Source organism: Phyllobacterium sp. 22229, from assembly GCF_052056495.1.
Lineage (GTDB): Bacteria > Pseudomonadota > Alphaproteobacteria > Rhizobiales > Rhizobiaceae > Phyllobacterium > Phyllobacterium myrsinacearum.
In genome coordinates this window covers 1-56,864 of sequence record NZ_JBQEPA010000017.1, presented here as the reverse complement: position 1 = coordinate 56,864, position 56,864 = coordinate 1, and the positions used below count along the sequence as shown (strand labels likewise).

General features: G+C 58.7%; 55 protein-coding genes and 1 pseudogene (1 of these 56 running past the window's edge). 30 read left to right on the top strand and 26 right to left on the bottom strand.

Features of this window, described 5'->3' with window-relative positions; translation table 11 throughout:
- Window positions 1–814, top strand: partial view of an exopolyphosphatase gene (gene ppx / locus ACTJJ7_RS19750; protein WP_440968561.1) — the 3' portion only. The gene continues 698 nt to the left of window position 1, outside the view; the window shows 814 of its 1,512 coding nt (coding positions 699–1,512); the start codon falls outside the window, past its left edge; the stop codon is at window positions 812–814.
- Window positions 815–824: 10 nt separating this feature from the next.
- On the opposite strand, the gene ACTJJ7_RS19745 is transcribed toward ppx, so the two are convergent.
- Entirely contained in the window at window positions 825–1,745 is a 921-nt protein-coding gene (locus ACTJJ7_RS19745) for a DMT family transporter (RefSeq protein ID WP_440968560.1), read from the bottom strand.
- Between the two features lie 78 nt (window positions 1,746–1,823).
- The gene (rnd, locus tag ACTJJ7_RS19740; protein WP_105735641.1) at window positions 1,824–2,981 is read right to left on the bottom strand and encodes a ribonuclease D; all 1,158 of its coding nucleotides are present in this window, start codon (window positions 2,979–2,981) and stop codon (window positions 1,824–1,826) included.
- A gap of 225 nt (window positions 2,982–3,206) precedes the next feature.
- Between rnd and aspS the strand changes: the two genes are divergently transcribed.
- Window positions 3,207–4,997 (top strand): aspartate--tRNA ligase, encoded by a 1,791-nt coding sequence (gene aspS, locus ACTJJ7_RS19735; RefSeq protein ID WP_105735639.1) that lies wholly within the window; start codon window positions 3,207–3,209, stop codon window positions 4,995–4,997.
- Between the two features lie 76 nt (window positions 4,998–5,073).
- Here the strand turns inward: aspS and ACTJJ7_RS19730 are convergent, their stop codons facing one another.
- Window positions 5,074–6,273: a hypothetical protein gene (locus tag ACTJJ7_RS19730; RefSeq protein ID WP_105735637.1), complete on the bottom strand. Its 1,200-nt coding sequence runs from the start codon at window positions 6,271–6,273 to the stop codon at window positions 5,074–5,076.
- 222 nt (window positions 6,274–6,495) lie between these two features.
- Between ACTJJ7_RS19730 and parC the strand changes: the two genes are divergently transcribed.
- From parC to ACTJJ7_RS19710, 4 genes are all read left to right on the top strand, one after another.
- Window positions 6,496–8,778, top strand: a complete 2,283-nt coding sequence (parC, locus tag ACTJJ7_RS19725) for a DNA topoisomerase IV subunit A (protein WP_440968559.1) — start codon at window positions 6,496–6,498, stop codon at window positions 8,776–8,778.
- A gap of 115 nt (window positions 8,779–8,893) precedes the next feature.
- On the top strand, window positions 8,894–9,592 hold the full coding sequence (locus ACTJJ7_RS19720) for a TetR/AcrR family transcriptional regulator (RefSeq protein WP_165401801.1): 699 nt from the start codon (window positions 8,894–8,896) through the stop codon (window positions 9,590–9,592).
- A gap of 63 nt (window positions 9,593–9,655) precedes the next feature.
- Entirely contained in the window at window positions 9,656–10,858 is a 1,203-nt protein-coding gene (locus tag ACTJJ7_RS19715) for an efflux RND transporter periplasmic adaptor subunit (protein ID WP_440968558.1), read from the top strand.
- The gene (locus tag ACTJJ7_RS19710) at window positions 10,855–14,004 is read left to right on the top strand and encodes an efflux RND transporter permease subunit (protein WP_440968557.1); all 3,150 of its coding nucleotides are present in this window, start codon (window positions 10,855–10,857) and stop codon (window positions 14,002–14,004) included. Before ACTJJ7_RS19715 ends, ACTJJ7_RS19710 begins: the two co-directional genes overlap by 4 nt.
- Window positions 14,005–14,007: 3 nt before the next feature.
- Here the strand turns inward: ACTJJ7_RS19710 and ACTJJ7_RS19705 are convergent, their stop codons facing one another.
- From ACTJJ7_RS19705 to hemB, 5 genes are all read right to left on the bottom strand, one after another.
- Window positions 14,008–14,907, bottom strand: a complete 900-nt coding sequence (locus ACTJJ7_RS19705) for a DMT family transporter (RefSeq protein WP_130269127.1) — start codon at window positions 14,905–14,907, stop codon at window positions 14,008–14,010.
- Window positions 14,908–15,137: 230 nt separating this feature from the next.
- Complete coding sequence (locus tag ACTJJ7_RS19700; protein ID WP_105735625.1) at window positions 15,138–15,884, bottom strand: arginyltransferase; 747 nt, start codon at window positions 15,882–15,884, stop codon at window positions 15,138–15,140.
- 142 nt (window positions 15,885–16,026) lie between these two features.
- On the bottom strand, window positions 16,027–16,455 hold the full coding sequence (locus ACTJJ7_RS19695) for a hypothetical protein (RefSeq protein WP_130269128.1): 429 nt from the start codon (window positions 16,453–16,455) through the stop codon (window positions 16,027–16,029).
- Window positions 16,456–16,501: 46 nt separating this feature from the next.
- Entirely contained in the window at window positions 16,502–16,915 is a 414-nt protein-coding gene (locus ACTJJ7_RS19690) for an RDD family protein (protein ID WP_425374698.1), read from the bottom strand.
- Window positions 16,916–17,054: 139 nt separating this feature from the next.
- Entirely contained in the window at window positions 17,055–18,092 is a 1,038-nt protein-coding gene (gene hemB, locus ACTJJ7_RS19685) for a porphobilinogen synthase (RefSeq protein ID WP_105735621.1), read from the bottom strand.
- A gap of 159 nt (window positions 18,093–18,251) precedes the next feature.
- On the opposite strand from hemB, the gene ACTJJ7_RS19680 reads away from it, so the two are divergent.
- From ACTJJ7_RS19680 to ACTJJ7_RS19630, 11 genes are all read left to right on the top strand, one after another.
- Window positions 18,252–19,307 carry an enoyl-CoA hydratase/isomerase family protein gene (locus tag ACTJJ7_RS19680; RefSeq protein ID WP_130269130.1) on the top strand — a complete coding sequence of 352 codons (1,056 nt, stop codon included), beginning with the start codon at window positions 18,252–18,254 and terminating at the stop codon, window positions 19,305–19,307.
- Window positions 19,304–19,732, top strand: coding sequence for a DUF6163 family protein (locus tag ACTJJ7_RS19675; protein ID WP_105735617.1), 429 nt, complete (start codon window positions 19,304–19,306; stop codon window positions 19,730–19,732). The genes ACTJJ7_RS19680 and ACTJJ7_RS19675 overlap by 4 nt, the downstream gene beginning before the upstream one ends.
- A gap of 138 nt (window positions 19,733–19,870) precedes the next feature.
- Window positions 19,871–20,386 carry a transcriptional regulator LdtR gene (gene ldtR / locus ACTJJ7_RS19670; RefSeq protein ID WP_105735615.1) on the top strand — a complete coding sequence of 172 codons (516 nt, stop codon included), beginning with the start codon at window positions 19,871–19,873 and terminating at the stop codon, window positions 20,384–20,386.
- Window positions 20,387–20,693: 307 nt separating this feature from the next.
- A complete protein-coding gene (locus ACTJJ7_RS19665) occupies window positions 20,694–21,983 on the top strand; it encodes a L,D-transpeptidase family protein (RefSeq protein ID WP_425374689.1) in 1,290 nt (429 codons plus the stop codon).
- Between the two features lie 186 nt (window positions 21,984–22,169).
- On the top strand, window positions 22,170–23,480 hold the full coding sequence (gene glyA, locus ACTJJ7_RS19660; RefSeq protein ID WP_440968556.1) for a serine hydroxymethyltransferase: 1,311 nt from the start codon (window positions 22,170–22,172) through the stop codon (window positions 23,478–23,480).
- A 357-nt stretch (window positions 23,481–23,837) separates the two neighbouring features.
- Window positions 23,838–24,320 (top strand): transcriptional regulator NrdR, encoded by a 483-nt coding sequence (gene nrdR, locus ACTJJ7_RS19655; protein ID WP_105735609.1) that lies wholly within the window; start codon window positions 23,838–23,840, stop codon window positions 24,318–24,320.
- A gap of 5 nt (window positions 24,321–24,325) precedes the next feature.
- Entirely contained in the window at window positions 24,326–25,435 is a 1,110-nt protein-coding gene (gene ribD / locus ACTJJ7_RS19650; RefSeq protein ID WP_105735607.1) for a bifunctional diaminohydroxyphosphoribosylaminopyrimidine deaminase/5-amino-6-(5-phosphoribosylamino)uracil reductase RibD, read from the top strand.
- Window positions 25,436–25,445: 10 nt separating this feature from the next.
- The gene (locus ACTJJ7_RS19645) at window positions 25,446–26,060 is read left to right on the top strand and encodes a riboflavin synthase (protein WP_105735605.1); all 615 of its coding nucleotides are present in this window, start codon (window positions 25,446–25,448) and stop codon (window positions 26,058–26,060) included.
- 56 nt (window positions 26,061–26,116) lie between these two features.
- Complete coding sequence (ribH, locus tag ACTJJ7_RS19640; protein WP_105735603.1) at window positions 26,117–26,578, top strand: 6,7-dimethyl-8-ribityllumazine synthase; 462 nt, start codon at window positions 26,117–26,119, stop codon at window positions 26,576–26,578.
- 4 nt (window positions 26,579–26,582) lie between these two features.
- Entirely contained in the window at window positions 26,583–27,101 is a 519-nt protein-coding gene (nusB, locus tag ACTJJ7_RS19635; RefSeq protein ID WP_440968555.1) for a transcription antitermination factor NusB, read from the top strand.
- Window positions 27,102–27,348: 247 nt separating this feature from the next.
- Entirely contained in the window at window positions 27,349–29,505 is a 2,157-nt protein-coding gene (locus tag ACTJJ7_RS19630; protein ID WP_440968554.1) for a sodium-translocating pyrophosphatase, read from the top strand.
- 68 nt (window positions 29,506–29,573) lie between these two features.
- Here ACTJJ7_RS19630 and ACTJJ7_RS19625 read toward each other — a convergent pair whose 3' ends face one another.
- Entirely contained in the window at window positions 29,574–30,080 is a 507-nt protein-coding gene (locus ACTJJ7_RS19625) for an outer membrane protein assembly factor BamE (protein WP_105736132.1), read from the bottom strand.
- 122 nt (window positions 30,081–30,202) lie between these two features.
- Here ACTJJ7_RS19625 and ACTJJ7_RS19620 point away from each other — a divergent pair, with 122 nt between their 5' ends.
- From ACTJJ7_RS19620 to ACTJJ7_RS19595, 6 genes are all read left to right on the top strand, one after another.
- Window positions 30,203–30,775, top strand: a complete 573-nt coding sequence (locus tag ACTJJ7_RS19620) for a ubiquinol-cytochrome C chaperone family protein (RefSeq protein WP_440968553.1) — start codon at window positions 30,203–30,205, stop codon at window positions 30,773–30,775.
- Window positions 30,772–31,335, top strand: coding sequence for a YceD family protein (locus tag ACTJJ7_RS19615; RefSeq protein ID WP_440968552.1), 564 nt, complete (start codon window positions 30,772–30,774; stop codon window positions 31,333–31,335). Before ACTJJ7_RS19620 ends, ACTJJ7_RS19615 begins: the two co-directional genes overlap by 4 nt.
- Before the next feature lie 221 nt (window positions 31,336–31,556).
- A complete protein-coding gene (plsX, locus tag ACTJJ7_RS19610; protein ID WP_105735593.1) occupies window positions 31,557–32,636 on the top strand; it encodes a phosphate acyltransferase PlsX in 1,080 nt (359 codons plus the stop codon).
- A gap of 9 nt (window positions 32,637–32,645) precedes the next feature.
- Complete coding sequence (locus ACTJJ7_RS19605; RefSeq protein WP_105735591.1) at window positions 32,646–33,617, top strand: beta-ketoacyl-ACP synthase III; 972 nt, start codon at window positions 32,646–32,648, stop codon at window positions 33,615–33,617.
- 123 nt (window positions 33,618–33,740) lie between these two features.
- A complete protein-coding gene (locus ACTJJ7_RS19600) occupies window positions 33,741–34,061 on the top strand; it encodes an integration host factor subunit alpha (RefSeq protein ID WP_091883889.1) in 321 nt (106 codons plus the stop codon).
- 130 nt (window positions 34,062–34,191) lie between these two features.
- Window positions 34,192–34,749, top strand: a complete 558-nt coding sequence (locus ACTJJ7_RS19595) for a MerR family transcriptional regulator (RefSeq protein WP_105735590.1) — start codon at window positions 34,192–34,194, stop codon at window positions 34,747–34,749.
- Window positions 34,750–34,922: 173 nt separating this feature from the next.
- Here the strand turns inward: ACTJJ7_RS19595 and ACTJJ7_RS19590 are convergent, their stop codons facing one another.
- Both ACTJJ7_RS19590 and ACTJJ7_RS19585 read right to left on the bottom strand, forming a co-directional pair.
- Window positions 34,923–35,234 (bottom strand): hypothetical protein, encoded by a 312-nt coding sequence (locus ACTJJ7_RS19590; RefSeq protein WP_165401803.1) that lies wholly within the window; start codon window positions 35,232–35,234, stop codon window positions 34,923–34,925.
- Between the two features lie 12 nt (window positions 35,235–35,246).
- Window positions 35,247–35,498: a DUF883 C-terminal domain-containing protein gene (locus tag ACTJJ7_RS19585; protein ID WP_105735586.1), complete on the bottom strand. Its 252-nt coding sequence runs from the start codon at window positions 35,496–35,498 to the stop codon at window positions 35,247–35,249.
- Between the two features lie 266 nt (window positions 35,499–35,764).
- On the opposite strand from ACTJJ7_RS19585, the gene ACTJJ7_RS19580 reads away from it, so the two are divergent.
- Window positions 35,765–36,238: a fasciclin domain-containing protein gene (locus tag ACTJJ7_RS19580; RefSeq protein WP_245421178.1), complete on the top strand. Its 474-nt coding sequence runs from the start codon at window positions 35,765–35,767 to the stop codon at window positions 36,236–36,238.
- An 85-nt stretch (window positions 36,239–36,323) separates the two neighbouring features.
- Here ACTJJ7_RS19580 and ACTJJ7_RS19575 read toward each other — a convergent pair whose 3' ends face one another.
- Complete coding sequence (locus ACTJJ7_RS19575) at window positions 36,324–36,500, bottom strand: hypothetical protein (protein WP_158531326.1); 177 nt, start codon at window positions 36,498–36,500, stop codon at window positions 36,324–36,326.
- 513 nt (window positions 36,501–37,013) lie between these two features.
- Complete coding sequence (locus tag ACTJJ7_RS19570) at window positions 37,014–38,132, bottom strand: porin (protein WP_105735582.1); 1,119 nt, start codon at window positions 38,130–38,132, stop codon at window positions 37,014–37,016.
- 1,209 nt (window positions 38,133–39,341) lie between these two features.
- On the opposite strand from ACTJJ7_RS19570, the gene ACTJJ7_RS19565 reads away from it, so the two are divergent.
- The gene (locus tag ACTJJ7_RS19565) at window positions 39,342–39,914 is read left to right on the top strand and encodes an isochorismatase family protein (RefSeq protein WP_440968551.1); all 573 of its coding nucleotides are present in this window, start codon (window positions 39,342–39,344) and stop codon (window positions 39,912–39,914) included.
- A gap of 65 nt (window positions 39,915–39,979) precedes the next feature.
- On the opposite strand, the gene ACTJJ7_RS19560 is transcribed toward ACTJJ7_RS19565, so the two are convergent.
- Window positions 39,980–40,309, bottom strand: a complete 330-nt coding sequence (locus ACTJJ7_RS19560) for a VanZ family protein (RefSeq protein WP_245457717.1) — start codon at window positions 40,307–40,309, stop codon at window positions 39,980–39,982.
- Between the two features lie 608 nt (window positions 40,310–40,917).
- On the opposite strand from ACTJJ7_RS19560, the gene ACTJJ7_RS19555 reads away from it, so the two are divergent.
- Together ACTJJ7_RS19555 and ACTJJ7_RS19550 are read left to right on the top strand one after the other, a co-directional pair.
- The gene (locus ACTJJ7_RS19555) at window positions 40,918–45,351 is read left to right on the top strand and encodes an autotransporter outer membrane beta-barrel domain-containing protein (RefSeq protein ID WP_440968550.1); all 4,434 of its coding nucleotides are present in this window, start codon (window positions 40,918–40,920) and stop codon (window positions 45,349–45,351) included.
- A 4-nt stretch (window positions 45,352–45,355) separates the two neighbouring features.
- Window positions 45,356–45,880: an invasion associated locus B family protein gene (locus tag ACTJJ7_RS19550; RefSeq protein ID WP_245421165.1), complete on the top strand. Its 525-nt coding sequence runs from the start codon at window positions 45,356–45,358 to the stop codon at window positions 45,878–45,880.
- A 204-nt stretch (window positions 45,881–46,084) separates the two neighbouring features.
- Here the strand turns inward: ACTJJ7_RS19550 and ACTJJ7_RS19545 are convergent, their stop codons facing one another.
- Window positions 46,085–46,357, bottom strand: coding sequence for a hypothetical protein (locus ACTJJ7_RS19545; RefSeq protein ID WP_440968549.1), 273 nt, complete (start codon window positions 46,355–46,357; stop codon window positions 46,085–46,087).
- Window positions 46,358–46,507: 150 nt separating this feature from the next.
- On the opposite strand from ACTJJ7_RS19545, the gene ACTJJ7_RS19540 reads away from it, so the two are divergent.
- The 3 genes from ACTJJ7_RS19540 to ACTJJ7_RS19530 all read left to right on the top strand — a co-directional run bounded on the left by ACTJJ7_RS19540 (window position 46,508) and on the right by ACTJJ7_RS19530 (window position 50,015).
- Window positions 46,508–47,410, top strand: a complete 903-nt coding sequence (locus ACTJJ7_RS19540; RefSeq protein WP_440968548.1) for a LysR substrate-binding domain-containing protein — start codon at window positions 46,508–46,510, stop codon at window positions 47,408–47,410.
- Window positions 47,411–47,569: 159 nt separating this feature from the next.
- Window positions 47,570–48,475 (top strand): heparin lyase I family protein, encoded by a 906-nt coding sequence (locus ACTJJ7_RS19535; protein ID WP_440968547.1) that lies wholly within the window; start codon window positions 47,570–47,572, stop codon window positions 48,473–48,475.
- Window positions 48,476–48,872: 397 nt separating this feature from the next.
- Window positions 48,873–50,015, top strand: a complete 1,143-nt coding sequence (locus ACTJJ7_RS19530) for a diguanylate cyclase (protein WP_440968546.1) — start codon at window positions 48,873–48,875, stop codon at window positions 50,013–50,015.
- 82 nt (window positions 50,016–50,097) lie between these two features.
- Here the strand turns inward: ACTJJ7_RS19530 and ACTJJ7_RS19525 are convergent, their stop codons facing one another.
- The 11 genes and pseudogenes from ACTJJ7_RS19525 to ACTJJ7_RS19475 form a co-directional block, all read right to left on the bottom strand.
- Window positions 50,098–50,475: a VOC family protein gene (locus tag ACTJJ7_RS19525; RefSeq protein ID WP_130269143.1), complete on the bottom strand. Its 378-nt coding sequence runs from the start codon at window positions 50,473–50,475 to the stop codon at window positions 50,098–50,100.
- Window positions 50,460–51,041, bottom strand: a complete 582-nt coding sequence (locus ACTJJ7_RS19520) for a cysteine hydrolase family protein (RefSeq protein WP_440968545.1) — start codon at window positions 51,039–51,041, stop codon at window positions 50,460–50,462. Before ACTJJ7_RS19520 ends, ACTJJ7_RS19525 begins: the two co-directional genes overlap by 16 nt.
- Before the next feature lie 258 nt (window positions 51,042–51,299).
- On the bottom strand, window positions 51,300–52,382 hold the full coding sequence (locus tag ACTJJ7_RS19515; protein WP_440968544.1) for a tyrosine-type recombinase/integrase: 1,083 nt from the start codon (window positions 52,380–52,382) through the stop codon (window positions 51,300–51,302).
- Window positions 52,383–52,453: 71 nt separating this feature from the next.
- A pseudogene (locus ACTJJ7_RS19510) lies at window positions 52,454–52,561 on the bottom strand (helix-turn-helix domain-containing protein); the annotation flags it as partial.
- Window positions 52,549–52,998 carry a hypothetical protein gene (locus tag ACTJJ7_RS19505; RefSeq protein ID WP_440968543.1) on the bottom strand — a complete coding sequence of 150 codons (450 nt, stop codon included), beginning with the start codon at window positions 52,996–52,998 and terminating at the stop codon, window positions 52,549–52,551. The pseudogene ACTJJ7_RS19510 and the gene ACTJJ7_RS19505, both read right to left, overlap by 13 nt.
- 189 nt (window positions 52,999–53,187) lie before the next feature.
- Window positions 53,188–53,772 carry a J domain-containing protein gene (locus ACTJJ7_RS19500; protein WP_440968542.1) on the bottom strand — a complete coding sequence of 195 codons (585 nt, stop codon included), beginning with the start codon at window positions 53,770–53,772 and terminating at the stop codon, window positions 53,188–53,190.
- A 234-nt stretch (window positions 53,773–54,006) separates the two neighbouring features.
- The gene (locus ACTJJ7_RS19495; protein WP_440968541.1) at window positions 54,007–54,306 is read right to left on the bottom strand and encodes a hypothetical protein; all 300 of its coding nucleotides are present in this window, start codon (window positions 54,304–54,306) and stop codon (window positions 54,007–54,009) included.
- Window positions 54,303–54,629: a hypothetical protein gene (locus tag ACTJJ7_RS19490; RefSeq protein WP_440968540.1), complete on the bottom strand. Its 327-nt coding sequence runs from the start codon at window positions 54,627–54,629 to the stop codon at window positions 54,303–54,305. The genes ACTJJ7_RS19495 and ACTJJ7_RS19490 overlap by 4 nt, the downstream gene beginning before the upstream one ends.
- Window positions 54,626–55,384: a hypothetical protein gene (locus ACTJJ7_RS19485; RefSeq protein ID WP_440968539.1), complete on the bottom strand. Its 759-nt coding sequence runs from the start codon at window positions 55,382–55,384 to the stop codon at window positions 54,626–54,628. The genes ACTJJ7_RS19490 and ACTJJ7_RS19485 overlap by 4 nt, the downstream gene beginning before the upstream one ends.
- A gap of 1 nt (window position 55,385) precedes the next feature.
- Complete coding sequence (locus tag ACTJJ7_RS19480) at window positions 55,386–55,916, bottom strand: hypothetical protein (protein WP_440968538.1); 531 nt, start codon at window positions 55,914–55,916, stop codon at window positions 55,386–55,388.
- On the bottom strand, window positions 55,909–56,864 hold a 956-nt coding region (locus ACTJJ7_RS19475), incomplete at its 5' end, for a hypothetical protein (protein WP_440968537.1). The genes ACTJJ7_RS19480 and ACTJJ7_RS19475, both read right to left, overlap by 8 nt.

Here is a 56,864-nt window from a genome sequence, read left to right as displayed (position 1 = left end):
CTACGAAATACCCTTCGAGGAGGCACAGCGCTTCCTCAAGCGTGTCGCGGACGGCAATCTCGATAATATGCGCGGGATCGAGGACGTCTCGAAGAACCGCCGTGCGCTCTTGTCCTATGGTGCCATCGCCCTGCTTGAAACCATCCGCAAGATGCGTCCGTCAAAGGTTGTCTTTTCGGCCCTGGGCGTGCGGGAAGGATTTCTGTTTTCGCTGCTGTCGGAATCCGAACAGCTGGAAGATCCGCTGATTGCCGCCGCCGATGAACTGGCCGTGCTGCGCGCCCGCTCGCCGGCCTATGCGCGCGAACTGGCGGATTGGAGCGGCGACGCCTTTGCCGCGCTCGGTTATGACGAGACGCAGGACGAGAAGCGCTATCGCCGCGCGGCCTGCCTGATCGCCGACATCAGCTGGCGTGCCCACCCCGATTATCGCGGTTCGCAGGCGCTGAACATGATCTCCAATGCGGCTTTTGTCGGCATTGATCATCCGGGGCGAGCCTATATCGCGCTTGCCAATTTCTTCCGCCACGAAGGCATTGCCAACAGCGCGGCCGACCCGGAGCTGGCAGCGCTGGCCACGCCGCGGCTTTTGGAATATTCGAAGATATTGGCGGCAATCATGCGGATCGTTTATCCCTTTTCCGCATCCATGGCCGGAGTGGTTCCTAACCTGTCGTGGAAACAGGCGCCCGACGGCCTCTATCTGGAGGTGGCGGCCAGGAATGCCGATCTCATCGGCGATGTCCCGGAAGGCCGCTTGCAGCAATTGGCGAAACTGACGGGCAAGGCGCTGAGAATAGCCATCGGCAAATAATTGCCGGTGTTCAGGCGGCGATAGCCGCTTTTCTGCGCGCGGGAAGGGTCATCGCCGCGACACCGGCAATCACGCAGATCAGGCCGATCCATGCGGTCGAACTCAGGCTTTCGCCGAGAAACAGCACGCCGATGCCGACGCCTATCGGCACGCGCAGATAGGCCTGGGATGTCGTGCCGACGGTGCCGAGCGTGTTGATCAGCCGGAAATAGATCACGAAGGCGAGGGCGGTGGAGAACACGGCAAGGCCAAGCAGTGCGAGCAAGGAGTGGGCCGAGGGCGCTAGCGTCCATGGCCGGTCGACCACGAGGCTGACCGGAATGAGGATGACGGCGCCGCAGAGCATCGAACCGGCGGCGGGCATCATCGGATCGAGATTTTTGAAACCCTTGCCGAAGATGGCCGCCGCCGCATAGGAGATCGTTGCGGCAACAATGGCAAGCTGCGCCACCAGCTCCTTGCCGATGCCGTTGAATGCCTCAAGCCCGATAATCAGGGAAATGCCGACGACACCGGCCGCCACGCCGAAGACTTTTCGCGTGGTCACGGCTTCGTGGCGGGTGATGAGGACAGTCAGCAGAAAAGCGAAGATCGGCGTTGTCGAATTGAGAATGGTGGCAAGACCGGCATTGACGGTCAATTCCGCCCAGGCGATCAGCGTGAAGGGGACGACGCTGTTGATGCAGGCCTGGATGAAAAAGCGTTTCCACATGGCTGGATCGCGCGGCAGCGCAAGGCCGCGCAGCCTGATGATGGCCAGCAGCAGTCCGCCGGCAATCAGCGTGCGGGCAGCGATGAAGGTGATGGGCGGGATTGTCTCCACCCCCACCCTGATGAAGGTGTAGGAAGCGCCCCACAGCGTGGCGAGAACGGCGAGAAGCGCCAGTTCCCTGACCAGAGACGGGGTTTGCACGGGGGTATCAGACATCATTGCCTCGCATCAGCATGGTTTCACTGGGCCGATGCTAGCCAGTTTTGGTGGACTGATACTTCGGCACAGGCCGAAGGATCAGTCCGTGCAGGGCACCGCCCGGATCCGCTTGTTCTCGAACTTCAGGCACAACTCGCCATTGATCAGCTGCAGCGCCTTTTCGCCAAAAACTTCGCGGCGCCAGCCCTGCAGGGCCGGAATATCGTCCGCATCGCCTTCGGCGGCAATCCGGTCGATCTCGTCTGACGTCGCGACAACCTTGGCGGCAACGCCATGCTCTTCCGTCACCAGGCGCAACAGCACTTTGAGAAGCTCGGCGGCAGCGCCGGCACCTTCCGGCGACTGCACGGATTTCGGCAGGCGCGGCATGTCTTCCTTCGGCATGTCCAGCGCGATATTGACAGCATTGAGCAGCCCCGTGGCGATGCTGGAGCGCTCCCAGCCCTTGGGGATGGTGCGCAGCCTACCCATCGCCTCCACATCACGCGGCTGCTGCTGGGCGATCTCGTAGATGGCGTCGTCCTTGAGGACACGGCCGCGCGGCACGTTGCGCTCGCGCGCTTCGCGTTCGCGCCAGGCGGCGACGCTGCGCAGCACGGCGAGCTCCTGCGGCTTGCGCAGGCGCATTTTCAGGCGCTTCCACGCATCGTCGGGATGCATGTCATAGGTCTCGCGCGCCGTCAGCACCTTCATCTCGTCGAGCACCCAGTCGGTGCGGCCTTCTTCCTCGAGTTTTGCCTTGAGGTAGAGATAGATGTCGCGCAGATGGGTGACATCGGCCAGCGCATAGTCGAGCTGCTTGTCGGAGAGCGGGCGGCGGCGCCAGTCGGTGAAGCGCGAGGATTTGTCGATCTGCGCGCCGTTCACTCGCTGCACCAGCTGATCATAGGCAATGGCATCGCCGAAGCCGCAGACCATCGCCGCCACCTGCGTGTCGAAGACCGGGTGGGGGATGAGATTGCCGAGATGGAAAATGATCTCGATATCCTGCCGGGCCGCATGGAACACCTTGACGATGGTCTCATCCGCCATCAGCCGGAAAAATGGCGCGAGATCGAGGCCCGGCGCGAGAGCATCGACAATGGCAGTATGATCAGGGGATGCGAGCTGGATAACGCAAAGCTCCGGCCAGAACGTGGTCTCCCGGATGAACTCCGTGTCGACTGTTACGAAATCGGATTGCGAAAGGGCGGCTACAGCCTGGTCAAGCTGATCTGTGGTTGTAATCATGGTCATGAAATTTCTATAGCGAATGGAAATGCATTTGTCTCGCCTGTCCGAGTTTCTTCGCTGCTTGTCGCGTCCATATGGTTGATAGGCCCACAAAACAGCCCTCCGGCAATTCGCAATCTTGACAAATCGCCGTCAAAATGCGCTTGTCCGCGCAAATTCCAAGATCATGGCCGGAGCTTTCTTCACGTCTTCCGGCAGCAAGCATCAAGCATCTCAGAGGCACATATCATGCACCGTTACCGCAGCCATACCTGCGCCGCCCTGCGGAAATCCGACGTTGGTTCGACCGTTCGTCTTTCCGGCTGGGTTCATCGCGTCCGCGATCATGGCGGCATTCTCTTCATCGACATCCGCGATCACTACGGTCTGACCCAGATCGTCGCCAGCCCCGACTCGCCTGCCTTCAAGCTGGCCGAGACGGTGCGCGGCGAATGGGTGATCCGCGTCGACGGCGAAGTGAAGGCCCGCACGGACGATACGGTCAATGCCAACATGCCGACGGGCGAGATCGAGGTGTTTGCCCGCGAGATCGAAATCCTGTCCGCCGCCAAGGAACTGCCGCTGCCGGTGTTCGGCGAGCTGGACTATCCGGAAGACATCCGTCTGAAGTACCGCTTCCTCGACCTGCGCCGCGACACGCTGCACAAGAACATCATGTCGCGCACCAAGATCATCGCCGCCATGCGCCGCCGCATGACCGAGATCGGCTTCACCGAATTCTCGACGCCGATCCTGACGGCATCCTCGCCGGAAGGCGCACGCGATTTTCTCGTGCCCAGCCGCATTCATCCCGGCAAGTTCTATGCGCTGCCGCAGGCGCCGCAGCAGTACAAGCAGCTGATCATGATGTCCGGTTTCGACCGTTACTTCCAGATCGCACCCTGCTTCCGCGACGAAGACCCGCGTGCCGACCGCCTGCCGGGTGAGTTCTACCAGCTCGACGTCGAAATGAGCTTTGTCGAGCAGGAAGACGTGCTGTCGACCATGGAGCCTGTGCTGCGCGGCGTGTTCGAGGAATTTGCCGAGGGCAAGCCGGTGACGCAGCAGTTCCCGCGCATTGCCTATGACGATGCCATGCGCAAATACGGTTCGGACAAGCCCGACCTGCGCAACCCGATCGAGATGCAGGCGGTCACCGAGCATTTCGCCGGTTCCGGCTTCAAGGTCTTCGCCAACATGATCGCCAATGATCCGAAGGTGGAAGTCTGGGCCATCCCGGCCAAGACAGGCGGCTCGCGCGCCTTCTGCGACCGCATGAACTCCTGGGCGCAGGGCGAGGGCCAGCCGGGCCTTGGCTATATCTTCTGGCGCAAGGAAGGTGAAGCGCTTGAGGGCGCGGGCCCGCTGGCCAAGAACATCGGACCGGAACGCACCGAGGCCCTGCGCGTACAGCTGGGTCTGGACGACGGCGATGCGGCGTTCTTCGTCGCGGGCGATCCCAAGAAGTTCGTCTCCTTCGCCGGTGCCGCACGTACCCGTGCGGGCGAGGAACTCAATCTCGTCGACCGCGACCAGTTCAAGCTTGCCTGGATTGTCGACTTCCCGTTCTTCGAATGGCTGGAAGACGAGAAGAAGATCGATTTCGCCCACAACCCGTTCTCGATGCCGCAGGGCGGCATCGACGCGCTGGAGCACCAGGACCCGCTGACGATCAAGGCGTTCCAGTACGATCTCGTCTGCAACGGCTTTGAGATTTCCTCGGGCGGTATCCGCAACCATCTGCCGGAAACCATGGTCAAGGCGTTCGAGGCGGTCGGTCATTCGCGGGAAACCGTGGAAGAGCGCTTTGGCGGCCTCTACCGCGCGTTCCAGTACGGCGCACCGCCGCATGGCGGCATGGCGGCCGGTATCGACCGCATCGTGATGCTGCTCGTGGGTGCCAAGAACCTGCGCGAGATCACCATGTTCCCGATGAACCAGCAGGCCTATGATCTCCTGATGAATGCGCCGTCGGACGTGTCGCCAGCGCAGCTGCGTGATCTCAACATCCGCCTCGCACCGATGAAGAAAGAGGATTAAAACTCTTTCCAACCGATTCAGGACAAACAAAAAAGCCCGGCATCTCGCCGGGCTTTTTCTTTGCCGTTCTTGTCGATTACTGGTTGGCGTTGACCGTCACGCCGAGCGTCTTGATCAGCGACTTCGGATCGGCCATGCCGCCGGCGGCAATGATCGCAAACGGGACGGGCTTGGCCGGGGCTGCCTTGATCTCGATATTCTTCGGGCTGTCGAGATAGGCGCTGACCGCTGTTCCCAGGGCCTGGGCAAATTCGGCATTGCCAAGCTGGGCTGCCATCATCGGCAGGATGGCCTTGCCCTGGTTGACCAGGTCGGTGCGCTTGGCGCCCTGCTGCTTGGCAGCGTAGTCGAGCGCCTTGTTGGTGAGCGAAGCATCGTCGAAGCGGATCGATGCGCCGGTGAAGCTCAACTGCTGCATCAGGCCGAGCATGGCCATGCCCTTGGCATCGTCAGGCTTGCCGTCGCCGCTCTTCACGGCCTCCTGAATGCCCTTGATGAAGTCGAGCGTGTAACCGGAAATGTCGAACTTCATCCCCAGCGTGCCGGCATTGTCAGCGGCAAAGGCGAACTTGTCGACGTTGAGACGGCCATCGGGGATATTCCACGAGCCGTTCATGTCGATCTTGCCCGAGAGCGTTTCATAGCCAAGTGCCTGGAGCGCGTCCTTTGTCTTCGGATCTTCCACGCCCGACAGGTCAGCCTTGAAGCTGGCGACATTGGACGTGAAGACAACCGGCGCCGACGCGGTGAATGGCGACACGGAAACGGTCAGGTTGTCGGCCGCAAAGACGTCCTTGCCCTTGCTGTTGACACCGATGTGCTTCACTTCGCCCTTTTGGTACTGCAGCATCTTTGCCAGCGGCTCGGTTGCGCCTTCCGCGGGCAGGGTGATGCCTTCAAGCTTGATGCCTTCGACGGCGACCTTACTGTCCGGTTCATCGGCGGGGCTGAACTTGATATCCGGTACGGTCGCCGATCCGATCTTGAAGCCGCCGCCTGAAACGTCGCTGACATCGCTCAATGTCACGTCACCGGCATTGAAGCTTTCCTTGGCGCCCGCTGCGGACAGCTTGGTGTCCTTGAGGATGACGGTCGAGCCGTTGGTTTCAACATTTGCATATTCAAGGGTGCCGCCCTGTTCGCCGTAAACGGCCTTCAAACGGGCCGCCACCGCGTTGCCGTCCACCGCATAGGCTGAACCGGCAAAGACAACGACAAGTGCAGTGGTCGCAGCCAAAAGGTGCAAGCCGGATTTCAGAGAGGTGGTTGGACGCATGGTGTGTTCCTTGTTTTGGTCAGTAAGCAGTTCTATCCCATGCCGCGCGGCAAAACTATGACAGTCTTTCCGGGCGAAATCGGGCCAATTCGGCGGTAGAAAGTCAGATTTGGCGGATGGAAGCAAGCCCCGCCCATTTTTTGCCGATCACGATAGGCAACAGGCTGTGATCTCAGCGAATCATTGCTTGCCCGTGAATCGGTGAGTTGATAACCCATTGACATGGGAAAAAGCCTGATTCCGCCAGACAATGGCGACGATAATATTGAACCGGTTGATCTGAAAGCCGCGCTGGAAGAACGCTATCTGGCCTACGCGCTTTCGACAATCATGAACCGTGCCTTGCCGGATGTGCGTGACGGGCTCAAACCCGTGCACCGCAGAATCATGCATGCCATGCGGTTGCTGCGGCTTTCGCCCGACCAGTCCTATGCCAAATGCGCCCGCATCGTCGGTGAGGTCATGGGCAAGTTCCACCCGCATGGCGACCAGTCGATCTATGATGCGCTGGTGCGCCTGTCGCAGGATTTCGCCGTGCGTTATCCGGTTGTCGACGGGCAGGGCAATTTCGGCAATATCGACGGCGATAACCCGGCGGCCATGCGCTATACCGAAGCGCGGATGACCGATGTCGCGATGCTGCTTCTCGAAGGCATCACCGAAGACGCCGTCGACTTCCGCCCGACCTATAATGAGGAAGACGAGGAGCCGATCGTTCTTCCCGGCGCTTTCCCGAACCTGCTCGCCAACGGTTCGTCGGGCATTGCTGTCGGTATGGCCACGTCGATCCCGCCGCACAACGCGTCGGAACTCTGTGCCGCTGCGCTGCACCTGATCAAGCACCCCGAGGCGACGGTCGAAGAGCTGATGTCGCTGGAGGATGATCCCGAGAATCCCGCCCGGACCAAGGTGCGCGGACCGGATTTCCCGACGGGCGGCGTGCTTGTCGAAAGTGCCGATGCCATTCTCGATGCCTACAAGACCGGACGCGGCGGTTTTCGCCTGCGCGCCCGCTGGCACGTGGAAGATCAGGGGCGCGGCACGTGGATCATCGTCATCACCGAAATTCCCTATCAGGTGCAGAAATCCCGGCTGATCGAAAAGATCGCCGAACTCCTGATCGCCAAGAAATTGCCGCTGCTGGATGACGTGCGCGATGAATCCACCGAGGATGTACGCGTCGTGCTCGAACCGAAGAGCCGCAGCGTCAATCCCGACATTCTGATGGAATCGCTGTTCAAGCTGTCCGAGCTTGAAACGCGCTTTCCCCTGAACATGAATGTTCTCTCGAACGGCAAGGTGCCCAACGTCCTGTCGCTGCGCGACGTGCTCCAGCAATGGCTTGAACACCGCAAGGATGTTCTCATCCGCCGTTCACGCCACCGGCTGGCCGAGATCGAGCGCCGCCTGGAAATTCTCGGCGGTTTCCTGATCGCCTATCTCAATCTGGACGAGGTGATCCGCATCATCCGTGAGGAGGATGAGCCCAAGCAGGAAATGATGGCCCGTTTCGGGCTCACGGATGTCCAGGCGGAAGCGGTCCTGAACATGCGGCTGCGGTCGCTGCGCAAGCTCGAGGAATTCGAGATCCGCAAGGAATTCGACGGGCTGACCACTGAAAAGGGTGAGATCGAGCAATTGCTGGGTTCCGATGCCAAGCAGTGGCAGACCATTTCCTGGCAGATTGCCGAAATGCAGAAGAAATATGCGGCCACGACACCGCTCGGCAAGCGCCGCACCACCTTTGCCGATGCGCCGCAGCATGACCTGACCGATATTCACCACGCCATGATCGAGAAGGAGCCGGTCACGGTCGTCGTCTCGGAAAAAGGCTGGCTGCGCGCCATGAAGGGACATCTGCCCGATTTCTCGTCGCTGACCTTCAAGGAGGGCGACAAGCTCAAGCTGGCATTCCATGCGGAAACGACGGACCGCATTCTGATCCTGACCACGGGCGGCAAGTTCTACACCATCGGCGCCAACAGCCTGCCCGGCGGGCGCGGCCATGGCGAGCCCATCCGCATCATCGTGGATATGGAGAACGATCAGGACATCGTCACGGCCTTCGTCCACAATCCCGGGCGCCAGCTGTTGCTGTCATCTCATGATGGCAACGGCTTCCTCGTGCCGGAGGCGGATGTCATGGCCAATACCCGCAAGGGCAGGCAGGTGATGAACGTCAAGGCGCCGGACGAGGCGCGCCATTGCGTTCCCGTCACCGGCGACAGCGTGGCAATCGTCGGCGAAAACCGTAAGATGCTGGTGTTCCCGCTGGCGGAAATTCCCGAACTCGGGCGCGGCAAGGGCGTACGCCTGCAGCGCTACAAGGATGGCGGCGTCTCCGATATCCGCGTCTTTGCCATGGAGCAGGGGCTCACATGGCAGGATGCGGCGGACAGGACGTTCACGCGCAGCCGGGAGGAACTGGCCGAATGGATCGGTCCGCGCGCTTCCGCCGGCCGCATGGTGCCGAAGGGTTTCCCGCGCTCGGGCAAGTTTTCCTGACACGCACAGTGACGACCGATTGAAAAAATAAACGAGAACGTTCATTCTCGTATTGACCGGTTTTGCGTTTCGCTTTAAATGAGAGTGAACATTCGCTCTTTTTTTGTGGTGCGCCGTGACCGACAGTATTCTGCCAAAACAAACGAAGCTTCTGACCGATGACAAATCGGACAGCGCCTGCGGTTGTTTTGTCACCAAACTGTTCGGCAAGCGGGCCCAGAACCGCGAAGTCCAGGAAGCGCGCATCCTTGAAGCGGCCACCAACTGCTTTGTCCGCGCGGGTTTTCGCGGCGCGTCCATGAACGACATCTGCTCCGAGGCAGGCATGAGCCCCGGTGCGCTTTACCGTTATTTCCCCTCGAAGGAATCCCTGATCGAAGCCATCGTCGCCGGCCATCGCAAGGCAAGCGCCGAAATCCTCGACCGCATGAGCGGGTATGGGAACATCATCGATGCGCTTGTGATGGTCGGTCTCGATCACGTTCGCCAGAAGTCGGCGAACGGCGTTGACGATGCCAGCGCACGGCTCTTTGCCGAGGTGCGGGCGGAGGCCATCCGCAACGAGGCCGTTGCCGCCCAATGCGAGCTTTATGAAGGGCAGATGCGCGAAAAGCTTCTGTCAGCCGTCAGCGCCGCCAAGGCCCGCGGCGAAATTGATCCCGTTGGTGACCTGGAACTGGTCGTGGCCAGTCTTGCCGCCATGGGCGAGGGGATCATCATGCGGAATTTTCCGGCACAGGGTGTACCTGTCGAAGCGCTGGAGCCGATGTTCCGCGCTCTTGCAGTCGGCATCCTGCGCCCAGTGCAAGCATAAAGAGTGCAAGCATAAATACTGACATACCGATCCAGCAAATACCTCTTTTGATCAGGTAATCCGATGCGCAACCGTCGCACTAAACTTCTGGCATCCGTCGTTCTGGCCCTCGGCCTCAGCTGCGCGCTTGTCCCTGCCGCCATGGCCGAGGATAAAACGGCCGTACAGGCGGTCAAGCCGCCCGTCATCAATGTCATTCCAGCCGCCGAAACCGAGATGGTTGCGTCCATCACGGTCACCGGCACCATCGTCCCGCGCCAGGAAGTTGCTGTGGGAACCGACGTGGCCGGGCTGATCGTGCTCGAACTTGGCGCCGATCAGGGTGACCGGGTGAAGGAGGGTGACATCATCGCCCGCCTCGACAAGTCATCCCTTGAAATCCAGCTGGCACAGATCGAGGCGCAGCGCGCCCAGGCCGAAGCGTCCATCGCCCAGTCGGAGGCGCAGATCGTCGATGCGCAGATCGCCGTCCGGCAGGCCCAGGAAGCGCTCGACCGTGCCCGTGCGCTATCGGCCAAGGGCATCACGTCCAAGGCCGATTTCGACAATGCCACCAATGCCTATGACAGCGCCAATGCCCGGCTCAACACATCCCGGCAGGCGCTGGTCGCCAGCCAGTCGCAGCTGCAATTGGTGGCCGCGCAGAAGCGCGATGTCCTGCTGCGCATTGAAAAAGCCGATGTCAAGGCGCCGACGACCGGTGTCGTCCTCAGCCGCAATGCACTGCTTGGCGGCATTGTATCGATGAATGCCGGGCCATTGTTCCGCATCGCCCGCGATGGCGAATTCGAGCTATCGGCCAATATACCGGAAGTGGATTTGCCGCGCCTCAAGCCCGACATGCCGGTGGCCGTGCGCGTGTCTGGCATGGAACAGCCGGTTGCCGGCCGGGTGCGCCTGATCTCGCCGGAGATCACCGCAAGCTCTCGCCTCGGTGCGGTAAAGATTTCACTGGAGCACAATGAAGCCATCCGGCCCGGCAATTTTGCCCGTGCGGTCATCGAATTGACCCGGCGCAACGGTGTCAGCGTTCCGCTCTCGGCCGTGGTCTATCGCGGCCCGACAGCCCTTGTGCAGGTGGTCAAGGATGGGGTGGTCGACACACGCAAGGTCAGCCTCGGCATCCGCAATGACCGCGCGGTGGAAGTGCTCGACGGCCTTGCCGATGGCGAAGATGTCGTCGCGCGGGCCGGAACGTTCGTCGCCAATGGCGACCGTGTGACGCCGGTGCGCATCAGCGCGGAAACGACGGGGGCAGTCCAATGAACTGGAACATTTCCGCCTGGTCGATCCGCAATCCCGTTCCATCGATCCTGCTGTTTGTCGTGCTCGTCGTTCTCGGCCTGATGAGTTTTTCCAAGCTGCCGATCACCCGCTTTCCCAATATCGATGTTCCCCTGATTTCCGTGGCGATCACCGATCCCGGCGTTGCGCCGAGCGAGCTGGAGACCCAGATCGCCAAGCGTGTCGAGGATTCGGTTGCCAACATCACAGGCGTGAAAAACGTTACCACCACGCTGACCGAGGGTATTTCGACGACGCTCGTCGAGTTCCGCCTCGAGGTGGATACGCAAAAGGCGCTCAACGATGTCAAGGATGCGGTCACCCGCATCCGCAGTGATCTGCCCGCCACGATCAAGGAGCCCATCGTCAGTTCCGTCGATGTCGAGGGGTCGGCAATCCTGACTTATGCAATTTCCGCGCCGGCAATGACCTCCGAGGAGCTGTCATGGTTCGTCGACGACAGGATTCTGCGCGATATCCAGGGCGTCAAGGGTGTCGGCCGCGTCGAACGCTATGGCGGTGTGACGCGGGAAATCCGCGTCTCTCTCGACCCGGACCGCCTGACGGCACTGGGCGTGACGGCGTTTGACGTCAACCGTGCCTTGAAATCGATGAATGCCGATCTGACCGGCGGGCGCGGCGATCTCGGTTCGACCCAGCAGACCATCCGTACCCTTGGCGCATCCCGCACCCTGGACGACCTGCGCAGCGTCGAAATCCCGCTGGCGGGCGGCCGCTCTGTCCGGCTGGATGCCATCGGCACGGTGACGGATTCGTTCCAGGAACCCAAATCCTTTGCCCGCGTCAACAACCAGACCGTGGTGTCCCTCGGCGTATTCCGCGCCAAGGGCGCCAGCGACGCGGATGTGTTCAAGCGGGTTCAGGACCGCATGGACCTGTTGAAACAGAAATACCCCGACGCCCGGTTCAGCATCATCGACAATGCGGTGAACTACACCTACGGCAATTATGAAGCCGCCATGAGCTCGCTGGTCGAAGGCGCAGTGCTGTCGATTGTCGTGGTCTTCCTGTTCCTGCGCAATATCCGCGCGACGCTGATCGCGGCCATTGCCCTGCCTCTGTCCGCCATCCCGACATTCTGGGCCATCGATATGCTCGGCTTCTCGCTGAACCTGATCAGCCTGCTCGGTATCACGCTGGTGACGGGTATTCTCGTCGATGACGCCATCGTGGAGATCGAGAACATCGTCCGGCACATGCGGTCGGGCAAATCGCCTTACCGCGCGTCGCTGGAGGCGGCCGACGAGATCGGGCTTGCGGTCATCGCCATTTCCGTAACGATCATTGCCGTGTTTGCGCCGGTCAGCTTCATGAGCGGCATTGCCGGGCAATATTTCAAGCAGTTCGGCCTGACGGTCGCCGTAGCGGTGTTCTTCTCGCTGCTGGTCGCCCGCCTGATCACACCGATGATGACCGCCTATCTCCTGCGTGACGGCAAGAACCTGCACCATGAGGAAAACACCGGTGGCTGGGTCGGCGCCTATACGCGCTTCCTCGGCGTGACCCTGCGCTATCGCTGGCTCACGCTGATCAGCGGCGTCCTGCTGTTCGCAACGGCCATCTGGGCCATGGGATTCCTGCCGTCCGGTTTTGTCCCGGCACAGGACGAAGCGCGCGTGGCGGTCAATCTTGAACTGACGCCGGGTTCGCGCATCGATGAAACCCGCCGCGTCACCGATGAAGCGGCGCTGCGGGTCCGGGAAATCCCGGAAGTGCAGCAGACCTATGTCGTCGGCGGGTCTTCACCAAAGGGCGAGGTGGATACGCGCCGTGCGACCATGATCGTCAAACTCAGCCACAAGAGCGAGCGCAGCCGGACCCAGAAACAGATCGAAGCCGATATTTTCGCCAAGCTTTCCGACGTGCCTGATCTGCGTGCCAATTTCGTCAATGACCGCGGCGACCGTGAATTTGCCATCGGCGTCATCGGTACGGATGGCCAGAAGGTGAGCGAGCAGGCGCGGTCCATCCAGAGCGGCATGACGGCAACCGGCAGCTTCCAGGCAGTATCCTCGAGCGCTGCGCTGGACCGCCCGGAAATCATCGTGACGCCGCGCATGGACAAGCTGGCCGAGCTCGGCCTGTCGACATCGGCCGTGTCCGATGCGCTGCGGGTGGCGACGCTTGGCGATCTCGATGCCAATCTGGCGAAATACACCGTGGGTGACCGGCAGATTCCGATCCGGGTTCAGCTGACCGAGGCGTCCCGCCGCGACCTGACTGTCCTGAACACGTTGACCGTGACCGCTCCATCCGGCGTCGTGGTGCCGCTGGCATCCATCGCGCAGGTCAGTTTCGGCCAGGGACCCTCATCGATTGAACGCTTCAACCGCGAACGGCGCGTCGTCGTCGGCGCCAACATGGCCGGCGGCAAGGAGCTTGGCGAAGGGCTTTCCATCGTCAAGGGACTGCCGCAGGTCACGGCGATGCCGGAGGGCGTGCGCATTCAGGAAACCGGCGACGCCGAAGTCATGGGCGAAGTGTTCGCCGGTTTCCGCAATGCGATGATCATGGGCCTGATGCTGGTGTTCGTGGTGCTGATCCTGCTTTTTGGCAGTATCTTCCATGCCTTCACCATCCTGATGTCGCTGCCATTGTCGATTGCCGGTGTGGCCGCCGCCCTGCTTCTCACCAACAATTCCGTATCCATGGCCGTGGTCATCGGTATTCTCATGCTGATGGGCATTGTCACCAAGAACGCCATCATGCTCGTCGATTTTGCCATTGAAGAAGTCAAGCACGGCATTCCGCGCAATGAGGCCATCATCGATGCGGGCCGCAAGCGCATTCGTCCCATTGTCATGACGACGATTGCCATGTCCGCAGGCATGGTGCCGGCGGCGATGGCCTTCGGCGATGGCGGCGAGTTCCGGGCGCCCATGGCCATCGCGGTGATCGGCGGCCTGCTGATCTCGACCGTCCTGTCGCTGGTGTTCGTGCCGTCCTTCTACACGATCATGGACGATCTCAGCCGCTGGATGGCGCGTGCGTTCCATTGGGGCTTCCGTCCGAACACGCCTGATGAAACCGAAGCGGCCGCACGCCCCGGCGTGCGCACCGTGCCTGCCTATCCCAGGCCCGGCTACGCCAGCGAGGCGGCCGAATAGGGTTCAGATCGGGTGGCGGAATGCCGCCATCCGCGAGCGCTTGCGGGCGCTGTGCATCTGCCAGATCGAATGGCTGACCAGCGTGGTGATGATGATGATGCCGCCGAGCAGGGTGGGGTCGCTCGGACGTTCGGCAAAGACCAGCCAGACCCAGATCGGCGCGAGAACCGTCTCCAGGAGATAGAACATCGCCACTTCGGGCCCGGACAGGAAGCGCGGGCCGGTCGCTAGGCAGGCAAAGGCGATTGTCGTTACCACCGCACCGTTAAAAATGATCCAGCCGGGCGCCGCGACGGAAAAGCCGTGCTGTGAAACCATGAAAATCGCCACGGTCATCGGCAGGACGGTGCCGATAATGGCGGCAAAGCCCATATCCTTCTTCGAGGCGCGGGTCACCGTGATGGCGGAGGCCAGGAAGAATGTCGACATGAGGGCGATGATATTGCCGAACAGGTGCCCCGATGACAGGCCCTCGCGCACAATGATCCCGACGCCGATCAGCATGAAGAACATGGCGACGAAGGTTGCGGTTTTCGGACGCTCCTTCAGGAAAATCCAGGAGAGCAGGGCGGCAAACACCGTGTTGAACGCCAGGATGAAGACAAGGTTGGCGGTCGAGGTGTTGTAGACGGCGATCATGAAGAAGATCGAACCCAGGCCGTAAAGCCCGGCCACGGCAAAGCCGATCCGTCCCGGCAAGATGGTTTTGACCCGGCCGGTCGCCATGCTCCACACCGCCCAGATGATCAGGGCGCAGATGAAGGTCGTGCCGCTGCGCAAAAGCAGCGTCGACCAGGTTTCCCCCTGGCCGAGGCGCAGCAGCGGGATATCGACGGAGAGTATCAGCCCGCCTATGCCCGTGATGAGCAGGCCCTTGCGGTGATCGAGATGCGGCTCAGACATTTCCTCTGACTTTCCAAGTCTTTTTCTTGTTTTAAGGCCCGAGCATTAGCCGCAAGCGCTGGCTTATTCTAGGGCCGGGATTCATTAATCTGTTTCGAAGGAAACGGGTAAGCGGTGCTGGAACCAATCGGTCACCCCCCCTCTGTCCTGCCGGACATCTCCCCCCTTGTGGGGGAGATGGGCGGCAGCCCAGAGGGGGTGAATTGCAATAAGATGTGCTGCAACCCCGCTCAATCGCGGCGTTCCCAGCCCTTCGGTCCCAGATGTTCCTGGGGCTTGTAGCGGATCTTGTACTGCATCTTGCGCGAGCCCTCGACCCAGTAGCCGAGATAGACATGCGGCAGACCGGCGGCTGCGGCGCGCTGGATGTGATCGAGGATCATGAAGGTGCCGAGCGAACGGTCGGCATAATCGGGATTGAAGAAGGAATAGACCATCGACAATCCGTCGCCCATGATATCGGTGAGCGCCACGGCGATCAGCTCGCCTTCGCCCTTCTTGGTGATGAAGGAATCCGGCCCGCGGCGGCGGTATTCGATGATCTGGGTGGGGACGTGGGTGTCTTCGACCATCATCGCATAGTCGAGCACCGTCATTTCCGACATGCCGCCCTTGTTGTGCCGCGCATCGAGATAGCGCCGGAACAGGGCGTATTGTTCGGTCGAAGGTTCCGCCTGGTGGATATTGCCGATCAGGTCCCGGTTGTGGTTCCAGACCCGGCGCATGGATTTGTCCTGCTTGAATTCCCCGGCCAGAATCCGCACGGAAACGCAAGCCCGGCAATTCTCGCAGGCCGGCCGGTAGGCAATGTTCTGGGAACGGCGGAAACCGCCCTGGGTCAGGAGATCATTCAGCTCGGCGGCGCGCCCGCCGACGAGATGCGTAAAAACCTTGCGCTCCAATTGCCCTTCCAGATAGGGACAGGGCGAGGGTGCTGTCAGGAAGAACTGCGGTGATTGCTGCGGTTGATGCGTCATTCGTTATCCTGGAACAGTCTGCAACCCCTATAGAATCGTAAGACCCCCGAAAACGTCAATTCAATTATATTGCATTCAGATGTGAATGTCGCGGGGGCAAGTTGCAAACGGTCCGGCGAGGACAAAGGTGCCAGGCAAAATGTCAGCCGTGATCGTCATTCAGATTGTAGCAGGGCTGGCCATTCCACGAATGGCTCGGCGTGTCCGCCTTGCCGTCGACCGTGCGGCCCCAGCGGCCGGCAAAGGAACGGTAGTCGTTGGAAAAGCGCACGGTCAAAAGTCCGGAACCATATTTGTCGACCCAGACCATCGTGCGTTCGGTGCCTTTGGCCACATCGCTTTCGGTCAGAGTCCCCATGACGAGGCCATCACGCGCTTCGATCTGGTAAGTGCCTGATATGCGGCCGTCGCGATCCACGTTCAGGGCGGTGATGACGTCGCGGTAATCGCCGCTTGAAATCACCTCGCCGCAAAACCGTCCGGCCGGCGATGCCGCGATGCCGTGGCCAAGACCGGAACCATAGAATAGGAATGCCATTGCGGCGAGGGCAGCAAGCCTGCGATGTGTCATGGATGTGGCCGGTAAGGAAAGAGGGCTCCCATGGGAGCCCTCCGGATTAATGATAGGCGCGTACGACAACCGTACCGAGAAGAAGGTCGTGGACCGTGCGTTTGCGGTCCAGGACGAACGTTGCGAGCAGGATGAGCGGTGTCAGCACCACGTTCAAACCCCAGAACAGCACCGTATGGACGATCGCCAGCAGGCCATCGACCTTCTGGCCGTCAAGACGCTCGAGTCTGAGGCCCATCATCTGCATGCCCTTGGTTGCCTGGCGCGGTCCGCCGAGTGTTGTCGCCACATAGGCGAGCGCCACGGCCGGGAACATGATGCCGTACAGCATCCATCCGAGGCCAAGCGTTGCAACACCCAGAATGGCGATGATGATCGCAACCGGGATGCACAGGAAAAACACGATGACATAATCCATCAGGAACGCGAAAATGCGGCTGGACCGCACGCCCTGGTACATCCGCCAGTCATCCAGGCGGTTGGTGATTATTTCGCCGTCAAGCGCGCTCGTATTCATTTTGTTTCCCGTTTCAAACATACGGACACAGTGCCGTGCTGCAGAACGTGGGAACTCTAGAATGGAAATTCAAGCAGATTTTTTACAGGCCGGCTTTCAGGCGCTCGGCGACAAGCGGGGCGAAATAGGTCAGGATACCGTCGCAGCCGGCACGCTTGAACGCCAGCAGCGTTTCCATCATCACCCGTTCCTCATCGATCCAGCCATTGGCGCCAGCGGCCTTGATCATCGTGTATTCGCCGGACACCTGATAGGCGAATGTCGGAACGCGGAATGTCTCCTTGAGCCGGTGGATGATGTCGAGATAGGGCAGGCCCGGCTTGACCATCAGTGAATCCGCGCCTTCCGCCAGATCCTGCTCCGCCTCGCGGATCGCCTCGTCGGTGTTGGCCGGGTCGATGTAATAGGTCTTCTTGTCGCCCTTGAGGCGTCCCGACGTGCCGATGGCTTCGCGATAGGGGCCATAGAAGGCCGAAGCGAACTTGGTGGCATAGGCCATGATCGCCACATCCTGGAAACCATTCTGGTCCAGCGCCTCGCGGATGGCGCCGATGCGGCCATCCATCATGTCGGATGGCGCGATGATATCGGCACCGGCGGCCGCCTGCAGCACGGCGCCGCGGGTGATCTGCGCCACCGTCTCATCATTGACGATGATACCGTCACGCAAGATGCCGTCATGGCCGTGGCTGGTGAACGGGTCGAGCGCCACATCGGTGATCATGCCGATTTCCGGCACCGCATCCTTGATGGCGCGGGTGGCACGGTTGATCAAATTGTCCGCATCGAGAATGCCCGATCCCGTCTCGTCGCGCAGCGCCGGGTCGATATTGGCGAAGGTGGCAATGGCCGGAATGCCAAGCTTTGCGGCGCGTTCCGCCTCGCGCGCGGCCATATCCACAGAAAAACGCTGCACGCCCGGCATGGCGGCAATATCTTCGCGGCGATTCGTTCCCTCGCACAGAAAGATCGGCCAGATCAGGTCATTCACCGTCAGCTGGTTCTCCTGAACCAGGCGGCGCGACCAGTCGGCTTTGCGCATGCGGCGCAGGCGGCGGCTCTGCGTGATTTCATCGACGGTCCTGCCGGTGCTGGCATGAAAAGGGGAAACTTTGTTCATGATGGCTGCCTTATCCGCGTGCGGCGGACTTTCTGCTGTTGTTTAGAAGTGTTTTAACAGGCTTCCCCGCGTGGACCAAGATGCTTGGCAACAGATGTGATCCATTGACGCGGTGCGCTGGAGTTTCCTAACCTCGCATCAAGGAATGAGGAGGGGTGCATGGAAATCGATTTCGGCGGCGAAGGCGAAATAGTCTTCGAAACCAGGGGCAGGGCGGGACTGGTCCGTTTGACGCGCCCGAAAGCCCTCAATGCCCTGACCCCGGTCATGGTCCGGGCGATGCATCGCGCCCTCCAGGCCTGGGCTGTCGATCCCGACATTGCCTGCGTCATCGTTGAAGGGGAAGGCCGCGCCTTTTGTGCGGGCGGCGACATCCTTGCCGTCTACCATGCGGGGCAGGCGGGCAAGCCGCTCTATGAGTTCTTTTACGATGAGTACCGGCTCAACGCCTTTATCCGCCATTTTCCGAAACCCTATGTTTCCCTGATCGACGGCATCGTCATGGGTGGCGGCGTCGGCATTTCCGTGCACGGCTCGCACCGGATCGTCACGGAAAACGTCATGTTTGCCATGCCGGAAGTCGGGATCGGCTTCTTTCCCGATGTGGGCGGCAGCGCCTTCCTGCCGCATTTGCCCGAGCATTTCGGCACCTACCTTGCCCTGACCGGCAATCGTATCCGCCAGGGTGACTGCCTGCAGAGTGGCATTGCCACCCATGCCATCCGGGCGCAGGACAAGGATGCGATCCGCGACAGCCTGATCAAAACAGGCGACCCGGCGGAAGCCCTGCACGGTAAAACGATCAATCCGGACTATGAAACCAGTGAAAAAATACGCGATATGATCGGCGTGCTCTTCGATTCGCAAACGCTTGGCGGTTGTCTCATCCGCCTGGCTGCCGCCGGCGTGAACGGAAACGAGGATGCGCAGCGCGTTCTGGATATCGTCAGGACACGTTCTCCCACCAGCCTGCATGTGACATTCAGGCAGATCGAAGAAGGACGTGATCTCGACATGGATCAATGCATGCAGATGGAATACCGGATCCTGTCCCGAATGCTGGAAAACCATGATTTCTATGAAGGCGTCCGCGCGCTCCTGGTCGACAAGGACAATGCGCCGGTCTGGCAGCCGGCAACGGTCGAGGATGTGACGCCGGAGATGGTGGATGCCTATTTCGCGCCGCTGGGCGAGCGGGAATTGCAGCTTACATGATCGAGAAGCCCACCCATCTGCCCTTCGATTCGACGCTGGCCCAGACCGGATTCATCTGGCTGCTGCGCATTGTGTCACTCTATTGCCTTGCGGCCGGCGTCGGTTACTGGGTGCAGATCATGGGCTATTACGACGGGCTGCTCTGGCGCTTCGACCTGATGCCCTGGCAGTGGAAGGTGGCATCCGTGTCGCTGGCCATGCTGTTTCCCGTGGCGGCAACCGGGCTTTGGATGATGGTTTCGTGGGGTCCCGTGATCTGGTTCGTGGCCGCCGCGGGCGAGACGCTCATGTTCACGGTGTTCTGGGAATACTTTTATTACCGGCCTGCCATCGCCGTTATCCATGGCTGTGTCGCCTTGCTCTATATCGCCTTCCGCATCGTGCTTTTGCTGCAGAAACGCCAGCAGGCCATGCCGCAGCGGTAAGTCTTCATTAAGCCTGAAATTGCATGCCTCGTGGTAAGGTACTGTTAAGTCTGAGTTTTAATTCGAATTTTATGCGTATTCGATAGTGTTGCCTCAACGGTGAGAAAAATACACCGAAACAACAGTGAGGCAGGTATTATGAACAACATACAGAGAAAGTCTGGCACGAGCCCGCATGCGACCGTCAATGATACAGCATTGCGGACTCTTTATCTTGAAGCACTTCAGTTGGTTGAACGTCTGCATCGTCGTCTACTTGACGTTGTCAAAGATGAATTCGACCGCAACGGCCGCAGCGACATCAATGCCATCCAGGCATTGCTGCTTTTCAACATCGGCAATGCTGAACTGACCGCTGGCGAATTGCGCAGCCGCGGCTACTATCTCGGCTCGAACGTGTCCTACAATCTGAAGAAACTGGTCGAGCTTGGCTTCATCTCCCACGAGCGTTCGCGCACCGACCGCCGTTCGGTTCGTGTCAGCCTGACGGAGAAGGGCAATGAAGTAGCCGAACTCGTGGCCGGTCTCTACGAGCGTCATGTGGCTTCGATCGAGCACGTCGGCGGCATCAAGGCGGAAGAATTCCAGTCGATGAACAAGGCGTTGCAGCGCCTGGACCGCTTCTGGAACGACACCATCGCCTACCGCATGTAATCCTCGATGCCGTCTGTCAAACAAAAGCCCGGCTTCGCATGATGGCGAAGGCGGGCTTTGCTGTGCGCCTGCGGGCCAAAAGTCATCAATCCGCCATAATGGCGTGGAAAGGCGATCCGAGTTATTCCATAATTCAGTGAAGCTTAAATAGCGGCCTTCGCAAGGGCTGATCGGCGCTTGAACCATCACGATAACGCGATCAGTGCAAAAGTTGCTGTTTGTTAAGGGTGTTCCTGATAATTTTGGAAACCATAATCCGTGTTCTGCGTTATGAGGCGACGGGTTGGTTACGGAACTTCCAATTGGGTTGGGCAATACTATGAAGAAACTTGGATCATCGGGGCTTGATCGCCGCACATTCCTTACGGGCGTGGCAACGGCTGGGCTGGCCGCCATTGCAACATCCGCCTGGGCGGAGGATGCGGCAATCAACGACATCCTGGCTTCTCCACGCCGCGGCAACTGGGATGACCAGTTCGACGCACGCTCCAGCGCCCACGCCAAGGTGGCCAGTTTCCAGCCGATTGCCAGCCCCGAGACGGTGTCCTTCGTTCAGGCGGCCATCAACAGCTACAGCCAGATCGTTGCCAATGGCGGCTGGCCGAACGTGCCGGTGACCACCAAACTGCAACTCGGCGTTGTCGATCCGTCGGTTTCCATCCTGCGCAAGCGTCTGATGGTATCGGGCGATCTGTCCGCGAGCGCCGGCATTTCCAATTCATTCGACACCTATGTCGATGCGGCTGTGAAGCGTTTTCAGGCTCGTCATGGCCTTCCCGCCGATGGTGTCATGGGCCAGTTCACCATTGCCGCCATGAACATTCCGGCCAATATCCGGCTCGGCCAGCTGCAGACCAATCTGGAGCGCGTGCGCACGCTTGCCGCTGCCAACCAGGGCGCCCGCTATGTCATGGTCAATATTCCCGCCGCGCAGATCGAAGCCGTCGAGGGCGGCCGCGTCGTGCAGCGCCACACGGCCATTGTCGGCAAGATCGACCGCCAGACGCCGATTCTCGACTCCAAGATTTCCGAGGTCATCCTCAACCCTTACTGGACGGCACCGAAGTCGATCATCCAGAAGGATATTATTCCGCTGATGCGCAAGGACCCGACATACCTCACGCGCAACAAGATCCGCCTGTTCAACGAACAGCGTCAGGAAGTGCCGCCGGAAAGCGTCGACTGGAACACGGACGATGCGGTCAAGCTGATGTTCCGTCAGGACCCGGGCAAGATCAACGCCATGTCCTCGACAAAAATCAACTTCGCCAACCCCTATGCCGTCTACATGCACGACACGCCGCAGCAGGGCAATTTCAACAAGCTGATGCGCTTCGATTCGTCCGGCTGCGTGCGCGTTCAGAACGTGCGCGACCTCAATGTCTGGTTGCTGCGCAACACGCCGGGCTGGGATCGCCAGACCATGGATGCGACGATCAAATCCGGCGTCAACACGCCGATTGCCGTTGCCGATCCGGTTCCGCTGCATTTCGTCTATGTCAGCGCCTGGTCGACCGGCGACGGCGTCGTCCAGCTGCGCGACGATATTTACGAGCGCGACGGCCAGCAAGCCCTGTCGATCGGCACCAATACCTGATCGCTGTCCTTGAAGACACTGACGCAGCAAAGACCGCCTCCGGGCGGTCTTTTTGCATTTGAATGGTGGATGGCGGTTTCGGGCTAGTGCTTTTCGCCCACCGGCCATTGGCCTTGATCGTTTAAGTATGATAATGCGCCGGAAATACCTACTCACTCACTTAAGGCAAATGAGGGTCCAGGCACCATGTCGAATGCAAGCGCTTCTGTTGCAGATATATTTTTCAACGCATCACTCGAAGACATCGATCCGGAAATTTTTGGTTCCATCCGCAAGGAACTGGGCCGCCAACGCCATGAGATCGAGCTGATTGCCTCGGAAAACATCGTATCGCGTGCCGTGCTTGAAGCCCAAGGCTCGATCATGACCAACAAATATGCCGAGGGCTATCCGGGCAAGCGCTATTATGGCGGCTGCCAGTTTGTTGACATCGCGGAAGAACTGGCCATCGAGCGCGCCAAAAAGCTGTTCAACTGCGACTATGCCAATGTGCAGCCGAATTCCGGCAGCCAGATGAACCAGGCCGTATTCCTGGCACTGCTGCAGCCGGGCGACACGTTCATGGGCCTCGACCTCAATTCCGGCGGACACCTGACCCACGGTTCGCCCGTCAACATGTCCGGCAAGTGGTTCAATGTCGTTTCCTATGGCGTGCGCCAGGATGACAACCTGCTCGACATGGCGGAAATCGAGCGCCTGGCGCATCAGCACAAGCCAAAGCTGATCATTGCGGGCGGCACGGCCTATTCGCGCGTCTGGGATTTCGAGCGCTTCCGCCAGATCGCCGATGCGATCGGCGCCTACCTCATGGTCGACATGGCGCATATCGCCGGTCTCGTGGCTGCCGGTGTGCACCCGTCGCCGCTGCCGCATGCGCATGTCACCACCACCACGACGCACAAATCCCTGCGCGGCCCGCGCGGCGGCATGATTTTGACCAACGACGCTGACATCGCCAAGAAGATCAATTCAGCCGTGTTCCCCGGCCTGCAGGGCGGACCGCTGATGCATGTCATCGCCGCCAAGGCCGTGGCTTTCGGTGAAGCGCTGAAGCCGGAATTCAAGACCTATGGCCAGAATGTCGTGAACAATGCCCGTACCCTGGCAGAATCGCTGAAGAAGAACGGCCTCAACATCGTTTCGGGCGGCACCGACAACCATCTGATGCTGGTGGACCTGCGGCCCAAGAACGCCACAGGCAAGCGTGCGGAAGCCGCGCTTGGCCGCGCCAACATCACCTGCAACAAGAACGGTATCCCGTTCGACCCGGAAAAGCCGTTTGTAACATCGGGCGTGCGCCTGGGCACGCCGGCCGGCACGACGCGCGGTTTCGGCGCGGCCGAGTTCACCGAGATCGGCAATCTGATTTCGGAAGTTCTCGATGGCCTCAAGGTCGCCAATTCCGACGAGGGCAATGCAGCGGTTGAAAAGGCCGTGCAGACCAAGGTGGTCGAGCTGACCGGCCGCTTCCCGCTTTACCCCTATCTCGGACAGTAAGTCCGGCACAGAATTTGGAAAATGGCGGTACGCAAGTGCCGCCATTTTTGTTTGCGGCTGCAGGAGGAAGTGCGCGTCGAACCACACCAACCGTTTCTTTGACACACCGTTGCGGCCAGGGTGCTTTTATATCGTACCGAAAGCCACTATCTTCCCCTAGTGGAACGAATTTGACATCCGCACCCCGTTTGACATCACCCGCAACATGCGGATGTCAAATTCAAAGTTCCACTAGTATCATAGTCTTGCTAGTGGTCCTTTGATTCTGACATTTGCCTGAATGGCCTGTATCAAAGGGACGCAAATGTCAGAATCGGACCACTGCCGATTTCAGAATCATCTCCAGAAAGCCAAACGATGCGTTGTCCCTACTGCCAGTCTGAGGATACTCAGGTGAAAGATTCCCGCCCAGCTGAAGACGGGGCGGTGATCCGCAGACGGCGCATCTGTACCGTGTGCGGCGGACGTTTTACCACCTTCGAGCGCGTGCAGTTGCGCGATCTCAGCGTGATCAAGAAGAGCGGCCGCAAGGTGGCTTTCGACCGCGACAAGCTGATGCGCTCGGTCGAGGTGGCGCTGCGCAAGCGGCAGGTCGATCCGGAACGGGTGGAGCGCGCGGTGTCGGGCATCGTCCGCCAGCTCGAAAGCTCCGGTGAGCCAGAGGTCAGCTCCGATGAAATCGGCCGTCTGGTCATGGATGCACTCAAAGGCATTGATGACATCGCCTACATCCGCTTTGCCTCGGTCTACCGCAATTTCCGCGAGGCCAAGGATTTCCACAATGTGATCGACGAAATCACCGCTGGCGATGTTGCGTCCGATCCGGTCGAGGATGAATAAACCCCATGAACCCATCGGAGCAGAGTGCGCTTGACCGGCGCTACATGGCTGCGGCCATTCGCCTGTCACGCAGCCATCAGGGGCTGACGGGAACAAATCCGTCTGTCGCCACGCTGATTGTCGACCGCGACGGCGTCATTGCCGGGCGCGGCGTGACCGCCATCGGCGGGCGGCCGCACGCGGAAACCCAGGCTCTGGCCGAGGCTGGCGCGCGGGCGAGGGGCGCCACGGCCTATGTCACGCTGGAACCCTGCGCCCATCACGGCAAGACGCCGCCCTGTGCCGACGCACTGGTCACGGCCGGTGTCAGCCGCGTCGTTGCCGCCGCCAATGACCCGGATGACCGGGTGGCGGGCAGGGGCTATGCCATCCTGCGCAATGGCGGCATCGAGGTGGTGACAGGCGTTCTGGCGGCGCAAGCCGCCGACTATCTCGCCGGCTACCTGATTCGATCCTCGAAAAAACGCCCGGAAGTGACTCTGAAACTTGCGCTTTCTGCCGATGGCTATATCGGCAGGCACGGCACGGGCCAGATTGCAATCACCGGTCCCGTAGCGCGGGCGCAGGTGCATCTGATGCGGGCTGAGTCCGATGCCATTCTCGTCGGCATCGGTACGGCGTTGGCCGATGATCCCGTCTTGACCTGCCGCCTGCCGGGGCTGGAAAACCGTTCGCCGGTGCGCATCGTGCTTGACAGCAGGCTGCGTCTGCCCGTGGACAGCAAGCTGGTACAATCGGCGGGTAGCGTTCCACTCTGGATTGCCGCCAGTGCCCAGGCCGATCCGGCCAGGCGTCAGGCGCTGGTTGCGGCGGGCTGCCGCATGCTCGCGACCGAGACCGACTGCGGCGCAACCGCGCTACCGGAACTGCTCGACGATCTGGCGGCACAGGGCATCGCCACGCTGATGGTGGAGGGCGGTGCTGCCGTCGCTTCTGCGCTTCTGCAGGACGATCTTGTTGACCGCATTGCGCTTTTTGAAGGCCCGCTGGCCATCGGATCGGAGGGCGGCCTTGCAGTACCGGAACTTTCTTCCCATATCGCTCGTGACTTCACGCTGGCGCGGGATGAGCGCTTCGGTGACGATCGCTATCGCGAATACGTAAGACCCATTTGAGGAAGCATGCATGTTTACGGGAATAGTAACGGATATCGGCAAGGTAGGTCAGGTCAAGCCGCTCAATGAGGGCGTGCTTTTGCGCGTGGAGACCAATTACGATCCGCAGACGATCGAAATCGGCGCGTCCATCTCCTGTTCGGGCGTGTGCCTGACCGTCGTGACCTTGCCGGAAAAGGGCTCGAATGCCCGCTGGTTCGAGGTGGAAGCCTGGGAAGAGGCTCTGCGCCTGACCAGCATTGCCAACTGGAAGAACGGCACGCGCATCAATCTGGAACGCTCGCTGAAGCTGGGCGATGAGATGGGCGGACACCTTGTCTCCGGCCATATCGACGCCATGGCCGAGATCGTCAAGCGCGAGGATGAGGGCGATGCCGTCCGTTTCACGCTGCGGGTGCCGGAAGAACTGGCGCGGTTTATCGCGCCGAAAGGCTCCGTGGCGCTCGACGGCACGTCGCTGACGGTCAACGCCGTCGATGGCAATGAATTCGATGTGCTGTTGATCCGCCATTCGCTTGAAGTCACCACCTGGGGCGACCGCAAGGCCGGTGACAGGGTGAATATCGAGATCGATCAGATGGCGAGATACGCTGCACGGCTTGCAGAATATCCGAAATCAGCCTAGGACCACACGCAGAGGCGGAGCATCTTCGCCACCCCCATTGAGTTCTGGAGTTTTCCATGTCCAAAAAAAAGGCGCATGCGCCCCATCTGTTGATCGTGGAAGCGCGATTCTATGACGATCTGTCGGATGCCCTGCTGAACGGTGCCAAGCTGGCGCTCGACGAAGGCAAGGCAACCTATGATGTCGTGACCGTTCCCGGCGCGCTTGAAGTGCCCGCCGCCATTTCCTTTGCCCTCGATGCAGCGGAAGACGGCGGAACGGAGTATGATGGTTTTGTGGCGCTTGGTACGGTCATTCGCGGCGAAACCTATCATTTCGATATCGTTGCCAATGAATCCTGCCGCGCTCTGATGGAGCTTGCGGTGGAGGAAAGCATTGCCATCGGCAACGGCATTCTCACCGTCGAGGACGAAGAGCAGGCCTGGGCCCGTGCCCGCCGCGAGGACAAGGACAAGGGTGGCTTTGCAGCGCGCGCTGCCTTGACCATGATTGCCCTCAAGGAAAAACTCGGAGCCTGACCGGATGACTTCTGCCAAAGATGGGGCCAAAGATGGGCAAAGTCCCGCTGTAAAGCCCGCCAACAAGCGCGGCGTTGCCCGCCTGGCAGCGGTGCAGGCACTGTACCAGATGGATGTTGCCGGAACCGGCGTGATCGAGGTGGTGGCGGAATATGAAGCGCACCGTCTCGGCAAGGAAGTCGACGGGACACAGTATCTGGATGCCGATCCGCAGTGGTTCCGCGCCATTGTCGCCGGTGTCGTTGCCGAGCAGACATCCCTCGATCCGATGATCCGTCAGGCCCTGACCGAGGATTGGCTGCTGTCACGGCTCGATTCCACGCTGCGGGCGATCCTGCGCGCCGGTATCTGGGAACTGAAGAACCGCCCGGATGTGCCGACGGCGGTTATCGTTTCGGAATATATCGACATTGCCAAGGCTTTCTACACGGAAGACGAACCCAAACTGGTGAATGCCGTGCTCGATCGTCTGGCCTTCGAGTTGCGCGGTGAAAGCCGCGGCGCGAAGAACCCGCGCGGCTGACATCCATTCATTGAGATTGGCGGGCACCCCCCTTTGTCCTGCAGCGCAGAGGGGGTGTTCCATCGTGCCTGTTGGCAAGCTTATCCCAACCCTAAGCCGCCTCAGCGAAAGGCCTTGACCTTTTCGCATCCGCTTCGTTACTCCTAGTACATACGGTCGCGTTTCTGCCGGCCTGGCAGATTTTGCGTGCCGTACCGAACCTGACCTGGGGAGGGGTATTTTTCGGGTCAAAATCTGAGGGAGTGGCATGACTATACTGTTTCTCGTCATCGCCTGCGGTCTGCTGTCTGTCGTTTACGCTTTCTGGGCTACCCAATCGGTGCTCGCAGCGGACCAGGGCAATGCGCGCATGCAAGAAATCGCCGGTGCAATCCGCGAAGGTGCACAGGCCTATCTCACACGTCAGTATACCACGATCGCCATGGTTGGCGTCGTTGTCTTTCTAGCAGTCTGGTACCTCTTGTCTTCCACCGCGGCAGTCGGCTTCCTGATCGGTGCCGTCTTGTCGGGGCTTGCCGGTTTCATCGGCATGCACGTTTCCGTCCGTGCCAATGTGCGCACGGCACAGGCGTCATCCCGCAGTCTGGCAGCCGGCCTCGAGATCGCGTTCAAATCCGGCGCGATCACCGGGATGCTCGTGGCCGGTCTCGCCCTTCTGGGTGTCTCGGTCTATTATTACATCCTGACCGGCCCGATGGGCCATCTGCCCGCGGACCGCATTGTCATTGACGCTCTTGTCTCCCTCGGGTTCGGTGCGTCGCTTATTTCCATCTTCGCCCGTCTTGGCGGCGGCATCTTCACCAAGGGCGCGGACGTTGGCGGCGATCTCGTCGGCAAGGTCGAAGCCGGAATTCCCGAAGATGATCCGCGCAATCCGGCGACTATCGCCGACAATGTGGGCGACAATGTCGGCGACTGCGCCGGTATGGCCGCCGATTTGTTTGAAACCTATGCGGTGACCATCGTTGCCACCATGGTTCTGGGTGCCATCTTCTTCGCCGCAACGCCCGTCCTGAGCACCGTCATGCTCTATCCGCTCGCCATCTGCGGCGCCTGCATCATCACCTCGATTGCCGGGACATTCTTCGTCAAGCTCGGTGCGAACAACTCGATCATGGGCGCGCTCTACAAGGGCCTCATCGTGACGGGTCTTCTATCGATTGCCGGTCTTGCCCTTGCCACGTCGATGACCATCGGCTGGGGTGAGGTGGGGATTGTGGACAAACAGTCGATCACCGGCATCAACCTTTTCTATTGCGGCCTTGTCGGGCTTGTGGTGACGGGGTTGATCGTGGTGATTACCGAGTATTATACCGGCACCAACAAGCGCCCGGTCAATTCGATTGCCCAGGCGTCGGTGACCGGCCACGGCACCAACGTCATCCAGGGGCTGGCCGTTTCGCTTGAATCGACGGCGCTTCCGGCACTGGTGATCGTCGGCGGCATCATTTCGACCTACCAGCTGGCCGGGCTCTTCGGCACCGGTATCGCCGTCACCGCCATGCTCGGCATTGCCGGCATGATCGTTGCGCTCGACGCGTTCGGTCCCGTGACTGACAATGCGGGTGGTATTGCAGAAATGGCGGGACTTGATCCGGAAGTGCGTAAATCCACGGACGCGCTTGATGCCGTTGGCAACACGACGAAAGCCGTGACCAAGGGTTATGCCATCGGTTCGGCCGGTCTGGGCGCACTGGTGCTGTTTGCAGCCTATTCCAACGATCTGAAGTTCTTCATCAGCGAGGCGAACAAGGATGGTTCGACGGCCTTCTCCTATTTCAAGGGAATAGGCGCCGTATCGTTCGAGCTGTCCAATCCCTACGTTGTCGCCGGTCTGATCTTCGGCGGTCTCATCCCCTACCTCTTCGGCGGTATCGCGATGACGGCTGTTGGCCGGGCGGCGGGTTCCGTGGTGGAAGAGGTGCGCAGGCAGTTCCGTGAAAAGCCGGGCATCATGGCCGGTACGGAGCGGCCGGACTATGCGCGGGCGGTGGATATTCTCACCCGTGCCGCCATCAAGGAAATGGTCGTGCCATCGCTGCTGCCGGTATTGGCGCCGCTTGTGGTCTATTTCGGCGTGCTTTTGATTTCCGGTTCGAAAGCTTCGGCCTTTGCCGCGCTTGGTGCTTCACTTCTCGGCGTGATCATCAATGGCATTTTCGTTGCCATTTCGATGACGTCAGGCGGCGGTGCCTGGGACAATGCCAAAAAGTCCTTCGAAGACGGCTTTGTCGACAAGGATGGCGTTCGTCATATGAAGGGATCGGATGCCCACAAGGCCTCCGTGACCGGCGATACCGTCGGCGATCCCTACAAGGATACGGCGGGCCCTGCGGTCAATCCGGCGATCAAGATCACCAACATCGTGGCCTTGCTGCTGCTGGCGGTGCTTGCGCACGGATAAGCCTCTGGCCCAGTCAAAGAAAAACCCGCGAAATCCTGTTTCGCGGGTTTTTGTTTTCAGTACGGAACTTACTGGCCGGGAGGTCCGCCTGCGCCAATGGAGCCGGGAGCCTTGCCAACGCCCGCCAGCAGCTGGCCGAGAAACGAAAGATCCTTGCCGCCGGTTGGCGTGGTGCGCGAGATGAAGTCGAAAACCTTGCCGTCCTGCAATCCGTAGTTGGAAATGCTGGCAACCTTGCTCTTCTGGTCGAAATAGACCGCCAGAATGCGGCGTTCGGTCACCTTCGGCTGCATGAAGGCGACGCTGCGTTTGCGCTTCTGGGAAATGTAATAGAAGACTTCGTTGTCGAACGTTGCCGTCGATGAAGGGCTGCCAAGCGACAGGATGACCTGCTCGCGGCTGGACCCGACCGGAACGAACGCCAGCGCCTTCTCGTCAAGAATATAGCCTTCCGAGAATGTTTCGGATGGGTTGAGGTTGGCGGTATTACAGCCGGCAAGCCCTACGACAAAAAACAGAGTTCCGGCGAGAAGATAGTCCCGGGAACGATCGGCCTTGAAAATCCGCTGCAACAACGACATCTCCATTTCAATAGTGGGCGCAAGTCTTTCGCTGCCCGCAGAACTTCGGTAAACCACCTTGAAGTCCGATGCAACTAGCGACTCGTGTTGCGGTCGGCCCAAGTGAAAGCACATAGATGATTCTCAGTTTATTCAGCCGTAAGGCCAAAGCAAATGAGGCGATTACCACAGCCCTCTACGATGTGATCGTGGCAGCGGCGCGGCAGCCATACCTCTATTCTGACATTGATGTGCCGGATTCGCCGCTCGGACGCTATGAAATGGTGTCTTTGCACGTCTTTCTTTTCATGCGCCGGATAAAGGGGCGGACACCGGCGCTCAAGATGATCGGTCAGGAAGTGACGGATGAATTCTTCCGGGACGTCGACCATTCCCTGCGGGAGCTGGGGATCGGCGATTCCGGCATCCCCAAGCGCATGAAAAAGCTGGCGCGCATGTTCTATGGCCGGGTGGAATCCTACGATAAGGCGCTCCAGACCACCGACCTTCCGGCCCTGGCAGCCGCCCTGGCCCGCAATGTCCGCCCCGATATGAGCGGATGGACCGGCGCCTCTGCGCTGGCCGGATACACCATTCAGGCCGCGCTGTTTCTGGAAAACCAGCCGGATGACGACATAGCCCGCGGGCAACTGGCCTTTCCCGATGCCGGCACGCAAGCTCTGCAGAACGAAGAAAGGGGAGCAAAATGACACGGAATATCGATGGTGCACTCAGTTTCCCGGTCTCGGTCAAGCGGCTGCCGCAGAAGGGGCTGACCATCAAGATCGAAGCGGACGCGCGCGAGCGCGCGGCATTGCGGGATTTTCATGACCTGCAGGATGTGACGTCCTTCAAGGCCGATCTGCAGATCGTACCCTGGAAGAAAGACGGCATCCGCGTGCGCGGGCTGGTGAAGGCCAGCATTGTACAATCCTGCGTTGTCACGTCGGAGCCTGTCGATGCGGTTGTCAATGCGGAAGTGGATACGCTCTTTGTTCCCGAAAACTCCAAGCTGGCGCGTCTGCCGCTCGATGAGAACGGCGAGCTGATCATCAGCGCCGATGGTCCTGATATACCGGAGACATTTTCGGGCGATACGCTGGACGCCGGTGCGATCGCAGAGGAGTTTTTCGAGCTGGCAATTGATCCATACCCGCGCAAGGAGGGCGTGCCGGATGCGCCCATCGAAGTCGTCTTCGGTGACGAGGATACGGCCGAGAAGCCAGTCAGTCCGTTTGCCGGCCTCAAGGACTGGAAACAGAAGCCTTGATTGTGACGATTTCCTGGGGCTGACTATCGAAATGCTGCCCTGATGGGCTATAACAATGGAAAATACCCGAAAAGGGGCAGTGTTTTTCACAATGATTCCAGTCTATGTGCCGCAGGTCCGGCAGATTCCGGTTGTACAGCGACGGAAATTGACTATTTTCGCCGAGTCTTTGAGCAATTGATAAACCCAGCAAGCATACTCACTGAACAGGACAATCGAGAGTGATCAGAATTTCCATTGATGCCATGGGCGGTGATTTCGGTCCTGAGATCGTCATTCCCGGTCTGGCAACGGCGCTGGAGCGCCATCCTGATATCCGGTTTGTGATCTTCGGTCGTGAGGAAGAGGTAAGGCCGGTTCTCAACCGCCATCCCACGCTTGCAAGCTCCATATTTCACCACTGTGACGTATCGGTGCGTATGGATGAGAAACCCAGCCAGGCCTTGCGCAACGGCCGCTGGAAGTCATCCATGTGGCGCTCCATCGAGGCGGTAAAAACAGGCGAGGCGGATGTCTGCGTATCGGCAGGCAATACCGGCGCGCTGATGGCCATGTCGAAATTCTGCCTGCGCACCATGGCCAATGTGGAACGCCCGGCCATTGCCGGCATCTGGCCGACATTGCGCGGCGAGAGCATCGTGCTCGATATCGGCGCGACCATCGGCGCCGATGCGCAGCAACTGGTCGACTATGCCGTCATGGGTGCCGCCATGGCCCGTTCGCTGTTCGAAATCGAGCGCCCGACGATCGGCCTGCTCAATGTCGGGGTGGAAGAAATCAAGGGACAGGACGACGTCAAGGATGCCGCGCGCATTCTGCGCGAGATTCCCCTGCCAAGCCTTGAATATTACGGCTTCGTCGAAGGTGACGACATCGGCAAGGGCACCGTCGACGTGGTGGTCACCGAAGGGTTTACCGGAAACATCGCGCTGAAGACGGCGGAGGGGACGGCCAAGCAGTTCGCGCAGTATCTGCGCGATGCCATGGGCCGCACATTGATGGCCAAGATCGGCTATCTCTTCGCCAAGGGCGCATTCAATCATCTGCGGGAGAAAATGGATCCGCGCAAGATCAATGGCGGCGTGTTTCTCGGGTTGAACGGCGTTGTCATCAAGAGCCATGGCGGAACCGATGCGCTGGGCTTCGCCTCTGCGGTCGATGTCGGCTATGACATGGCGCGCAACAAGCTTTTGAGCAAAATTGCCGCGGATCTGAGCCATTTTCACAAAAGTCCGGTCGGTGTCGCGTTTCAGGGCGACGCCGAAAATGATTCAGAAGCTGAGATAGAGCCACAGGCGTAGGAAAAATAAATGATCCGGTCCGTTGTTAGAGGTGTTGGGGCGGCCAAACCGGCGCGTCTGGTCAAGAACGCCGATCTGGAAGGTATTGTCGAAACCAGCGACGAGTGGATCGTGCAGCGGACGGGCATCCGCCAGCGCTATATTGCAGGCGAGGGCGAAACAACCGCATCGCTGGGCGAGGCGGCCGCACGTGCAGCGCTCGACAATGCCGGGATGACGCCGGATGACATCGATCTGATCATTCTGGCGACCTCGACGCCTGACAATACGTTCCCGGCCTCCGCCGTCGATATTCAGGCGCGCCTCGGCATGACCCACGGCTTTGCCTTCGACATGCAGGCGGTCTGCTCCGGCTTTGTCTATGCCATCAGCACCGCCGATCTCTATATTCGCGGCGGCATGGCCAAACGCGTTCTGGTCATCGGTTCGGAGACATTTTCCCGGCTTCTCGACTGGAATGACCGCACGACCTGCGTCCTGTTCGGTGACGGTGCCGGTGCCGTCGTGCTGGAGGGCAATGAGGGGCGCGGCCTGACATCCGACCGCGGTATTCTCACCGCAAACCTGCGGTCCGATGGTTCGCACAAGCAAAAACTCTATGTGGATGGCGGGCCTTCCAGCACCCAGACCGTCGGGCATTTGCGCATGGAGGGCCGCGAGGTTTTCAAGCATGCGGTCGGCATGATCACCGATGTGATCGAAGCCTCGTTCTCCGAAGCCGGCATCACCGCCGAGGATGTCGACTGGTTCGTGCCGCACCAGGCCAACAAGCGCATCATCGACGCATCCGCCAAGAAATTGAACCTCGCCGAGGAAAAGGTGGTCATTACGGTTGACCAGCATGGCAATACCTCCGCGGCGTCCGTTCCCCTGGCCCTGGCAACAGCGGTTGCCGACGGGCGGATCAAACAGGGCGATCTTGTCCTTCTTGAAGCCATGGGCGGGGGCTTTACGTGGGGTGCAGTTCTGCTACGGTGGTGACGGTCCGGTTGGGTCAGCAGTTTGTTTTATCAACTGTTTTACCTGCTTGCCCTATCGGATTTGATCCTATAACTTCCGCTTCCACCTTGATAGTTTTGCAACAAACGAGAGCTTAGAGATCGTATGGGGGGTAAGACCATTACGCGCGCTGATCTGGCCGAAGCAGTCTATCGCAAGGTAGGGCTTTCGCGCACGGAGTCAGCTTCACTCGTCGAAACCATTCTCGATGAAGTATGTGATGCCATTGTTCGTGGCGAAACGGTCAAATTGTCATCGTTCGCCACGTTTCAGGTCCGGGACAAGAACGAACGCATCGGCCGTAACCCGAAAACGGGCGAAGAGGTTCCCATTTTGCCTCGCCGGGTCATGACGTTCAAAGCATCCAATGTGCTCAAGCAGCGCATTTTGCGTTCGCATCAGGCACGCAAGAAGAAATCCGCATAGCGGATTTATGCGGGGGCTTCGGCTTTCCCAGCGAGATTGCTGTGGGGCAATCTCGCGTTGTACTTGAAAACCACTTGATAAACCGCTGAAATAGGCGTCGAATCAGATTTTCTCCTGAAAGGGTGAAAACATGGACAAGAGTCCCGACGCTTTTAGAACCATCAGTGAAGTTGCCGAAGATCTCGATCTTCCCCAGCATGTTCTGCGTTTTTGGGAAACGCGTTTTACCCATATCAAACCGATGAAGCGCGGCGGCGGGCGACGGTATTACCGCCCGCTGGATGTCGATCTTCTCAAGGGTATCCGCCATCTGCTGTATGATCAGGGCTATACGATCAAGGGCGTGCAGCGGCTTTTGCGCGAAAATGGCGCGCAATTCATCATTGCGCTCGGCAGCGGCGACACGGCGGCAGCCGAGGCCATCAGCCAGCAGAAGCAGGCGGCCGTTCGCGAGGAGGAAGCGCATTCCGCCGAGCAGGAACGTGCCGACGCGGCGGAAGAAGCCGCCATCATGGGATCGCCGAAAGCTTCGTCCCATGGCCGGCGCCTCTTTGGTCTGATTAAGGGCGATGATGACGGGCCGGTGGCTGCCGACGGCAAGCGGCTGTCAAAGGACAACCGGACCCTGCTGCAGGAAACGCTTTTCGACCTCCTGGAATGCAAGCGCCTCTTGGATCAGGTCCGCTAAGTCAACCACGCAATTCGCGCCCGCCAACAAAAAACCCAGCTTCCACGGGGAGTGAAAGCTGGGATTTGGGGTTGGCTGTGGGGTTCAGCCTAGCTGGTTGGGGGACCAGTTTCAGGAAAACGGCGCTGCCCGCAAAAGGTTCCAGAACATTTTGAGAAAAATCTGGAACAGATTTAACGGGCCAGCATGCCGATAACGATGCCGAGGCCAGCAATGACCATCAGCGTCGACACGGAATTCCGGGTCTGAATGTCGCCGATCCTGCGGGCCTGATGGCCGACAGCGCGTGCTGCACGCCGTCCGCCGTCCTTGATGGTGTCAAAGGCCGATGAATCATCGCCTTCGAGATCATCAAGCAGCTGCACGCCCTTGTCAGTGAGCGTCTGCGTCAGCGCGGCCAGATCGCGCTTCAGATCCTCGATTTCACGCTGCAGACGCGCGCGATCGTCATCGGTGGGGATTGGTTCAGCACTATCCATGGCCATCACCCTTCTTCCTTAGCGTCTTGAAACAAGCCCGATGAGCAGGGCCGCGCCTGCTACGATAGCAAGGGTTGCCAGCGGGTTCTCCTTGGCTGCGTCGGCGGCATAGCGCACCTGTTTGGTGGCGGCGCGTTTCACATCATCCAGCTTTTCTCCGCCCATGTCGGCGAGGTTGGCCGTCAGTCTGGACACTTCCTTGCGCAAGGCGGCGATCTGCGCCTCGACGTCGTCCTGAATATCATCGGTATTTTTGGAAAATATTGCCATTCTTTATGCTCCTGTGCATGACAAGCCTATAACGGGCAGGGGCCGCTTAGGTTCCCCGGTGAATTGCCGGGCCGCCATATGCCTGGACACAGAATAAATGCACTCCGCCGGAAACTTTCCCGATCAAGCCCTCGTTCTTGTTTGCATTCCCCACAACGGGGAGGCAAACGTGGAGCAATACAATGGGTAAATTGACTGCAGGCATTTTCGCCGGATTTCTGGCGGTTACGGCACTGAGCGGAGCGGCATTGGCGAAGGACAACCCCATGGTTGGCGGCGCGCCCATGTATGCCAACAAGAACATCATCGAAAATGCGGTCAACTCCAAGGACCACACGACACTTGTCGCCGCGGTCAAGGCGGCCGGACTTGTCGAGACATTGCAGGGTAAGGGTCCCTTCACGGTTTTCGCGCCCACCAACGAAGCATTTGCGGCATTGCCCAAGGGCACTGTCGAAACGCTGTTGAAGCCGGAAAACAAGGCAACTCTGACGAAGGTGCTGACCTGCCATGTGGTGGCCGCTGACGCCCTGTCAGCGACAATCGCCAAAATGATCAAGGATGATGGCGGCGCCCACAAGGTGAAGACAGTCGGCGGCTGCGTTCTGACGGTCAGCGAGAAGGGCGGCAAGATTGCGATCAAGGACGAGAAGGGCAATGTCGCCCATGTCACGATCGCAGATGTCAGGCAGTCAAACGGCGTCATTCACGTGATCGACAAGGTTCTCCTGCCAAAATAAGACAGCGGCGAACGCTGCCCGGCATACCCCTGCATGCCCGTTATCGGCGTTCCGATAACGGGCTTTTTGCTTGGCCGGTCAAAACCTACTTGGTGTCATGCTTAAAGCGCCGGTGGCTGAAGCCGCCTTTGGCCAGCCGCAGGATTGAAGAGAGTTTTGTCGGATCGCAGGCGATCTTCGGAATTTGCTTGCTGACTTTCTGCATCGTTTTGGGCGAGGCAGGCTGTGCGTGATGCGGCGTGTGAAGAATTGCTTCTCCCATAGTTCATTCGCTCCCTGACGACGTTCCGCTCCCGGCCCATGCCGGAAACCCAATGCTGTGGCTGGTATGCGGATATCACGGGATCATACGACGGACGGTCGATCCTTGCCTGGATCATTCTATGGAGAGGTCAGTCAATTCCTGCCGCTTACACCCGGCGCGAGGGTTTCGCCTGGTAGGCCAGCAAGACAATCACAATGACTGCAAGCAAGAAATCAAGATCACGCATATCCGCAACCTCCTGCATTCCAGCGGGGAATATAGCGGGAAACGAGCCGGTTTCCAAATCACAACATGTCGACCTGACGGACACGCAGCGCAGGGGCACCGCACATGTAAAAAACGGTGAGCCGCGAAGCCCACCGTTTCAAAAAATGACGTGACTGGAGATCTCATCATCGCAGTTCGGCAATGCAGTCCTTCTCCATTGCCAAACACAATTCATAGGTTTGTTGGGCCAAGGCCTGAGTATCCGGGGACAGGCCCCGGATACATCTTCAAATCCTGAAAGGATTAGAAGTTGCGCTGGAAGCGGATCATGCCGCCGAATGCATCGTCGTTGCCGCCCTTGGCAATCGATACATCCTTACGATGACCATCAAACTTGGTGTAGCTGATTTCTGGCGTGATCGTGAAGCCAGGAACGAGCTCGTAAGCAACGTTCAAAGTGCCAGCAACAGTGCCTTCGGATTCGTATGCAACCTGTGCATTGACAGTTGCCTTATCCGAAACCTTGGCGGACAGACCGCCCCAGACAGCCCAGTCGCCTTCCCAGCGGCCGAACCAGTTCAGGCTGCGTGTGTGGCCAACCGAGTAGTTGTCGTCGAAGTTGGACTGATAGCCACCCATGACGAATGCCTTGACGGTGTCGGTGAACTTGACGTCCAAACGAACCTTACCGGCCCACTCTTCGATAACCGAGTCATAAGCTGCAACAGCCGAGATGCCGCCCCAACCCTGCTCGTACTTCACACCGCCGATGACATGCGGCATGTAATCGTTGATGCGGTAGTCGTGCGAAACACCATCGTTGTCGGATTCGGATTCGCCCTGTTCAGCAGCGATCATGGCCGAGAAACCGTTGCCAGCTGCGAAGGTGTAGCTGACCTGGTTGGATGTGCCGGACTGGTAGTTGATCACGTCGTCGTTGATGACGCTGCCGGCATAACCGGTCCACGAACCGAAGATTTCGTCAGCAACACCGATGCGGAAGCCGCCGAGTTCGATGAATGCATTCGGAATGAGGCCGCCGCTGTTGGAACCGTTCGTGTAGTTGAAACGTGTTTCAATGTACGAACGCAGTGTGCCGAGTTCGGTTTCCGAACGGGCATCGAAACGAACGGTAGCGCGTGTGCGCATGTAGTAGGTGCCATCGTCGCCACCAGCTACGTCATTGATGTGGCCGCCGGTGTATACGCTGTCGCCGCCCTTGATGTCAGCGCGCAGGTAGCCGCCGATCTTCAGGCAGGTCTCTGTGCCAGGAATGTAGAAGAAGCCCTTGCCGTAAGCATCGCAAACGCGAACGTATTCGACAGCTTCAGGTTCGGCGACGACAACTGCGTCAGCAGCGCGCGCACCGGTTACTGCAACCAGAGCTGCAGCGGAGCCGAGAAGAAGGCTCTTAATGTTCATTGTTGCTCTCCATGAGATTGGTAGTGACAATCCGGTATTCTGCGACTTTGGTCGTAGAGTCAAATGTCAAATTACAAATCTTTAATGCCGGGAGCGATGGGATTTTTATTGTTGCGGATTTGCAACTACAAGTTAACGTATGGTTAATATCAAGTATATTCATAATGAATACTATAAATCACAAGCATATCATGATATTGTAACAAAATTGTGATAGGGCGTTGAAATATTAATCAGGTTTTCGTTTGGTAATTCCGCGAGGGCCAGTCCGGTGGGAAACCTCGTCCCACCGGGTAGGGCTAATTGAGGATATCGAAGAGGGAAAACAGCATCAGCTCCACAAGGGTGATAACCCACAGGAAAAGAATCAGGAAATCCGTCAGTTTCTTCGCGATGGAACCGCTTCGCTTCACAATCAATGACCAGCCCGCATGAATTTTCGCTCGAGACTTCGCAAAGGAAGATTGCCGGGCAATGACGGCGAATGAATTTCCGCACCGGTGCCGCGGGATCCGTGTTCGGCTGTCGCTTGCGGGAATATCGGGCGGCCACGTCTGTTCGTGGCAGCGGGTGAGACGTCAATCAGCCCGCCCGACCCTATCCTGAAGTTGATAGCAGTCGCGCCGTGCCCTTGCGGGCCATTTGCTTGTGGCTGATTCTGGGCTGGATTGATACGCCGTTTAACAAGCAGGCGCCAGCAAGGCACCATGCAGACGAGGCCCGGTAGCCTGCCTTCATCAGTGTCAGTTACCGAGCCTCCAGCCGCGCAAGAGCGCTGCCCCGAAAATGTGAGGCCTCGACCTGTAACAGTCAAATCACAGTTCCGTCCGCAAAAATCCGGATTATCTGTGCGATGTCAGAAGTTTAATTCTCGCCTTCCGCCGTATGCGCCTGATCAGCGCCTGCACATCGGTTGCGCAATCGAGAAAATTCATCTGGGCAGCGCGACTTTGCTCCTCCGCCTGAACGATGATTTTTTCTTTGCAGCTCTGTTGCCCCAGAAACTTAATTCTTGTTCGCATGTTCCGCACCCCTCGTGTCTTATGACTTTTTTTGAGAGACGTAATATATGCAATGATTCCGGATAGTTTGGAACATATCTAATGTTCGAATGCCGGGCCGGACGTACACGAAACGGTGAATAACATATGGGGACAGGCCTTTATGTTGGACACCTCACTTGAAAGCGAGGAGGGCGGAGATTTGGTGTTGACGCAGGATGACTCGACTGCCCAGGCCCTGGTGGTCGTCGATGTGCAAAAGGCCTTCATCACGGGGGCGGACGCTGTTCCGGATCATCGGCAGCTTCAGGGCGCGGTGGAAATACTTCTTGAGAATGCGCGCGCGGCGAATGTGCCGGTTATCTTCCTGCAGAATGACGGTGTTCCCGGCGCTGTTGACGAGCCCAATAGCGATGGCTGGCAATTGTTCTTCCCGCCCGGCGTGCACGAAGCGGTGGTTCGCAAGTCGGGGGATAATGGTTTTGACGGCACCGGGCTTGAGGATATGCTGCGGCGGCATGGCGTCCGGTCGATGGCGATCTGCGGCATGCTGTCGGAAATGTGCCTGGCCGCGACAGCGCGAGCCGCGCTGGAAAAAGGATTTTCGGTGATCCTTTCCCATGATGGCCATGCAACCTATGATGTACCGGCTGGTCCGGGCAATTCGCAGGCCGTCCCCGCACGGATGGCGGCGCGGGCGGCGGAATGGTCGCTGGGCGACGAAATCATCCTTCTGGCCGCCGCGGGCGATGTCCGCTTCGAGGCGGTTCGCCGCGCGTAGGATCAGTCATCATCGCAACAAGAAGGCTGCAGCAACGTCATCCTTTCAATGTCTTCGCGACAGGGTTAGCGCAAGAGGCGCAGGATGAGAGCGCTCGCGGCAACGCCAAAGGTTCCGCCTGCCGCCTTTACCACGGCATCCATCAGCCGGGCGTGCCGGGTAGGGGCAAGCATCTGCGCCAGCTCGAACCCGAAAGCCGCACCGACCACCAAAACCAGGATGAGCAGCCACCGCCGCGGATAGGCTGCGGCAAAGACAAAGCCCAGCACGGCAAAAGCGCCAAAACGCTCGACATTGACCGGCAGGCCGCTCTCGGGCCGCAGGCTGATGGGATCAACAGTGATGAAAAGTATGGCGGCAAACAGCAGCCAGGCGGTGATTTGAATGAGCTTCATTCATATCCCATAGCGCATTCAACGTGCGGTTCCAATCCTGTTACAATCTGCAATTGAAGATGAAACAGACTTCGCGTGGCAATGGGATCGAACGGGATGCCGCATGGTGCCCGCATTCTTCGGGTGAGGCCCGGCAAGGGGCATCGGGGGGTGATGGGAATGCCGAGCCTCCGTTGCCCGAAGGTGACAACGTGCGGGTGATAACACGGGAAGCTGAGCAGGAGATTATCCGAACCTGAGGCGAAACTGAGATGCGGGCGCGGTCTTGGCGAGGGTATGTCCGCCCGCGGCTATTTTGCCGTTGCGGCCGATATCCGTGCATGCAGCCGGGAGCGATTCGGCCGGTTGCCGTTCCGGGAGCCATGGGATTTTGCCGGGGGTGATACATCCCTATCTCATGCGAAACATTAGTTTCAAATACTGGCAAATATTGGGGTTTCCCAATGTCTTTTTCTACATGTATGGGCAAATGTGATGCGCAGATGACACAGATGGTGTCAAAGCGGATGCAACCGATACCATTTTAGGTTGCGCAATCAGGTTGTGACGCCGTACTGAAATATAGTTCAAAATTTGAATCAATATTTTCAGTATCGGGGGTTTATAGCTTGAACCAGAAATCAGTGATCGCCACAAAACTGTTGGCCTCCACCGCACTCGTTGTCATCGCTGACCTGTTCCTGACCTCCCAAGCGCTTGCTGTCTGCGCACCGGCACCCGTCACCGGCGGAACAACCACGTGCGACACCAATGGTATTCAGAGTGCAACGGTGGGCACTGGTCCAGGTTTGAACAATGCAACTGTGAATGTTAACCCCAATGCCCAGATTAATTCTGACGGTTTGAATGCCATCAGCTTGGGCAACAATGCCAATATCACCATTGGAGCCAATGCGACCGTTCAGAACAAGGCCATAACTAATGGCGGCGGAAATTTCGGAACAGGTCGAAATACCGTTGAATTCGGCAGCAGCGGCACATTGACGATTCAGGCAGGTGGCCAGATTCTCTCGACTGGAACTGCTACCAATGCCGAAGCGATCAATGTGCACGGCTTTGGCAACCGCATCGTCAACAACGGATTGATCCAATCGAACTCAGGCGCTGCGATCTGGTTCGAGGACCAGGTCAACGGCGCGCCGAACGTCATCGACAATTACGGCATCATCCGGACACTGGTGAACGGCGGCAATTCCAATGTTATCGGCAATGGCGGCACAAGCGATGTGAATTTCATCAATCGCACCGGCGCACGGGTCGAGGGAAATCTCACATTCGGCCGCGGTAACGACAAGCTGACACTCGAAGCCGGGTCGGTCATCACCGGCAGTTTCAACGGCGGCGGCGGGACAAATGCGCTGGTGCTCGATGGCGGCGCAGGCTCGCAGGATGTTCTGGCCGGAAACATCAGCAATTTCCAGACGCTTCTCAAGACGGGCGACGGGCGCTGGACGCTGTCGGGAACGATCGGCAACAATGGCGGCGGGACGCAGCTGGCGGTTACCGTCGGCCAGGGCACACTGGCGCTGACCGGCAACAACAGCAGTTTCAACGGCAGTGTCACCGTCAACGGCCCTGGCACGCTCGAGGCACGCGCCCAAAGCCTGCCGCCGACAGTGACCAACAACGGGCTGGTGCGGTTCGCCCAGCCGGATGCCGGAACCTATACCGGCCTGATCACCGGCACCGGTGCGGTGGAAAAAACCGGCGCAGGCGTTCTCACGCTCAGCCCGGCAGCCGCAGGCGGAAACACCTATTCCGGCGGCACCCGGATCAATCAGGGGACCATCGCAATCAGTGCCGATAACGCTCTCGGTGCTGCGGCCGGTCCGCTGACGTTCAACGGCGGCACGCTGCAATTGAACACGAACCTCAATCTGTCGGCATCGCGCGCCATCACGGTCAATGCGCCGGGCGGCACGATCGACACGCAAGCATTCAATTCGACGGTATCGCAGGGAATAACCGGGCAGGGCGCCCTGACAAAGGCTGGATCCGGCACGCTGACGCTGACCGGGAGCAACAGCTATGGCGGGGGCACCACGATATCAGGCGGCACCTTGCAGCTTGGCGATGGCGGAACATCCGGCAGCATCACAGGCAATGTCGCCAACAACGGCGCGCTGGTGTTCAAGCGATCCGACACGGTCAATTTCGGCGGCGTAGTCTCCGGCACCGGCACTCTGCTCCAGAGCGGTTCCGGCAACACGGTGCTGACCGGCACGAACAGCTACACCGGGGCAACGACCGTTGCCACCGGCAGCCTCTACGTCAACGGCAACCAATCGGCAGCGACCGGCCTGACCACGGTCAACAACGGAGCCAATCTCGGCGGCACGGGCACCATCGGCGGCAGCGTTGTGATTGCCGACGGCGCGCACCTTTCACCCGGCGATCTCGGCACCGTGCCCGGTACGCTGACAATCAATCAGAACCTTTCGCTCTCGTCGGGCTCCATTCTCGATTACAGTTTCGGCCAGGCCAACATCGTCGGCGGTGCATTCAACGATCTGACGAAGGTCAAGGGCGATCTCGTTCTGGATGGTACGTTGAATGTGGCGACCACATCCGGCGGCACGTTCGACCCCGGTGTCTACCGGGTGATCAGCTACAGCGGCGCCCTGACCAACAACGGCTTGAACATCGGAACCATTCCGTCGCCCGACTTCTATGTGCAGACATCGGTGGCCAACCAGGTCAATCTGGTCAACACCAACGGCCTCGTGCTGAATTACTGGGATGGCAATGCCGGACCGAAGAACAACGGCGCCGTCAACGGCGGTGACGGTGTCTGGCAGAATTTTACCGGCAATGACAATTGGACGGAGCAGACCGGATCGGTCAATGCGCCGTTCCAGGATGCCGCGTTTGCCATCTTCATGGCCAAGCCGGGGAACGTTACGGTCGACAACAGTCTCGGCAAGGTCAATGTGTCGGGCATGCAGTTTGCTTCCGATGGTTACGTCGTCAATGGCGATGCCATCACGCTGGTGGGCGCGCCGTCGTCCGTTGTCCGCGTGGGTGACGGTACGTCCGACGGCGCGGGCTATACCGCGACCATCAACGCCGAACTGACCGGCAATTCGCAGCTCGTCAAGACCGACCTCGGCACGTTGGTTCTCAACCATGCCAACAGCTACACCGGCGGGACAAACATCCGCGGCGGCACGCTGCAGGTGTCCAGCGACAGCAATCTCGGTGCGGCAGCCGGAGGCCTGACCTTCGACGGCGGCACGCTCCACACCACCAAGGACATTACGACATCGCGGGCGGTCAACACGCTGAGCACCGGAACGCTGCTGACCGATGCGGGAACCACGCTGACATTGAACGGTTCGCTCAGCGGGGCAGGCAGCATCACCAAGGACGGCACCGGCACCATGCTTCTTGTCGGCAACGCCACCAACAGCGGGCCGACAACGGTCAAGGCGGGAACGCTGGTTGCCGGCGGAACCAATGTGTTCAGCGCGGCCTCGGCCTATACTGTCGCCGCCAATGCGGCCGTCGATCTGAAGGGTTATGATCAGTCGGTGCAGTCGCTGAGCAATGACGGTCTTGTAACATTGGGCGGCAAGCCCGGCACCGTCCTTGCCATGTCAGGCGGCTACACCAGCAACAACGGTACGATTGCGCTCAACACGGTGTTTGGCAACGATTCGTCCGTGACCGATCTCGTGAAAGTCGGTGGTGACACGCAGGGTACATCAACCCTGAAAGTGACCAATATCGGCGGCAACGGCGCAGCAACCGTCAACGGCATTAAGGTCGTCGATATCGCCGGTGCTTCGAACGCGACCTTTGCGCTGGCAGGAAATTATGTTTTCCAGGGTCAGCAGGCGATCGTCGCGGGCGCCTATGGCTACCGGCTCTACAAGAATGGCGTGACCACGCCGACCGATGGCGACTGGTATCTGCGCTCGAGCCTGACCAACCCACTCACGCCGCCCGTTGTTCCACCAGTGGTTCCACCTGTTGTACCGCCGGTGGTGCCGCCTGTTGTACCGCTTTATCAGCCGGGTGTTCCGCTTTACGAGGCCTATGCGCAGACGCTCCTCGGCCTCAACGGGCTGCCGACATTGCAGCAGCGTGTGGGTAACCGCTACTGGATGGGCGCCGGAAATGCCGCCATTGCGCAAGGCGACGGGCCGGGAACGCCGGAAGCCGAACCGCTGCCGTCGAACGGAGGCACGACCCGCGTCGATGGCCGGGCGATCTGGACCCGCATCGAAGCGGCCCACATGACCGCCGAGCCGAAGACGTCGACCAGCGGCACCGACTACAAGTATGACATCTGGAAGCTGCAGTCGGGCGTTGACGGAAAGCTGTACGAAAGCGATGCCGGCACGCTCATCGGCGGCATCACGGTCCATTACGGCAATGTCTCCGCCGATATTTCATCGGTTTACGGGACAGGCACCATCGATACCAACGGGTATGGTTTCGGCGGCACGCTGACCTGGTACGGCCAGAACGGCTTCTATGTCGACGGCCAGGCCCAGGCGACATGGTTCGACAGTGATCTGAAGTCTGATACCGCGGCGCGGACCATGGCCGATGGCAATAACGGCTTCGGCTATGCCTTCAGCCTCGAGGCGGGGCAGCGCATCGCTCTCAACCAGCATTGGACACTGACGCCACAGGCCCAGCTGTCCTATTCCGCCGTGGATTTCGACCGCTTTACCGATCCGTTCGGTGCGCGGATATCGCTGGACAGCGGCGATAGTCTGAAGGGCCGCCTTGGTCTTGCCGCCAATTATCAGAATGCCTGGGCCGACAAGTCCGGCAGAATGGCACGCACCAATGTCTACGGTATCGCGAACCTCTACTACGAATTCCTCAACGGCACACAGGTTGATGTTTCTACAACCAAGTTTGTCAGCGGCAACGAGCGTCTCTGGGGCGGTATCGGGGCTGGCGGCAGCTTCAACTGGGCCGATGACAAATATTCGATTTACGGCGAGGTTTCCGTGAATACCAGTCTTGCCAATTTCGGCGATAGCTATAGCTTGAATGGAACGACCGGTTTCAGGATCAAGTGGTAACAGTATGATAAAGCGATTGGGACTTCTGGCAGGCACCCTCCTTATGTGCGGTCAGGCCTATGCGCAGGCTCCGGCCTCCGCCCTGCCGGGCGGGGCCTCCTCGATACAGGAGACATTCCAGGATTGGCGCGTTGCCTGCGTGCAGCAGGAAGCGGCCAAGCATTGCGCCTTTTCACAGCAGCAGTCGCAGCAGAATGGCCAGCTCGTTCTGAACATCGAGTTGGCGATTCAGGGCGAAAAGAATGCCGCGGGCAATCTGGTGCTGCCCTTCGGTCTGGCGCTGGCATCGGGTGCAACCCTGCAGGTCGATGACGGCAAGCCGGATGCGACCTTGCCATTCAAAACCTGCCTGCCGATCGGTTGTATCGTTCCGCTGTCATTCGATGCGGCGAAGCTGGCTGCATTGCGCAAGGGGCAGGCGCTGAAGATCAATGCGGTTGCCAGCGTCGACAACAAGCCAGTGACGCTGAGCGTATCGCTGAAAGGGTTCGCCGAGGCCCTGGACAGGGTTGCGGTGCTGGGCAAGTAAACGATTGTACCCAGGACAAGACCGCTGCTGGCGCACGGCTCGCGTGCCCATGCAAGGCGAGGCCCAGCGCAGCACCTTGTGAAAAGCAGGCACGCACTGGACCCCGTTGCTTGGGTTGCTCAAGCGAAGCTCACTTGCCAAAGGCGTTTGTCACAATCAAGCCGTCATATGCCAAGACCGGCGCTGCCGGAGCATTCCGTTCATTCAACCGCGGTAATGGACCCGGTATTTGTCTTCGATCGGCTGTCCGACCGTCGCCTTGACCCCAAGGACGAAATGGATCGAGATGATCTTGTCCGCCTCGACGCCCGCTTCCGACAGGGCCGTATTCAGCGCTTTGAGTGTGGCGGCGACTTCCATCTCCTTGACCGGTATCTGCTCGTTCGTTGTCATCATGCGTTCCTTCACGTAACGGGAAATGCCCTGACCATTGTCCGGCCCGGCGTGTCTGCCCTGGGCGCCGCTTATGCGCGCCATATCAGGCCTGTTTCATATATCGTGCGCACATACATTGGCATAATACAATAAATGCCGTATTCTCATAGGTATAGACTATGAATTGACCGCAGGCCGGTGTCTGCGGCAATATTTGCGGCGCTGGCTGCACGGAAAAGGGATATCACCGCCATGACTCTGTCCGGCCTGTCGCTGCGTGATCTGGAATACGCCATTGCGGTTGCCGACCTCGGCAGCTTCGGCAAGGCGGCCGAACGGTGCCGGGTTGCGCAACCCTCGCTGTCGGTTCAGGTCGGCAAGCTCGAGACACGGCTCAAGACAGTTCTCTTCGAGCGCACGACGCGGCGGGTGATCGTCACGCCGCAGGGGCAGGAACTGATCGGGCAGATGCGCCGTGTGGTGGGCGAGGCGGGACGGCTGCTGGAGCTCTCCGTCCGTTCCGGGGAAGCTTTCGGCGGCACGCTGCGCCTGTCGGCCATCGCCACGCTCGGGCCCTATTATTTCCCGCGCATTCTCCAGAGCTTGCGCGCGCACTACCCGGCGCTTGCCCTTGTGCTGGGGGAAGGGCGTACCGGTGATCTCGTCACGGCCCTGCTGCGCGGCGACCTTGACGCCGTGCTCATGTCGACACCAACGGGAGAACCAGCTTTGTGCGAAATCCCGCTGTTTCACGAGCCGTTCGTCATGGCCTGCCCCGAGGGACATGCGGCGACCCTGTCCGGCGCCGCCGGATGGCAGGGCCTGTCCGCCCATGAGCGGCTGCTGCTGGAGGAAGGGCACTGCCTGCGGGATCAGGCCATTGCCGCCTGTGCGGAGATCGACACGTCCAGCCGGCATGCGACCAGCCTGGAGACACTGAAATACATGGTTGCCGCGGGTGAGGGGTGCACGCTGTTGCCCGTCCTGGCGGAAAGCGAAGTGCATGGGCTGCGCTACCTGCCGCTGCGGGGCAGCGAATATGCGCGCACCATTGTTCTGGCCTGGCGGCGCAGCGATCCCCGGATACAGGAGTTCGAGCAGCTCGGCGCCACCCTGCGCCGGTTTCAACACCCTGCGATCCAAACATTTGCCTGAGCGAGGGCAAGCGTCACGGGCAAACTGCCTGCACCCGGCCACTCAGCCCAGGCAATCTACAGATTTACACAGGCTGATGCTTTTGTGTCATGTTGCCATTGGGATTGCAGCTTATGACGAAGGGGAATGAGAGGATATGGAACAGGGGGAGTTCGTTTCGTGAACGCACGTCTTTCGCGGATAGCTTGTGTTTTCTTCAGCCTGAGCTTCATGGTTGCGGGGTCTGCCACGGCGCAGGAGGCGGCTCTGCCCCTGTCAGGCGACCTTGCCGAGGTGTGTGCGCCCGATCCGCAGCATCCCCCAAGCCTGTGGAAGATCAGCAAGAAATTGGATCAGGGGGCATGGCGGTCACGCTTGTCCTGTGATGCCGGCGCTGCTTCTTCGTCCGAGCCAGTGTTGCGCCTCGCCGTGCATGCAGGTGACGCCGTTGAAAGGGAGTCCGACGAAAAATCGACGGAACGCGTGGAAATCCAGATGCGAAAGGAAGTCATCAAATTCGATGAGCCGACCTGGTACCGCTTCCGGTTCCGCCTTGAACGTCCCTGGCAGGGCATCGGCAACCGGACGGTCATCCATCAGGTAAAACAGAACATTCAGGCGGGCGACGAGAAGCCGCAAGGGGCGTGTCCCGCCGCCAATCCCCTGTTCAAGGTCGAGGCCCGCCCGTCGGCCACGGGGGCGGATTTCCTGGTCAAGGTGCGCGGAACCACTGACTGCAACCTTGGGGAATCCAGAATGATATGCGGTCCATGGCATCTGGACCTGGAGCACTGGAATGATGTGAAGGTCATGATCAAGCCAAGTCTAAAGGAAGGCGCGAGCCGGGTAGAGGTCTGGCTCAACGGACGCGGTTGCGATCCCTATACCGGGCTTCTCGGCTATCCCGATCACGGAGCCCGCGATAGTTCCGGCCGCCCGTTCATCGACGTCCAGCCGCGCTTTGGCATTTATCGCGATGCCCTGCCGGACAATGTGCAGTCGATTGATTTCACGGGTATCCGGTTTTGGCCCGCAAATCCGGCAGGCGATCCCTCGTGGTCCGAAAATCCGTTGCCGATGCGATGATGCCCGCTCATCAGGATCGCTGTTCCCATCTTAAGGCATTCCTAGGGTCAGGACCTATTAATCTGGTCGAAATGGTACGCGGCCATTTGTTTGGATACAAGGAGCAAAGGCGATGGGAATGTTTATCCATTCTCAAGTCCTTTGCGACGATGGAGCCGGGCAAATGGACCGTATCCTCCGGACGCCGAAACGGCTGCAAGCTGCAGTGTCGAGCTGCTCGGTCGGGGGAAAAACCCCGCCCTTCGCATCTCTCCTCGCATCTTCTTGCCGTTTCAGGCGCCATTTCGATCATATTAATGGGTCCTGACCCTAACTATCCAGTTGGGAAGCGTCACGGGATTCTCTAATTCTTGACGACTCTTCGCTAGGCATCTTTTCGACAAAGGAGCGGGTGTCTATGCGCGAGGAAATTTCAGGATTCAGTGTACCAGGATGGCGTCTGACGCGCTGGTTGGCCGATGCTGGATCCAATGTGCCTGGTTACATTCGATCGGAATTGATTGCGAGCCTGTTCGGGACCTTGCCGATCTTTGCCGGAGGCGTGATCAACACAATTCTGGTGTCGGCATTCATTGCTTACAGGATACCGCGGCCGGAATTCATCTTCTGGCTGGGCTGTGAATTGCTGATTTGCAGCATGAGGCTCGTGGTGCTGCTTATAAGCCACAGGAATGCCAAAGCGGGCAAAGCCACGCCGACCGACATTTATATTCTGCTGGCCTTGGCCTGGTCGGGCGCTGTCGGTTACGGCTGTTTTATTAGCATGATGAGCGGGGATTGGGTTGCGGCAACGCTCGCCTGCCTGTCTGCCGGCGCCATGGTGGGAGGCATCTGCTTTCGCAATTTCGGCGCGCCGCGTCTTGCCTCTGTCATGATCATCTTAAGCCTTGGACCGGCTTGCCTCGGTGGAGCGATGTCTGGCGAGCCAATCCTATATGTCACGCTGCTGCAAATTCCGCTTTATCTCATCAGCATGGCCATGGCCTCGCATAAGCTCAACGCGATGCTGATCGCGACAAAGCTGGCCGAACGCGAAAATGAGCGCCGGGCAAATGAAGATGCCCTGACGGGACTGCTGAACCGCACCGGTTTGCTGGCGCACATCAATGACCGGTTGCCTACGCTGCAGCGGGATCAGACAGGCTTTGCCGTGCTTTACCTCGATCTGGATGGGTTCAAGCTCGTAAACGATCAATATGGCCATGCAAGTGGCGACGAGGTCCTGTTTGAGGTGTCGCGCAGGATATTGTCCAATCTCGGGCCTGACGATGCAGCGGCACGCATTGGCGGCGATGAGTTTGTCATCGTGAAAGCAAGCGGCGATGAGCAGGAGCTGACGGCGTTTGCGGCATCAATTTCTGAAAACATAGGTGCGCGCATCCGCTTGAATGCCGGCAGCTGCGTGGAAGTGGGCTCCAGCATGGGCATTGCCATTGCGCCGCGGCACGGACATGCGGCCGGCGTTTTACTGGATAAGGCCGACAGGGCCCTGTACCAGGCAAAGGCTGCGGGAAAGAAGCGATACGCCATCGCGGCATAGATCCAGCCGGATATGGCATATCCCCAGTCGATTTGAGACGGGCGAGGAGGTTCAGCTCGCCCTGTCTTCGTGTGACCGCCGGTCAGGCCTCGGGTTTGTGGCAAACCATTTCAATGTTGTGCCCGTCCGGATCAATGACGAAAGCGGCATAGTAGTTCGCGTGGTAGCGCGGGCGCAGCCCCGGAGCGCCATTGTCCTTGCCGCCCGCCGCCAGAGCGCCCCGATAGAACGCCTCGACTTGCTGGCGATTCTCTGCCGTGAACGCCAGATGAAGGTGCGCCGGCTTCTCCTCGGTTTGGTACAGGCACAGGGAAGCCTTGCCCTCCGGGCTGAGCTCGGCACCCTGTGCCGGTGTCGTCCCCTCTGCGATGACAGCGACACCGAGCGGTTCGAGTGCCTTGAGGTAGAACGCTTTGCTGGCTGCATAGTCGCTTACGCCGAATTTCACATGGTCAAACATGGCTTCTCCTGAAGTGTGTGGGCCTGGACGCGTCCGCCGAACCCGGAGCGGAACAGAGCGTCATGCGCCTCCTGATCGGGATCATAGCAGCAGTCCTCGATCAGGCGCACATCGTAGTCCGCATCGCTGGCCCAGGTGACGCTGGACAGAACGACGCCGGTGGTGCTTATCCCGGCCATAACAAGGGTGCTTACACCGCGTGTCCGAAGATCGGCGTCGAGCGATGTGCCATGAAAAACGCTGGCCCGCGGACATGCATAGAAAAGATCACCCGGTTCGATCGCAAGTCCCGCAACGGGGCGGTCGGTGCGAAAATGTCCGGACGATATATAGGGCGAAATCTGGCGGTTGCTCGGCGGCGGTGCGTGTTCATAGGCTTCACCCAGCGAAAAGTTGGGGAACAGCAGCGGCCGTCCGGTGGCGCGCCAGCGCCTGATCAGGTCGTTGCACCGATCCAGCAAGGGCGATGGCTGCTCCCCGAACAGGATTGCAAACACGTCGGCTTGATAGTGCATAATGACGAGGGCCGCTCTCTCGATATAGCGGCCCTGGAAATCGATCAACATCAGAATCCTCCAAAATGAAATCCGAATTCCGCATTCGAATCATCCCGTTTAGCGCGGCGAGTATGAGGGAAGGATGGGGAAGGTAAAGAAATCCGTGGGACTTCCTGTGCTGAAAACAGCCATGCCGTGCATTTGTGTGCAGTTTGTTCTTTTTCTTCCAAATCGGCTATTGCCAAAAAAACCCCAGTATTCTAGGGGTTCGGCACCGGCGGAGCGTAGCGCAGCCCGGTAGCGCACTTGACTGGGGGAAATGATGCCTCAGCCTATTTTCTGGTTCTCTTTCAATTCGTTAGCCTGATCATCCTTCGCCTGTGCGGCGTTTTGGGTGTGATTCATCGCATTGAGCAGATCACTTTGGGTCACGTGCGCATATTTCAGCGTCGTATTCATGTCAGAGTGCCCAAGAAGGTCTTTTACCAACCGCAGATTACCGGTTGCTCGCAGTAGCCGCGTGGCGCAGGTGTGCCGCAGATCATGAAAACTGAAATCCTCAATCTCGGCATTGACAACGGTCCGCTCAAACGTTGACTTGAGGCCTTCGCGCGTTATTGGCCGCAGTTCATCGCGGGGGGCTTTGTCTGCGCGCTTGCTGCCATAGGTAAATACCTTGTCCTTTGCCATGGGTAAGGGGCGCAGCAGCGAATACACAGCATCAGAGACGGGAATGGTTCGGGTCTTCTCTCCTTTGCCTGTGACGCGCATCTGACGATTGGTCCAATCAATCTGTCGCCATGTCAGGTCAAGACATTCCTGCATACGGCATCCAGTTAAAAGAGAGAATCTGACGATGGGGTGATAGTCCGCCCTCAGTTTAGCGAATAGTCGCGTTTCCTCATCTGGCATGAGTTCCCGAACGCGCTCTTGCGGTTCTTTCAGAAGCAATTTGGCCCATTTGATCTTGTTGACTTCCTGTCCCCAGGTATCGGCAGCACGTGCCAAAAGAGCCCGCATGGGCTGGGTTACGGATCGATTGACCGTTGACGGCTGAACATCTTTCTCAGCCCGGCGCTTGCTGATCAGTTTTGCAATATCTGCATCGGTGATGGATGAAATGAGCGTGTTCTTGCCGATCTGTCTGTCCAGCCAAGCAAATACCGTCACGGTCGTGTCGCTGTTCACATGAAATTGGCCGACTTCATCCCAGTATCGGCCTGTTGCCTGCCCCATGGTCATCGGTTGGCCTGACTGGATTGTCAGGCTTTTGATGCGCCGCTTTTCCGATTCCTCGAATTGCTCAGCTTCTCGCTTCGTCGTTTTGCCAGTATTTCCTGTATATCGGTTACCTTTGACGCGGAAATCGTAGCTGTAGAACGGTGCGTTACGGCGCTTGAAGATCGGCATTGCGTTTGCTTCCTTTGAGCCTTGAAGGCCTCCAGATCAGAAGGATCGTATCGCCGCACTGTCTTGTTGCCACGTCCGATATTGATGTACGGCAAATCTCCATCCGCCATGAGGTGGAATAACTGACGGTTGGAGATGCCAAGTTCATTCGCGGCCTGCTCTGGTGTCAATAGGGGCATCGATCATTCTCCCCGCTGTTCTCATTGCTCACCGTCTTCCGCTCCTCCTCTACAAGAGGGCTGGCTGCGAGGGCGGCGGATAGTGTTAGTTTGACTTTCTCCCGGCAACAATCGCAGTGACAGCCGTTACAGGCCTCAATTATATCACGGATCATTGTCTTGCTGGGCTCTTGCAGGGCCACGCGGATGGTGGCAATGGCTGCCTTGGCACGATCTCGCGCATTTATCCTATCAATCTCTGCCATCATAGTTTCATGGCCGTCCTGATAGTCCTCCGTGGCGAGAAACCATACTTCTTGGTTTTTCGTCTTTGAGGTGTCCCGTATTGAATGCCTATTATTCTTCTTGTCGTAGAAACCTTGGATTACCCATTGGGTGCGCTTAACGGCATGTTCAGCCCGCGCCACCTTCTCGACCAGTTCTTCATACGTTACCATTGGAAACACCTCTCTTTTCCCAATGAGGCCTGCGAAGGCTCCTTGAGGTAAACCACAGTGCTGTGGATGTTCCATTTGTGTGGGTGATCTCAAGAAACCACCTTGATCCGCCCATGTTCTCAAGATGAGCGCCGCCTAAGCCGACAATCTCGTCAAGGGTGCCGTCTTCGTTGAATTCGGTGCGGTCAATCATTTGCCTGCACCATGGGCCTTTAGACCGACTGATCGCGCTGCGTTTAGGGTGGCCATCGCATCGTGCGATCCACCGTTGTCTGGATGGGCCTGTTTGGCTTTCTCGCGATAGGCCGCATTGATTTCATCTGGTGTCGCTTTGGAGTGGACACCCAAAGTTTCCCACCAGCTATCTGCGCGAGGCGCAGGCAGAGCTTCGAAGGCGGAGAATGCACGTTCGAGCATGTCCGATGCTCCCCAACGCTCTATGCCTCGCATCGCCTCAATGGTTTTCTCGATTGCCCTGACGTTGTGCCGGACACGGTTCCATCGGTCACAGGCAAAAACCATCTGCTTTCCCTTGCGCTCGAAATATACCGCGACACCTACATCGGAAGGTTCCGATTGGTTCGCATAAGGAAGGCCATCACGCCGGAGCGCCACGTTTGTGGACACGACCACGTATCGACCACCGAGCAGTCGGATTTGGTCAACGAGGCCGTCGCGGGCAATAGCCATGGAAACATCGAATCTGGAGGGCTGCGGATTTTTCGTCCGGGGCCATCCTGTCGGCCAGTGAAGCGGAAATGCTTCTGCTGTCATTGCTGACCTCCATGGGCTTTGAGGATGGCCTTGATCTTGGGGCAATTGGCGAACGCAGCGCGAATTTTGGCGATCGTTTCTCGCGTGGATGCGCTAACCTCGCGATCCGGCCCAGTCAATTGCTCTAGGCGCGCTATTAGCTGGGAGTGGGTCATGTCAGCCACCAGATTATGGCGTTGCATGCAGACAAGGTGAAAGCTACGAATGCTGCTTCAAAAAGTAGTTGTTTACTCATCATTCACGCCTCCCAGCTGCGCGGGCGCGGAGAGCCAGCGATATTTCATTGGGAACAGCGCTCATGAATTCGATGCTGCATTCAGGAGATACGAACGCACCAGTAGCCGATGCACATTTGGAGATTATCTCCCGTAGAGCCATATTATCTGCCGCTAACTCACGCGCCTTTGTATTCCAGAACCGCCACAGATCTTCGTTTGTCGCCTCATCTCTCTCAGCAGCGAGTGAATGGATGAAATCGGCAACTTCTGTGCAGGCCATCTCCAGCCGTTCCACCATAGTGTTTACATCGGTCATGATGGCCTCCGGGAGTACCAAGTCGTTTCGTTTGGCCCGACAATCGAATAAGAATGCTGGCAAAGTCGGTGCATCAGCCTGTCAGCTAGAGCAGTGGCCTTGGTAAGCAGACCGTCGTGATCGGTTGGGAAGCGCGGATAGTTGATCAGCCCAACTCGAAAGCCAGATTCCTCGCCGCCGGTATAGATGTAGTCCACCGGCTCGATAGTGACGCAAAGGCCGACCTCGAAGCAATGTTCACGGCAGACCTGCTTAGCTTGAGCGATATCGCCAGCCATGAAGATTTCGAAGCGGATTGATGGGGCAGTGATGGTCTGGATCATGCTGCATCCTCCGCATCTTGTTCTGCCAAGTGGCAGAATAATGAGCATTCAACGTTCGGCTCCTCGTCGTGATTTCCACGCGATGGGTCGAGATCATCAAGCATTATCCGAAGGCCAGAATCCCTCTCGCGCCAGAACCCAGAACCAGAGCCAAGCCGACGCTGCAAAACTGACATGCGTTCGAATACCTCTGGAAAGTCTCTGCGGATTTTATTCCAATATCCCATGCCTCCTTTTGGGCATCCAATACAATTATTGTTGTGGTAGCCTAGTTTGTACATTCTAGGCAGTTCGATACCCGATCGTTCGATCATTGCGAGACAATCACTTTTGCTCAAACCAGCTTCAATTAGAGGCGTTTCGAATGTGATTTCAAAGTTTTGCTCGCGGAACCTGTCGGCCCGATCTCGCTCTTCAACGGTATACCCAAACACAAGGATATCGTCTGGTTCGGCAAAACTATAGGTAGGCTCGCGCTTCAAGAGTCCAGTGCAGGCCGCACCGTGCTGAGAAACAATGAAATTCGAAGCATCCCATACAGCCCAAGTGTCTTCGTATTTCTCAGACTTAAGCGTAATGATCTCGTGATTAAACCAACGTTGGCAATCAGCAAGAAAACGTTTGTTGTCTTCATGTTCAGATCCGGGGTCACTGTAGGTTATGACGACCCTGTCGGGGTTGTATTTCCTCAAGGTCAACTTTGTGGCAACTGCTGAGGCAGCTCCACAGGAGAAACGGCAAACTACTCGGCTCATGTCAGCGGCCCTCCAGAAGCGCGAGGATATCATCGGCTATGTCGTTCGCTGCCGCCTCTCGACAATAACCATCGCGGTCAAACTCATCTTTCTGGCCGAATTTTTGGCCAAACCGATTAGCTATCTCCGCACACTCGCGTATCGCCTGCTCGCGTACTTCGATAGGTTGGGCGTAAAGATGAGTGCCAACTGGAACCTTTGCGGCCTCGAATGTCGCCATTGTGAAGCCACTCGTTCCGGGCATGTTGCCAGCTAGTCCCGCCGGTTCCTGTAAGCAAGGAACGGAGAGGGCGGAGAGGATGCGAGCTTCGTAATCGGAGAAGCAATCACTCTGTGCCTCATACAAGTGCCCACGTTCTGGGCCTTCCCACTGCTCAATCTTGTCGTTGACGAATGTTTCCATGCATCCAACATGACGACCGCCATCTATATGAACGTAATAGGTTCCGATGATCGTCTTTGCGCCGTGGGTGTAATTATTTGTATGATCAGGCTCCCACCACTCCAGCGACTTCACTGTCACGTTACCCATGGTTCTCACCCCCGTTCTCAGGAGAGAGGGCGGCGAGAACACGGGCGGCAGTGTGAAAATGATCCGATAACATCCGCACGGTGGTGTAGTTTTCCGTTTGCTTAGCAACGCCTTCGGTGCTGATCCGAGCAAACGGTGACAAAGCTTTACTCAATGCCGATATGGTTTCTTTCTTAGCCCTTGTGATGTAGCCGAGAGGTTTTGAGGTGATGGTGTAGGTATCGCTATAATCCTTTCCGGGCCTACCAAAAGGATGCTGTGAACATGTGGATATTTCGGTATCAGTCTGGCCAAGCTCCTTGTGCAGTGTATGCTCCCAAGCAACTACCCCTACCTCCCGCAACCCCTCTTTCTTCCTCTGGCATTCAGCGAGGGCGGCTTGCCAGCGATCACGATCAGCTGTCATCTCGTCCAGATTGTATTCGAGGCTGGCCCTTTCGTTCTGGGATTCATGAAGTTTGACGAGCTCTTGGTTATAGTCGTCAACAGCAGCGCTAATCAGTTCATTGGCTTTGCACAGTTCTTCATCTCGCTCAGCAAGGGAGGCTTCGGCTTCGGTGGCGCGGTCTGTCTGTTCAATACGTCTGTCATCCGCATCTTGCACGATGCCAGCGAGTTCCTTCTCGCGACGTTCCGACGCCGCTAGTTTGGCGGCAAGGCTCACCATAGAGAACATATCTCCATCCGTAGTCTCAGCCAAAAGCTCTTCTTCATCGGAAAGACGCTTGATACCTGCCTCAAATTCCTCGACCCGCTTCTCAGCTGCTTCCGCTCGGCCCTCCCAATGGGACATATAATCCATGACACTTGGATTTCTAACGGCAATCTCTGCTATCCCTGAACTGGTGAAATGATCTAACTCGCGCTGCAATTCATCCCGTTCCGCCTCAAGCTGTGCAATGGCAGATTGGTGGTCGATGAATTTGACATAATCACCAGAAGCGCTAG

Coding starts and splice junctions, on each gene's coding strand:
- ACTJJ7_RS19745 (WP_440968560.1), bottom strand. CDS start 1,745: ATGATGTCTGATACCCCCGTGCAAACCCCGTCTCTGGTCAGGGAACTG.
- rnd (WP_105735641.1), bottom strand. CDS start 2,981: ATGACCATGATTACAACCACAGATCAGCTTGACCAGGCTGTAGCCGCC.
- aspS (WP_105735639.1), top strand. CDS start 3,207: ATGCACCGTTACCGCAGCCATACCTGCGCCGCCCTGCGGAAATCCGAC.
- ACTJJ7_RS19730 (WP_105735637.1), bottom strand. CDS start 6,273: ATGCGTCCAACCACCTCTCTGAAATCCGGCTTGCACCTTTTGGCTGCG.
- parC (WP_440968559.1), top strand. CDS start 6,496: ATGGGAAAAAGCCTGATTCCGCCAGACAATGGCGACGATAATATTGAA.
- ACTJJ7_RS19715 (WP_440968558.1), top strand. CDS start 9,656: ATGCGCAACCGTCGCACTAAACTTCTGGCATCCGTCGTTCTGGCCCTC.
- ACTJJ7_RS19710 (WP_440968557.1), top strand. CDS start 10,855: ATGAACTGGAACATTTCCGCCTGGTCGATCCGCAATCCCGTTCCATCG.
- ACTJJ7_RS19705 (WP_130269127.1), bottom strand. CDS start 14,907: ATGTCTGAGCCGCATCTCGATCACCGCAAGGGCCTGCTCATCACGGGC.
- ACTJJ7_RS19700 (WP_105735625.1), bottom strand. CDS start 15,884: ATGACGCATCAACCGCAGCAATCACCGCAGTTCTTCCTGACAGCACCC.
- ACTJJ7_RS19695 (WP_130269128.1), bottom strand. CDS start 16,455: ATGACACATCGCAGGCTTGCTGCCCTCGCCGCAATGGCATTCCTATTC.
- ACTJJ7_RS19690 (WP_425374698.1), bottom strand. CDS start 16,915: ATGTACCAGGGCGTGCGGTCCAGCCGCATTTTCGCGTTCCTGATGGAT.
- hemB (WP_105735621.1), bottom strand. CDS start 18,092: ATGAACAAAGTTTCCCCTTTTCATGCCAGCACCGGCAGGACCGTCGAT.
- ACTJJ7_RS19680 (WP_130269130.1), top strand. CDS start 18,252: ATGGAAATCGATTTCGGCGGCGAAGGCGAAATAGTCTTCGAAACCAGG.
- ACTJJ7_RS19675 (WP_105735617.1), top strand. CDS start 19,304: ATGATCGAGAAGCCCACCCATCTGCCCTTCGATTCGACGCTGGCCCAG.
- ldtR (WP_105735615.1), top strand. CDS start 19,871: ATGAACAACATACAGAGAAAGTCTGGCACGAGCCCGCATGCGACCGTC.
- glyA (WP_440968556.1), top strand. CDS start 22,170: ATGTCGAATGCAAGCGCTTCTGTTGCAGATATATTTTTCAACGCATCA.
- nrdR (WP_105735609.1), top strand. CDS start 23,838: ATGCGTTGTCCCTACTGCCAGTCTGAGGATACTCAGGTGAAAGATTCC.
- ribD (WP_105735607.1), top strand. CDS start 24,326: ATGAACCCATCGGAGCAGAGTGCGCTTGACCGGCGCTACATGGCTGCG.
- ACTJJ7_RS19645 (WP_105735605.1), top strand. CDS start 25,446: ATGTTTACGGGAATAGTAACGGATATCGGCAAGGTAGGTCAGGTCAAG.
- ribH (WP_105735603.1), top strand. CDS start 26,117: ATGTCCAAAAAAAAGGCGCATGCGCCCCATCTGTTGATCGTGGAAGCG.
- nusB (WP_440968555.1), top strand. CDS start 26,583: ATGACTTCTGCCAAAGATGGGGCCAAAGATGGGCAAAGTCCCGCTGTA.
- ACTJJ7_RS19630 (WP_440968554.1), top strand. CDS start 27,349: ATGACTATACTGTTTCTCGTCATCGCCTGCGGTCTGCTGTCTGTCGTT.
- ACTJJ7_RS19620 (WP_440968553.1), top strand. CDS start 30,203: ATGATTCTCAGTTTATTCAGCCGTAAGGCCAAAGCAAATGAGGCGATT.
- ACTJJ7_RS19615 (WP_440968552.1), top strand. CDS start 30,772: ATGACACGGAATATCGATGGTGCACTCAGTTTCCCGGTCTCGGTCAAG.
- ACTJJ7_RS19605 (WP_105735591.1), top strand. CDS start 32,646: ATGATCCGGTCCGTTGTTAGAGGTGTTGGGGCGGCCAAACCGGCGCGT.
- ACTJJ7_RS19600 (WP_091883889.1), top strand. CDS start 33,741: ATGGGGGGTAAGACCATTACGCGCGCTGATCTGGCCGAAGCAGTCTAT.
- ACTJJ7_RS19595 (WP_105735590.1), top strand. CDS start 34,192: ATGGACAAGAGTCCCGACGCTTTTAGAACCATCAGTGAAGTTGCCGAA.
- ACTJJ7_RS19590 (WP_165401803.1), bottom strand. CDS start 35,234: ATGGCCATGGATAGTGCTGAACCAATCCCCACCGATGACGATCGCGCG.
- ACTJJ7_RS19585 (WP_105735586.1), bottom strand. CDS start 35,498: ATGGCAATATTTTCCAAAAATACCGATGATATTCAGGACGACGTCGAG.
- ACTJJ7_RS19580 (WP_245421178.1), top strand. CDS start 35,765: ATGGTTGGCGGCGCGCCCATGTATGCCAACAAGAACATCATCGAAAAT.
- ACTJJ7_RS19575 (WP_158531326.1), bottom strand. CDS start 36,500: ATGGGAGAAGCAATTCTTCACACGCCGCATCACGCACAGCCTGCCTCG.
- ACTJJ7_RS19570 (WP_105735582.1), bottom strand. CDS start 38,132: ATGAACATTAAGAGCCTTCTTCTCGGCTCCGCTGCAGCTCTGGTTGCA.
- ACTJJ7_RS19560 (WP_245457717.1), bottom strand. CDS start 40,309: ATGAAGCTCATTCAAATCACCGCCTGGCTGCTGTTTGCCGCCATACTT.
- ACTJJ7_RS19550 (WP_245421165.1), top strand. CDS start 45,356: ATGATAAAGCGATTGGGACTTCTGGCAGGCACCCTCCTTATGTGCGGT.
- ACTJJ7_RS19545 (WP_440968549.1), bottom strand. CDS start 46,357: ATGGCGCGCATAAGCGGCGCCCAGGGCAGACACGCCGGGCCGGACAAT.
- ACTJJ7_RS19540 (WP_440968548.1), top strand. CDS start 46,508: ATGACTCTGTCCGGCCTGTCGCTGCGTGATCTGGAATACGCCATTGCG.
- ACTJJ7_RS19530 (WP_440968546.1), top strand. CDS start 48,873: ATGCGCGAGGAAATTTCAGGATTCAGTGTACCAGGATGGCGTCTGACG.
- ACTJJ7_RS19525 (WP_130269143.1), bottom strand. CDS start 50,475: ATGTTTGACCATGTGAAATTCGGCGTAAGCGACTATGCAGCCAGCAAA.
- ACTJJ7_RS19520 (WP_440968545.1), bottom strand. CDS start 51,041: ATGTTGATCGATTTCCAGGGCCGCTATATCGAGAGAGCGGCCCTCGTC.
- ACTJJ7_RS19515 (WP_440968544.1), bottom strand. CDS start 52,382: ATGCCGATCTTCAAGCGCCGTAACGCACCGTTCTACAGCTACGATTTC.
- ACTJJ7_RS19505 (WP_440968543.1), bottom strand. CDS start 52,998: ATGGTAACGTATGAAGAACTGGTCGAGAAGGTGGCGCGGGCTGAACAT.
- ACTJJ7_RS19500 (WP_440968542.1), bottom strand. CDS start 53,772: ATGACAGCAGAAGCATTTCCGCTTCACTGGCCGACAGGATGGCCCCGG.
- ACTJJ7_RS19495 (WP_440968541.1), bottom strand. CDS start 54,306: ATGACCGATGTAAACACTATGGTGGAACGGCTGGAGATGGCCTGCACA.
- ACTJJ7_RS19490 (WP_440968540.1), bottom strand. CDS start 54,629: ATGATCCAGACCATCACTGCCCCATCAATCCGCTTCGAAATCTTCATG.
- ACTJJ7_RS19485 (WP_440968539.1), bottom strand. CDS start 55,384: ATGAGCCGAGTAGTTTGCCGTTTCTCCTGTGGAGCTGCCTCAGCAGTT.
- ACTJJ7_RS19480 (WP_440968538.1), bottom strand. CDS start 55,916: ATGGGTAACGTGACAGTGAAGTCGCTGGAGTGGTGGGAGCCTGATCAT.